The following is a 48,328-nucleotide window of genomic DNA, read 5'->3' as shown; positions in this document are numbered from 1 at the left end:
ATGGTAGTGTGGGGTTTCCCCATGTGAGAGTAGGTCATCGTCAAGATTAAATTCCAAAATCCCTGTCTGCTCACGCAGACAGGGATTTTGTTTTTGTGCTCGAAAAAGTGGCACCCAGCGCCGGTCTGTTAAAGGCAATGTGTTTACCGCGACCGCGACCGCGACCGCGACCGCTGGCCTGGCAGGAGTGAGCTTGTTTTGTGGTTTTTGAAAGATCGTTAAAGATCAAAAGACCGCGACACAGGCTCGCTCACAGTGGCTTCGTGCAGTACTTAAGTGAGCAGCGTGACAACCAAAGTACTGGACATACATCCCTCGGTGCCCCCACGCTGACTTCCAGCTTCCAGCTTCCAGCTTCCAGCTTCCAGCTTCCAGCTTCCAGCTTCCAGCTTCCAGCTTCCAGCTTCCAGCTTCCAGCTTCCAGCTTCCCGTACGCCAATCCCCTTCGAGCAATGTTAAGGTTCGCCTTTGGATTTTGCCTTCTGCTAAGGATGCCTTCATGCCCTGTGCTACGTCCCTCAATGCGGGTTTTATGGTGGTTCACGGTAACCGCCTTGATGAGTTACGCAGCCTGGTCGTGAGCTGGATGCGCCGCTATCCACTGGCGCCTCTGGAGAACGAAATTGCTCTGGTGCAGAGTAATGGCATCGCCCAATGGCTAAAGCTGGCTCTGGCCGAAGATGCTCAAGACGACGATCTGGGCGGCTGTGGCATTGCCGCTGCGGTGGATGTGCAACTGCCCGGCAGTTTTATGTGGCAGCTCTATCGGATGGTATTGGGCAGTGAAGAAATCCCTGCCAAGTCCTTGCTCGATAAAGCCCCTCTGACTTGGCGTTTGATGCGCTTGCTCCCAGTCCTCATCGATCAACCGCACTTCGAACCGTTGCAGCGCTTTCTAACCCACGACACCGATCTACGTAAGCGTTACCAGCTATCAGAACGCCTCGCCGACTTGTTTGACCAATATCAGGTCTATCGTGCTGACTGGCTGGAAGACTGGGCCGCAGGTCGCCATCAATTGCGTAATGCCCGAGGTGAAAGTCCTGCCTTGAGCCCGGCTAATTGTTGGCAAGCCGAACTATGGCGAGCGCTACTGCTCGACGTCGGAGAGGAGGGTATGTCGCAAAGCCGTGCCGGTGTCCATCAGCGCTTTATTGAAAAAATAAACAGCCTCGAACAAGCACCGTCCGGCCTCCCTGCGAGGGTAATCGTGTTCGGCATTTCGTCACTGCCCGCTCAAGCGCTCGAAGCACTGGCTGGACTGGCCCGCTTCAGCCAAGTGCTGCTGTGTGTGCATAACCCGTGTCGCCACCATTGGTCTGACATCGTTGCCGACAAAGATCTGCTGCGCCACCAATACAAACGGCAAGCCCGCAAAGCCGGAATGCCTGCAGCATTGGATCTCGACATCCTGCATCAGCACGCCCACCCATTGCTCGCCGCCTGGGGCAAACAAGGTCGCGACTACATCAACCTGCTCGACAGCTACGATGATCCCAACAGCTATCGAGCGGCCTTTCGTGATGGCCGCATTGATCTGTTCAGTGAAGTGGAACCGCGCAACCTGCTCAACCAATTGCAGGACGACATTCTTGAGCTGCGCCCACTGAACGAAACGCGCGAGCTGTGGCCGGCTGTTGATTTGGATAAAGATCACTCAATCCGCTTCCACATTGCCCATAGCGCACAACGTGAAGTCGAGATCCTTCACGACCAATTACTCGCTCGATTCAGCGAAAACCCTCACTTGCAGCCACGCGATGTGATCGTGATGGTGCCGGATATCGACAGCTACGCGCCGCACATCCGTGCCGTATTTGGCCAGATTGATCGCGACGATCGCCGCTTCATTCCCTACACACTGGCCGACCAAGGCCAGCGCGGCCGTGACCCGCTGCTGATTGCCATCGAGCACTTGCTCAAACTGCCCGACAGCCGCTTCCCAGTCAGCGAAATCCTCGACTTACTGGACGTTCCAGCATTACGCGCTCGCTTCAATGTCCAAGAGCGCGACTTGCCCACACTGCATCGCTGGATCGAAGGTGCGGGGATTCGTTGGGGGCTGAATGCCGAACAGCGCGCTGGACTCGGGTTGCCTTCTGAACTGGAGCAAAACAGTTGGCGTTTCGGCTTGCGTCGCATGCTGCTCGGTTATGCCGTTGGCAGTGGTGAGGCTTGCGATGGTATTGAGCCTTACGATGAAATCGGCGGCCTTGATGCCGTCTTGATCGGCCCACTTGTGGCCTTGCTTGACGCATTGGAAATTGCTCACCAAGAACTTTCGCAACCCGCCTTGCCGCAACAATGGGGCGAGCGACTGCAAGCCTTGATGCAATTGTTTTTCCAGGCAGAGACTGAGCACGACGACTATCTGCTGGCCCAACTTGAAGAGCTGCGCGAGACCTGGCTCGAAACCTGTGAGTTGGTTGGCCTGCAAGATGAATTGCCGCTAACCGTCGTACGCGAAGCTTGGTTGGCAGGCCTTGACCAAGGCAAGTTGTCACAACGCTTCCTGGCCGGAGCCGTCAACTTTTGCACCCTGATGCCGATGCGTGCCATCCCGTTCAAACTCGTCTGCCTGCTTGGCATGAATGACGGTGACTACCCGCGAGCGCAACCGCCGCTGGACTTCGACTTAATGGGCAGCGACTACCGCCCAGGCGATCGTTCCCGCCGCGAAGATGACCGTTACTTACTGCTCGAAGCGTTACTGTCTGCACGCGACCAACTCTATATAAGCTGGGTAGGGCGCAGTATTCGCGACAACAGCGAGCGTCCGGCCTGCGTCTTGATAGGCCAATTACGCGATCACCTTGCCAGTGGCTGGCATCTCCAAAATGGTGAGGACTTGCTTGAGGCCATGACTCAACAGCACCCGCTGCAACCGTTCAGCCCCCGTTATTTTCACGAAGGGGATCCCAATCTGTTCAGTTATGCCCGTGAATGGCAGCAGTTGCACGAACCACAAACAGCCCTCGCACAGTCCGAAACCCTTGCAGCGCATGAACAAGAAGAACCTTTAAATCTGACTCAGTTGCAGGACTTCTTGCGTAACCCTGTACGCCACTTCTTTAGCCAGCGTCTGAAAGTCTTCTTTGAAGCTGCCGAAGTGCCTCTAGAGGATGAAGAACCCTTCGTGCTCGACGCGTTGCAGCGCTACACCCTTAGCGACAGCTTGCTCGAAGCCGCATTGGCGCAACCCGACCAACTGGAACACGCTCTACAGACCCGCGCGCAACGCCTGCAAGGCAGCGGGCTGTTACCGATGGCCGGGTTTGGTGAGTGCTTGCAACATGAGTTGATTGAGCCTCTTCCCGATGTCCTGCAACGCTATCAACAGCTCCTGACCCTGTGGCCGACGCCGCTCAACAGCGCACTGCCGATCAGCGTTGAAGGCCACGGGCTTACGTTGGAAGGATGGCTCAGCAATCTGCATCAACGCAGTGATAAAGGCCTACTGTCCATTACTACAATTCCAAACAGCATTGGGGCGATCAAGACCCGAAAATGGCATCGCCTGACCAGACCGTGGGTCAACCATCTGGTGGCTTGCGCCGGTGGCTTGGACATGTCCACGGCGTTGGTCGCCAGTGATGAGACCTTGCTGCTAGCCCCTTTAGAACCTCAACTCGCCAGCGACATCCTGGGCAACGTATTGATGGCCTGGAAAGTCGGTATGAACCATCCGCTGCCCATCGCTATCAAAACCGGCTTCGCCTGGCTGGCCCAGACTGATCCGGTCAAAGCCGCTGCCGCGGCACAAAAAGCCTACGAAGGTGATGGCCAAACCAGCGAAGGCGAACGTCGCGAAAGCGCAGCCTTGGCTCGGCAGTTTCCAGACTACGCGGCGTTGATGGCCGATGGCGCATTTGCAGATTGGTGCGATGCCCTCTATCGCCCTCTCTTTGACGCGCCTTGGCGCTCATTAAACAGCGAGGCGTCCCGCTAATGAGCGAGCAAAAAATACCCTTGGCTTTGGCGTTCCCACTTCGCGGCAGTCAATTGATCGAAGCCAGTGCCGGCACCGGCAAAACCTTCACCATTTCTGCGCTCTACCTGCGTTTGATCTTGGGCCATGGCGGCGAAGCGTCAGGGTTTGGCTGTGAGCTATTGCCACCGCAAATATTGGTCGTAACCTTCACCGATGCGGCCACCAAAGAGCTGCGTGACCGTATTCGCACCCGGCTCGCCGAAGCAGCGCGCTTCTTCCGTGACGAGATCCAGTCCCCGGATGCTCTGGTTGAGCAACTGCGTGATCAGTTCGCCCCTCAACAGTGGGCCGCCTGCGCGGGTCGCCTCGACATCGCCGCACAATGGATGGATGAAGCGGCGGTATCGACCATCCACAGTTGGTGTCAGCGGATGCTGCGCGAACACGCCTTCGACAGCGGCAGCCTGTTCACCCAAACCCTCGAAACCGACCACAGTGATTTACTCGGCGAAGTGTTGCGCGATTACTGGCGACTGTTTTGCTACCCCATGCACGGTGACGCGCTGAACTGGGTGCGCGCCAACTGGAGCGGCCCAGGTGCCTTGCTACCCCGTGTTCGAGCCTTGTTCGGCAGCTCACGCCCGGTAGCCAACACCGAGCAAACCCCGGCGCAAATGATTGAAGCCTGCTTGCAAGAGCGTCGCCTGGCACTCTGCGCGCTCAAGACGCCATGGCTGCAATGGGCTCAAGAGTTACGCGATATCTGTCTGCAAGGCGTAGCCGCTAAAGCCGTCGACGGGCGGAAAATGCAGGCGCGTTACTTCGAACCCTGGTTTGAAAAAATCAGCGCCTGGGCGGCTGACGAGTCCCAGGAGCAGCTAGACCTGGGCACTGGCTTCGCCCGTCTGACGCCTGACGGCATGGCCGAAGCGTGGAAAGGCGAACCGCCGCAACACCCGGCGCTGGAGGCCATGCGCGAACTAAAGACGGCGATCGACGCCTTACCCAGCCCCGATGCCGCTGTTCTGGAGCACGCGGCGCGTTGGGTCAGTGCGCGTTTTGAAGCAGAAAAACGCCGACGCGCCGAGATGGGCTTTGACGACATGCTGCTCAGGCTCGATGCGGCGTTGCAGGCTGAAGGCGGCGAGCGACTGGCGACCCTGATCCGTGAGCAATTTCCCGTCGCGCTGATTGATGAGTTTCAGGACACCGACCCGGTGCAGTACCGCATTTTCGAGACCATCTATCGCATTGAAGACAACACGCCAGACACCGGCCTGTTTCTGATCGGCGACCCGAAGCAGGCGATCTACGCCTTCCGTGGTGCTGACATCTACACCTACTTGCGCGCCCGCCACGCTACCAGCGGCCGACTGCACACATTGGATACCAACTTTCGCTCCAGTCACGCCATGGTGGAGGCGGTCAACCACGTGTTTGAGCGGGCCGAGCAGCGAGACACCGGGCGAGGCGCGTTTTTATTCCGTGAAGGTTCTGAAAACCCTGTGCCCTTTGCCCCGGTTAAATCCCAAGGGCGCAAAGAAGTCCTGCAAATAGAAGGGCAGCCCGTAACAGCCCTCAACCTGTGGCAGTTGCCTTCCGAACAGCCCGTTTCAGGCGCGGTGTATCGCCAGCAACTGGCGGCCGTGTGCGCTAGCCAGATCGTCGAGTTGCTCAATGGCGGTCAACAAGGTCGCTGCGGTTTTGCTAAAGATGGCCAGCCCTTAAGAGGCATATTGCCCGCTGACATTGCGATTCTTGTACGGGACGGTAAGGAAGCTCAGGCCGTGCGGCGTGAATTGTCGACGCGGGGTGTGCGCAGCGTTTACCTGTCGGACAAGGATTCGGTCTATGCCGCGCAGGAAGCTCACGACGTGCTGGCCTGGCTCAAAGCCTGTGCCGAGCCGGACGTCGAGCGTCCGCTGCGAGCCGCCTTGGCCTGCATCACCCTGGACTTACCTCTGGTTGAGCTGGAGCGCCTGAATCAGGACGAGTTGGCTTGGGAGCGACGCGTCATGCAGTTCCGAGGCTACCGTGAAACCTGGCGTAAACAGGGCGTGCTCGCCATGTTGCGCCGTCTGCTGCACGACTTCGAATTACCCCAGGCCTTGATCGCCCGTCCAGACGGCGAGCGAGTACTGACTAACGTGTTGCACCTGTCTGAGCTGCTGCAACAGGCGGCTGCGGAGCTGGATGGCGAACAAGCGCTGATCCGACACTTGGCTGAACACCTGGCATTGTCCGGTCAGGCGGGCGAAGAGCAAATTCTGCGTCTTGAAAGCGATGAGCAATTGGTCAAGGTAGTGACCATCCACAAATCCAAAGGCCTGGAGTACCCATTGGTCTTCCTGCCGTTCATCTGTTCGACCAAACCCGTGGATGGCAGCCGTCTGCCGTTGCATTATCACGATGCAACGGGCAATGCCCAAGTGAGCCTGAAGCCAACACCAGAACTGATTATCCAGGCCGATAACGAACGTCTGGCCGAAGATTTACGTTTGCTCTATGTGGCCCTGACACGCGCCCAGCACGCCTGCTGGCTCGGCATCGCAGACCTCAAACGGGGCAACAACAACCGTTCGGTTTTGCACCTTTGTGCCTTGGGCTACCTGCTGGGCGGTGGTGCGCTGCTGGCTGAGTCCGTTGCGCTTGAACGCTGGCTGGCTGATCTGAAACAAGACTGCGCAGCGATTCAATATGCACCTGTACCACCGGCCAGTGACGCGCACTTTTATCCGCCGCTCAATCAAGCCATCTTGCTCAAACCGCTGATCCCGACACGCCGTGCTGCGGAAAACTGGTGGATTGCGTCCTACAGCGCATTACGTATTAGTGACAGCCTCAGCCCTGCCGAAGCGCCTGAAAGCGCCCTGGCGCAAAAGCTATCGGACGATGAACGACTGGATCCGGATGCGCCGCGTGAAGTGTTACTCAGTGGCGGCGATATACACCGTTTTCCGCGTGGGCCAAATCCCGGGACCTTTCTGCATGGTCTGCTTGAGTGGGCTGGCAGCGAAGGTTTCAAGGCCGATCCCGAGGCAATCAAAGACGCTGTGGCGCGCCGCTGTAATCGACGTGGTTGGCAAGGTTGGATCGACACGCTGAGCGACTGGTTGCAGCACCTGCAAGATGAGCCACTGCGTCTGAATAACGGCCAGCCTGCTGTGGTCTTGAGCGAACTGAGTCAGTACCAGATCGAGATGGAGTTCTGGTTCGCCAGCCATAAGGTCGATGTCCTGCAGGTGGATCAACTCGTTCGCCAGCACACCCATGGCGGTGCATCGCGTGCCGCCGCCGAGCCGAGCCTGCTCAATGGCATGTTCAAAGGCTTTATCGACCTCACGTTCGAACATGAAGGGCGGTATTACGTGGCGGACTACAAATCTAACTGGCTCGGCGCCGACGATTCGGCCTACACCGAACAAGCGATGAACGCCTCTATTCTGGATAACCGCTACGACCTGCAATACGTGTTGTACCTGTTGGCCTTGCACCGTCAACTCAAGGCCCGCCTGGTTGATTACGACTACGACCAGCACATGGGCGGCGCGTTGTACCTGTTCTTGCGCGGTACCCGCTCCCAAAGTCAGGGCGTGTTCTTCACTCGACCGCCCCGACTATTGATCGAAAGCCTGGACCTGATGTTCCAGGGCAAACCTCAGCCCAAACAGGCTGAACCGGCGTGGGAACAGGGAGTGTTGTTATGAGTCGTTCGTTTGCCGAACTGTTGCCGACGCCATTGACGGCCGAAAGCCTTGCCCAACTAGAGCCCTTGAGCCGTGCACAAGACTTGCTGCTGTTGCTCGAACGTTGGGTCGAACGCGGCTGGTTGCGCGCATTGGATAAAGCCTTCGTCGCCTTCTTGCATGAGCGCGACCCGCAGGGCGACCCATTGGTACTGCTGGCGGCAGCATTGACCAGTCATCAATTAGGTCATGGCCATGTGTGTCTGGACCTGTTTGAAACCCTCAAAGAACCCGATTTCGCGCTGTCGCTGCCGCCCGAAGGTGATGTGCAAACCGGCGCCATGTTGCTGCCTTCGCAACTGCTTGAGGTGCTGGAGGGCGATGCATGGTGCAAAGCCTTGCACGCCAGCCCATTGGTGGAGCACGCGGGGCAGTCGTCGGCTAACGCAGCGAGCAGACCGTTGGTGTTGAGCGAGCGTCGTCTATACCTGCGCCGCTACTGGGCCTATGAGCGACGAATCGACAGCGCATTGCGTCAACGCCTGTCAGCCCCCGAGGTAACCCCCGATGATTTGTCCGCGCGCCTAAACGGTTTGTTTGGCAGCCCGAAAGCCGACGCGCTGATTGACTGGCAAAAACTGGCCTGTGCCTTGGCTACACGTGGCGCCTTCAGCATTGTTACCGGCGGCCCCGGCACCGGTAAAACCACCACCGTGGTGCGTCTGCTCGCGCTGCTCCAGGCCCCGGCCGTTGAAGCAGGCGCGCCTTTGCGCATCCGCCTGGCTGCGCCCACGGGGAAGGCTGCCGCACGTTTGACCGAATCCATCAGCCTGCAAGTCAAATCATTGGAAGTGGATGACAAGGTTCGGCAAAAAATCCCCAGTGACGTAACCACTGTTCACCGATTGCTCGGCAGCCGTCCTGGCACACGCCACTTTCGGCATCACGCGGGTAATCGTCTGCCACTCGACGTATTAGTGGTCGACGAGGCCTCGATGATCGACCTCGAAATGATGGCCAACTTGCTCGACGCGCTGCCTGACCATGCGCGTCTGGTATTGCTGGGTGATAAGGACCAGTTAGCGTCGGTAGAGGCGGGCGCCGTGTTGGGCGATTTGTGCCGCGATGCCGAGGCTGGCTGGTACAGCCCACAAACACGCGAATGGCTGGAGCACGTCAGTGGCGAAAACCTCGCCACCAGCGGCTTGCAACAAGACCTGGACGGCGCCCATCCGCTGGCCCAGCAAGTGGTTATGCTGCGCCACTCTCGGCGTTTTGGTGAGGGCAGCGGCATCGGTCAACTGTCGCGGCTGGTCAACCACCAACAGCCGCAAGAAGCACGCGCGTTATTGGCGGCGGGTACTCACGCCGACCTCTTTACTCTGCCACTCAAGGGCGAGCAAGACCGCGCCTTCGAGCGCTTGGCACTGGAGGGCAGAGGCGCCGATGCCAAAGGCTACCGGCATTATCTTGAAGTCTTGCGTGATCATCGCCCGGTCGCCGACGCGGGGCTTGAAGACCCTTGTTGGGCCGAGTGGGCGGGCCAGGTGCTGGAAGCTTTCGAAGCGTTTCAGGTCCTCTGCGCCGTGCGCAAAGGGCCTTGGGGGGTGGAGGGGTTGAATGAGCGTATTACCCGGTCTTTGTTCGCCCGCAAACTGATCGACAGTGACCAGCACTGGTACGAAGGGCGGCCAGTCTTGATGACCCGCAACGACTACGGCCTGGGCCTGATGAACGGGGATATTGGCATCGCCCTCAAGTGTGCGGAGCGCGAAGGACTCACCCAGCGCCACGTGTTGCGCGTTGCCTTTGCCCGTAACGACGGGCAGGGCGGCATTCGCTTCGTGCTGCCCAGTCGTCTCAATGATGTCGAAACGGTCTACGCCATGACCGTTCACAAATCCCAGGGCTCAGAGTTTTCCCACACCGCTCTGGTGCTGCCCGAAGCGCTTAACCCGGTGTTGACCAAAGAACTGATCTACACCGGCATCACCCGGGCCAAACACTGGTTCAGCCTGGTCGAGCCGCGAGCGGGCGTGTTTGAAGAAGCGGTACAGCGCAAGGTCAAGCGCTTGAGCGGCCTGATGCTCGGGCTGGGGTGATACGCAGCAGCCCACCGCTGGCCTGGGGTGTGCTGCTGATCTCCTAGCCATAGCCGAGCCAGCGAGGCCAGGTCCGATGGCCTGGCGATCGTAAACCTAAGTTCGGGGCTTAACTGACACACAGCAGCGCCCGATTCTACGACGGCTGCGCGACCGGCTGCCGTCTCCAGGCCCGGTATCTGCTACGCGTTTTCGTGCGGCATCCATGGCGATGTGGCCAGCCAGACGCCCACGATGCGGCAGCCAGAACAGGGCTAAAAGTGTGACCGGTATCACGGTTTTGAGAGGGGCTGTGGTATCGTTTCGGCATTACTGACACGACAAACAACGAGATTTCCTGCATGGATGTGGCTGTCTCCTCGACAGAGCAGGCTTTTGGGTGGCTGCGATGCCTGTCCCTTTGCCTGCTGCTGTTGAGCACTCCTTGCCTGGCCCAACCTGAAGCACCCATTAACTTGGCTAATCAGCGCGTCAAGAGTGACCAAGTGGCATTTGAGGTGAATCTCGACTCTGTTGCCCGCAGCGGAGTCCGCATTCACCCAAGTGTTTTGCAATTGTCACGCCACCGGGCTGAACAGCCGTGAGCCCGAGTCATCCACCCAACAAGCGGCGCAAACTGCGCTCGGTGCTACGCCGTGGGCACCTGAGTGTGGCGCTGGTCGCCGTGGTGCTCGCCAGCACTTCCTTGACCCTATTGGGTGTACTTGCACTCAAGGTGTATGCCGATCACAACCTGCATTTGATTGCCCGGGCCATCAACTACACCGTCGAAGCGGCTGTCGTGTTCGATGACAAGACCGCTGCGTGCGAAGCACTGGATTTGATCGCGTCCACAGAAGCGGTGGCCGAGGCCGAGGTCTACACCGCCGATGGCGAGTTGCTGGCGCGCTGGCGACGCCCGGAAAGTGGCCTGTGGTCCAACGTCGAAATGTTATTGGCCGACAGCTTGCTCAAACAGCCGATCACGGTGCCGATTGAGCATCGGGGCCAACAAGTGGGCGTCGTAGTGGTGAGTGGGCATGGCGCTAATATGTTGCGCTTTTTGCTCAGCGGGCTGTTAGGGGTCATTGTGTGCACAGCGCTTAGCGCCTGGAGTGCGCTCTATCTTTCGCGGCGCTTGCTCACGGGTATCACCGGGCCTTTGCAGCAACTGGCTGAAGTGGCCCACGCCGCGCGCAGTGAGCGAGCATTCGACCGCCGGGTGCCGGCTGCACACATTGCCGAACTGGACAATCTGAGTAACGACTTCAATGCGTTGCTGGATGAGTTGGAGTCATGGCAAATCCATCTGCAAACCGAAAATCAGGCGTTGGCGCATCAGGCCAGTCACGATTGGCTCACCGACCTGCCCAACCGTGCCTACTTTGCCGCGCGGCTGGCGCGCACGTTGCGAACCTTGGGTCAGCGCAGCAATAAAGTTGCCGTGTTGTTCCTCGATAGCGACCGCTTTAAAAGCATTAATGACACCTACGGCCATGCCGCAGGCGATGCGGTGCTGGTCGCAGTGGCCACCCGCATTCGTGCCCAGTTGCGCGAAGGCGACGTGGTCGCGCGTTTGGGCGGCGACGAGTTTGCGATCATGCTCGCCCCGCTGCACAAAGTCGAAGACGCTCAGCGTATCGCCGACAAGATCATTGCCAGCATGCATGAACCGATTGAGCTGCCAGAGCAAACCTGTGTCGTGACCTCGCTCAGTATCGGCATCGCCGTTTACCCAGAACATGGAGCAACCCCCGATGTGCTGTTGTGTGCAGCGGACGCGGCGATGTACCAGGCCAAACGCCTCGCCCGAGGCGGACAACACGTTGCCGAGTCGGATTACTCCGCAGCCCCATAACCATCAGGAGCTTAACCCCCATGCAACAGTGACGTGTCGTTATCAACATGTTCCCGGCGTTGTCTGAATACTGGCAACGCTAATCTTGACTGGCTGCCAGACGCCAGCTCCGCAGAAAGCTCTGACGGCGGAGCAAATAGCCGTACTCAAGCAACAAGGCTTTGAACTGACTGATGAAGGGTGGGCGTTCGGCTTGTCGGGCAAGGTGCTGTTTGGCAGCGATCTGGAAGTGCTCAATGCCCAAAGCCAGGAAATTGTTGAACGCATTGGTACTGCCTTGTTGGCGGTCGACATGCAACGCGTGCGGGTAGATGGCCACACGGACTCCTCGGGGCAGGATGCCTACAACCAACACCTGTCCGTGCGCCGCGCCAACAGCGTGGTCAAGGTGCTGACCAACGTTGGCATGCGTCCTGAAAATATTGAAGTGCGCGGGCTGGGCAGCAGCCCCCACAAAGTCAGTCCGCAAACCTCATCCCTCGCGTTTCCCCGAGCAGAAGCGGTGTATTCAGCTCCGTCACGGTTCGGATGTAATCCCACAGCAACGTAATCCGTTTCAACTTCCTCAGATCCTCCCGGCAGTACATCCAGAATTGTCGCGTCAGGTTGATTTCATCCGGCAGTACCGGCAATAAGCGCGGGTCTTGAGCGGCCAGAAAACAGGGCAGTATCGCCAGCGAGCGCCCTTGCTGCGCCGCCACGAATTGTGCAATGACGCTGGTGCTGCGCAAGTTCGCGCTGGCGCCGGGCAGCACGTTGGCCAGGTACAACAGCTCGGAACTGAACGCCAGATCGTCGACGTAACTGATAAACGGATGCTCCGCTAGGTCACTGGCCCGACGAATGGGCGGATGCTGATCCAGATAGTCCTGGGTCGCGTACAGCTGCAAACGGTAGTCACACAACTTGCAGCACACATAAGGCCCGTGTTCCGGGCGTTCCAAGGCGATGACAATGTCGGCTTCACGTTTGGACAGGCTGATGAAGTGCGGTAGCGGCAGAATATCCACCGAAATGGCCGGGTAGGTGTCCACAAAGTGGCTCAGTTGCGGGGTGATGAAAAAGCTGCCGAAACCCTCGGTGCAGCCCATGCGCACATGCCCCGACAACGCCACGCCAGAGCCCGAGACCTGCTCGCAGGCCATGTGCAAAGTGCTTTCAATGGATTCGGCATACCCCAGTAAACGCTGGCCTTCGTTGGTCAGGGTGAAACCATTGGTGCGCGACTTTTCGAACAGCAAGGTGCCGAGCGCGGCTTCCAGCGAGCTGATGCGCCGCGACACGGTCGTGTAGTCCACCGCCAGGCGTTTGGCCGCGCTGCTGGCCTTGCGGGTACGGGCCACCTCGAGAAAAAACTTCAGGTCGTCCCAGTTCAATGCGCTTAACGATGTAATGTTTTTTTGCATGTTAGACCGGCTTTTATGTGCGTTCTTATTAGAAGAACGCACACCTATACTCCAAAAACAGTCTTGCGACCAACCTGGGCGCCCGCACGATAAAAATAATTTTGGAGACTTCCATGAACGTTTCTACCACCCCATACCAAAATGCCCGCCTGCTGATTGATGGTGAATGGGTCGAGTCGCAGACCACCGAGTGGCATGACATCGTCAACCCTGCCACTCAGCAAGTATTGGCCAAAGTCCCGTTTGCCACCCCTGATGAAGTCAACGCCGCCATCGCTGCCGCGCAACGTGCATTCCAGACCTGGAAGCTGACGCCTATCGGCGCGCGGATGCGCATCATGCTCAAGCTGCAGGCGCTGATCCGCGAACATTCCAAACGCATTGCCACCGTCCTCAGTGCTGAACAAGGCAAAACCATCGCCGACGCCGAGGGCGATATTTTCCGTGGCCTGGAAGTGGTTGAACACGCGTGCTCCATCGGCACCTTACAAATGGGCGAATTCGCGGAAAACGTTGCCGGCGGGGTTGATACCTACACCCTGCGCCAACCGATCGGTGTGTGTGCGGGCATTACGCCTTTCAACTTCCCTGCCATGATTCCGCTGTGGATGTTCCCGATGGCAATCGCCTGCGGGAACACTTTCGTCCTCAAGCCTTCCGAGCAGGACCCGCTGTCGACCCTGATGCTGGTCGAGCTGGCGCTGGAAGCCGGGGTTCCGCCGGGCGTGCTGAACGTCGTGCACGGCGGCAAAGACGTGGTAGACGCGCTTTGCACCCACACGGATATCAAGGCCGTCTCGTTCGTCGGTTCAACCGCTGTCGGTACTCACGTGTATGACTTGGCCGGTCGCCATGGCAAGCGCGTGCAATCGATGATGGGCGCCAAAAACCACGCCGTGGTGCTACCCGACGCGAACCGTCAGCAAACCCTCAATGCACTGGTCGGCGCTGGTTTTGGTGCTGCAGGCCAACGCTGCATGGCCACCTCGGTGGTGGTGTTGGTGGGTGCGGCCAAGCAATGGTTGCCTGACCTCAAGGCGCTGGCGCAACAACTCAAGGTCAATGCAGGCAGCGAGGCGGGTACTGACGTCGGCCCGGTGATTTCCAAACGTGCGAAAGAGCGCGTGCTGCGGCTGATTGAAAGCGGGATCAAAGAAGGCGCGGTCCTCGAACTGGACGGTCGCGACATCAAGGTTCCGGGTTTTGAACACGGCAACTTTGTCGGTCCCACTCTGTTTTCGGGCGTGACCACCGACATGCAGATCTACACTCAGGAAATCTTCGGCCCCGTACTGGTGGTGATCGAGGTCGACACGCTTGATCAGGCCATCGCCCTGGTCAACGCCAACCCGTTTGGTAACGGTACTGGCCTGTTTACCCAAAGTGGCGCAGCCGCGCGTAAGTTCCAGACCGAAATCGATGTAGGCCAGGTCGGCATCAACATCCCGATCCCGGTGCCCGTCCCGTTCTTCAGCTTCACTGGTTCGCGAGGTTCCAAACTGGGCGATCTGGGGCCGTACGGCAAACAAGTCGTGCAGTTCTATACTCAGACCAAAACCGTCACCAGTCGCTGGTTCGACGATGACAGCGTGAATGATGGCGTCAACACCACCATCAATCTTCGTTGAGGGCACGACCATGAAAATCGCATTTATCGGCCTGGGTAACATGGGCGCCCCGATGGCTCGCAACCTGCTCAAGGCCGGGCACTCGTTGAACCTGTTTGACCTGAACCAAGACATCCTCGCAGACCTCGCGGAGCAGGGCGGGCACATCAGCGCATCCCCGCGTGATGCCGCACATGGCTCTGAACTGGTAATCACCATGCTTCCGGCGGCGGCGCATGTGCGCAGCGTGTGGCTGGCAGAAAACGGCGTGTTGGCCGGTATCGGCAAAGGCGTCCCCGCGGTGGATTGCAGTACCATCGATCCGCAAACCGTGCGTGATGTGGCAGCAGCAGCGGCCAAACAAGGCGTGCCAATGGCCGATGCCCCGGTGTCCGGCGGCACGGGCGGTGCACAAGCGGGCACCCTGACCTTTATGGTCGGCGCCACTCAAGAACTGTTCGACACCCTGCACCCGGTGCTTTCGCAAATGGGCCGCAACATAGTCCATTGTGGGGATGTGGGCACTGGCCAAGTGGCTAAAATCTGCAACAACCTGCTGCTCGGGATTTCCATGATCGGCGTCAGCGAAGCCATGGCCTTGGGGGCGGCTTTGGGTATCGACAGCCAAGTGTTGGCTGGCGTTATCAACAGCTCCACCGGGCGTTGCTGGAGTTCCGAGGTTTACAACCCGTGGCCGGGCATTGTTGAAACAGCCCCGGCATCACGCGGTTATACCGGCGGTTTTGGTGCCGAATTGATGCTTAAGGACCTGGGGTTGGCCACTGAAGCGGCACGTCAGGCACACCAGCCGGTGGTGCTGGGCGCTGTGGCGCAACAGTTGTATCAAGCCATGAGCTTGCGCGGAGAAGGCGGTCAGGACTTCTCGGCCATCATCAACAGTTATCGCAAACCCGAATAGGGTTTTTCCGGGAATCCGCGTCGGGCGGATTCCCGGTTTTTTGCTGGGCGGGATCAGGCAAAAACGAAATACTTGCGCACGGTTTCAACCACTTCCCACGTGCCTTTCATGCCTGGCTCCACCACAAAAATGTCGCCCGCACGCAGGTGAATCGGCTCTTTGCCTTCCGGGGTGATGATGCAATAGCCCTCACGGAAATCGCAGTATTCCCACTTCACATACTCCACGTACCACTTGCCGGGTGTGCAAATCCACGTGCCCATGATTTTGCTGCCGTCTTCGCTGGTGTAAGCGTTGAGGTTGACGGTGTGCGGGTCGCCTTCAAGTCTTTCCCATTTACAGGCATCCAGCACGGGCAGGGGGGTGGTATCGCGAAGAACAGTAATTGGCGCAGACATAAGAACTCCGTTGGGGTGGGGTTAGACGCAAACCCAACCCTAACGGGCCTCGCGCGCTGACAGTTGCCTGGTTCCGACACCCAGCGGCTCGAATACGCACCCCCATACACAAAAGCCCCGGCGCTTGATGGCAAGTGCCGGGGCTTGGTGTGACGGGGAAGGCTTAGCGCGTCTTAACCAGCGGTTTGCCGGTGCTCAGGCGCAACAGGTAAAACAGGTAAATCACCAGCAACCAGACCGGTATGGCATACACCGAGGCGCGAACGTCAGGGATCATCCAGATAACTGCGACGATCACCGCCATAAACACCAGGCACAGGATGTTGCTCACAGGCGACCAGAATGCTTTGAACGAAGGCTCTACACCTTGCAGGCTCATCGCTTTGCGAAACCGCAGGTGAGTCAGGCTGATCAGCGCCCAGTTAATCATCAACGAGGCCACCACCAGTGCGAACAGCAACTCCAGTGCTCTGTGCGGCGCGACGTAGTTGACCACCACACACAGCAATGTCACCAGCGCCGACACGCCCAGCGCCCGAAGTGGCACGCCATTTTTGGTCAGTTTCATCAGCGCTTTGGGGGCATCACCCTGTTCGGCGAGGCCGAAGAGCATACGGCTGTTGCAGTACACGCCGCTGTTGTAGACCGACAGCGCGGCGGTCAGCACCACAAAATTAAGGATCTGTGCGGCGGTGTCGCTGCCGATCAAGGCGAAAATCTGTACAAAGGGGCTGCTGCCGTAGGCATCACCACCGGCACCCAGCGTCACCAGCAACTGATCCCACGGGTACAGCGCCAACAGCACTGTCAGTGCGCCCACATAGAAAATCAGAATCCGGTACACCACCTGATTGATGGCCTTGGGGATCACTTTTTTCGGTTCGCTGGCTTCCGCCGCTGTGATGCCCACCAGTTCCAGGCCGCCAAAGGAAAACATGATAAAGGCCATCGCCATCAGCAGGCCGGTGCCGCCATTGGGGAAGAAACCGCCGTGGCTCCACAGGTTACTGATCGATGCCTGCGATCCGCCGGTGCCGCTGAACAGCAGGTAGCAACCGAGCACGATCATGCCGACAATCGCCACCACCTTGATGATCGCGAACCAGAACTCCATCTCGCCAAAGACTTTCACATTCAGCGTGTTGATCAGGTTGACCAGCACAAAGAACACCACGGCGCTGACCCACGTGGGTACCTCGGGCCACCAAAACTGGATGTACTTACCGACGGCGGTCAGCTCGGCCATGCCCACCAGCACGTACAGTACCCAATAGTTCCAGCCCGACAGAAAGCCAGCGTAGCCGCCCCAGTATTTGTGCGCGAAGTGACTAAAAGAGCCGGCCACAGGCTCTTCGACGATCATCTCGCCCAGTTGGCGCATGATCAAAAACGCGATAAAGCCGGCAATTGCATAACCGAGGATCATCGACGGCCCTGCAGACTTGAGCACGCCAGCCGAGCCCAGAAACAGCCCCGTACCAATCGCGCCGCCCAAGGCAATCAGCTGAATATGGCGGTTTTTTAATCCGCGTTTGAGTGTGACCGGGGGGGAGTTAGCGTCAGCCATCGGTTGCCCTGTTGGTTGTTGTTTTCGGTATGTGATGAAGCCACCCATGCAACCCGGGTGTCATGAAGCGACGGATATTACTCCTGGGGAAAATTCAGGCATACAGGCGAAGACGACTCTGCGACATTTCTTACAGCTTTAATCGATTGAAAGAGCCTTCAGTAAAGCTCTCGCGTAGGCCGGCAACTGATCAAAAGAACGGGCACACACCAACAGCTTGCGTGCTGCCCACGGCTCGTTCAACGGCACAACTTTAAAGGTTGGCGTCGTTTGCCAGCGTTCAATCGTGGCGTTGGGCACGATGCCCAACCCGGCTCCGCGAGCGACCATGCGCAATACGCTGTCAAAACCTTCGGCGCGAATTCGCACCTGCAGGCGCTTGCCGCAGCGTAGCGCCTGCTCTTCCAGATACACCGCCAGCGCGCTGTTCTGCGAAAGCCCGACATAGTCATGGCTTAGCGTGTGAGTGAACGTCAGCGTTGGATGATTAATCAGCGCATGCCCCTGTGGGATCACCAGCATGAGCGGGTCGTCACGAAAGGGCAGGGTTTGCAGGTCATGGGTATCGACAGCGTTGGAAATGATCCCGATATCGGCCGCGTCCTGACGCAAGGCGTGGGTGATGCGCAGGCTGGTCAGTTCTTGCTGATCAATGCTGATGTTGGGGTGCTGGCAGACAAAATCGGCCAACACCTCGGGCAAGTACTCGGTCAGGGCGGTGGTGTTGCACAACAGGCGCACCTGGCCTTTAAAGCCTTGGGCGTACTCGGCCATGTCGTGTTTCATGCGTTCAACTTGTTGCAGCAATAGCCGCGCATGCTGCGCTAACGCTTGCCCGGCCGGTGTCGGGCTAACGCCACGGCGGCTGCGCTGCAAACACTCGACCCCCAGTGACGCCTCCATCGCACGAATCCGCGCACTGGCGGCGGCCAGCGACAAATGACTGAAGCGGGCGCCCGCCGTGATATTGCCCGCCTGCAGCACATTCAAATACAAGCGCAGATCAATCAAGTCGACATGCATGGCGAGCCTTAATGGTTGTAGGTGGGAGCTGCCTATTGCCCGGCAAGAGGCTGGCTCAGTGTATGACGCATTTTCAGCGCCGTCGCCGTGGTTCAGCATGTCCTCATGAAAACATTGATCGAGTTCTACCAACACTTGGGCTGGGCCTTGTCACTGCTGGTGATGATGACCTTTGTGCTGGCCGGCACAGTCAAAGGCATGATCGGTCTGGGCTTACCCACTGTTGCCATGGGCATGCTCGGGCTGGCTATCGCTCCGGCGCAGGCTGCGGCGCTGTTGATCATCCCCTCCATCGTCACTAACGCCTGGCAACTGGCCATCGGCGGGCAGCTAGGGGCACTTATAAAACGCCTGTGGCCCATGCAACTGGGGATCTGCCTCGGCACCGGTTTTGGCGTGTTGTGGCTGAGTATTGAGGGTGGCGGCGCAGTCGTGCGTGCATTGGGGGCGGCGCTGTTGCTTTATGCCCTGAGCGGTCTGTGCCTTCCCACCTTACGCGTGCCCGCGACTGCCGAGCGTTGGGCAGGTCCGGTGTGCGGGCTGCTCACAGGTGTCATCACCTCGGCGACCGGCGTCTTTGTTATCCCCGCTGTGCCCTATCTGCAAGCGTTGGGCTTGAGCAAAAATCAGCTGGTACAAGCCTTGGGATTATCCTTCAGCGTCTCTACATTGGCCCTTGCTGGCGGGCTTTACTGGCGCGGCAATCTGGGGGGCGGTGAACTCAACGCCTCGTTGCTGGCGCTGCTGCCGGCCATGCTCGGCATGTGGCTGGGCCAATGGTTGCGCGAGCGCATCAGCGCCACGCTATTCAAGCGGGTGTTCTTTGTTGGCATGGCGCTGCTGGGCACACATTTGCTGATCAGTGGTTGAAACGCTTGAGCAACAATCAAATCGCTATTTGTGACTTTTAAGCAAAAGCCATTTGCCTCGGCGCGGGTGTTTCCTGAAGGAGAGGCTCTATATTCTGGCCCCCTGTTTTAAACCTTCAACGCCCTGTGCTGCTCACCAGCGCTGAGGGCTGACCCCTTATGAGGCTGATGATGAAAAAAATTCTGTTACTTAACGGCGCTAAAAAATTTGCGCACTCCGATGGTCGCTACAACCTGACGATGCACGACACGGCACTGGCGTTTTTTGATCGCCAGGGTTTTGAAGTCAAGGTTACGCACATCGACGAAGGCTATGACATCACCGAAGAAGTCGAAAAATTTCTGTGGGCGGACGTGATCATTTACCAAATGCCGGGCTGGTGGATGGGGGCGCCGTGGATCGTTAAAAAATACATCGACGAAGTGTTCACCGAAGGTCACGGCAAGCTCTACGCCAGTGATGGCCGCACCCGTTCCGATGCGTCGCAGCGTTATGGCAGCGGCGGCCTGATTCACGGCAAAAAATACATGTTGTCGCTGACCTGGAACGCACCGCAGCAAGCGTTTGAAGACCCGGCTGACTTCTTTGAAGGCAAGGGCGTGGACGCGGTGTACTTTCCGTTCCACAAGGCCAACCAGTTCCTGGGCATGACCGGCCTGCCGACCTTCTTGTGTGTTGACGTGATGAAGCGCCCACAACCCGACGTCGACGCGGCCCGTTATGAACAGCACCTGACTGAAGTGTTTGGTCTCGACGCGTAAAATCCCGTATCACTGATATACCCATAGCCGCTGATGCGCCTCGCGGTACGCGTCAGCGGCTACTATCAGTAGCTACCAATGAGGGGCACGTGTGAAAGCCAGATCTGACGAGCTGCAAATTTTTGTGTCGGTGATTGAGTGCGGTTCGATCTCCGCCGCCGCCGAACAAGCCGGGCAAACGCCTTCGGCCGTCAGCCGCACGCTGTCGCGGCTGGAGGCCAAGCTCGAAACCACGCTGATCAACCGCACCACGCGGCGCATGGACCTGACCGAAGAAGGCAAGTTCTTCTTCGAGCAGGCCAAGCTGATCCTTGAGCAAATGGACGAGCTTGAAGAGCGCCTGATCTCGCACCAGCGTACGCCGTCCGGGCGCTTGCGTATCAACGCGGCTTCGCCGTTCATGCTGCACGCCATCGTGCCGTACCTCCCCGAGTTCCGGGCGCTGTACCCAGACATTCAGCTGGAACTGAACAGCAACGACCTGATCATCGACTTGCTCGAACAAAGCACCGACATTGCGATTCGTATCGGCCCCCTGGCCGACTCCACCTTGCACGCCCGCTCCCTGGGTTGCAGCCCGCTGAACATCCTCGCCAGCCCTGAATACATCGCGCAACACGGCGCCCCGAGCAGCGTGGCCGATCTGGCCAACCACACCTTGATCGGCTTCACCCAAAACGATGGCCTCAATCAATGGCCACTGCGTTATGCACAGGGTGATCGTTGGCCCATCCAGCCCGCGATCAGCGCCTCGAGCGGTGAAACTGTGCGTCATTTAGCGCTGCAAGGGCAGGGGATTGCCTGTTTGTCGCATTTCATGACTTATGAAGACATCAGCACCGGACGCTTGCAGGTAGTGCTGGGCGAATTCAACAGCGGCTACCGTCAGCCGATTCATGCCGTGTACTACCGCAACTCGCAGCTGGCGCTACGTATTCAATGCTTTCTGGACTTTATCCAGACCAAGCTTGCGAGCTATGCCACCCCTTATTTCCAAGGCTGAACCCGTGGGCACCGCCGCGTGCTATTCCCTTCGTTGTTTGATAACACGCTGAAAATCAGACAAGGTCTGACCACGGCAAAAACAATAAAAGGAAGCACCGAATGCGTATTGTGTGGTTACAAAGCCTGTTCTTGACGGCTGCCATCGTGGCCAGTCCTTCTGCGTTTTCCGTCACTCTAGAGGGCGGTGCTGTCGCTGCACCCGACCGATACGGCGCTGAAGTTGCGGCGCAGATCCTTAAAAAAGGTGGCAATGCAGTCGACGCCGCTGTCGCTACCGCCTTTACCCTGGCGGTGACTTACCCCGAAGCCGGGAACATCGGCGGCGGTGGTTTCATGACCCTGTTCATCGATGGCAAAGCCTATTTTCTTGACTACCGTGAAACCGCGCCCAAAGCGGCCAGCCGTGACATGTACCTCAATGAAAACGCCGACGTCATCGAAAACATGAGCCTGGTTGGCGCCCGTGCGGCAGGCGTGCCGGGCACGGTGATGGGCTTGTGGGAAGCCCATCAGCGTTTTGGCAAGTTGCCATGGCGTGAATTGCTGACCCCGGCCGTGGGTTATGCGAAAAACGGTTTCACGGTGGCCGACAGGCAATATCAATACAGCGAAAGCGCGTTGAAGCGGTTTAGCGGCTCGACCAACTTTGCAGACTATTTTGCCAGCATGAAACCCGGCGAAACGTTAAAGCAACCAGAGTTGGCCGCCACCCTTGAACGCATCGCCGACCAAGGCGCCAACGAGTTCTATCACGGTAAAACCGCAGACCTGCTGGTTGCACAAATGCAGCGCGACAAAGGCCTGATCACCCGCGATGACCTCAACGACTACAAGGCCAATTGGCGTGAGCCCATGCGGATCGATTTTCGTGGCAACACGTTGTACACCGCGCCGTTGCCAAGTTCAGGCGGGATTGCGCTGACGCAACTGATCGGCATCAAGGAGGCTCTTGCGCAGGACTTCAAAGGCGTAGAGCTGAACTCGGCGCGCTACATTCACTTGCTGGCTGAAATCGAAAAACGCGTCTTTGCCGACCGTGCCGATTATTTGGGTGACCCCGACTTCGGCAACATGCCGGTGGCCGAGTTGACCGACCCGGCGTACATCGCCAAGCGTGCGAAAGAGGTCAATCCGAAAGCGATTTCCGAAACCGCCAGCGTAAAGCCGGGCCTGGAATCGCATCAGACCACCCACTTCTCAATCGTCGATAAAGACGGCAACGCCGTCAGCAACACCTACACCTTGAACTGGGTTTACGGTAATGGCGTTGTCGTTCAAGGCGCGGGTTTCTTGCTTAACGATGAAATGGACGACTTCAGCTCCAAGCCGGGGGTGGCCAATGTATTTGGCGTGGTGGGGGGCAATGCCAACGCCATTGAGCCGGGTAAACGCATGCTCTCGTCGATGAGCCCAAGTCTGGTGACGCGTGAAGGCCAACTCACCCTGGTGATCGGTACACCCGGTGGTTCGCGGATCTTCACCTCGATCTTCCAGGTGCTGAACAATCTCTACGACTTCAACCTGCCACTGGAAAAAGCCGTGGCAGCGCAGCGCGTGCACCATCAGTTGCTGCCTAAAGACACGATTTACTACGAAAACTACGCGCCGCTGAGCGCCAAAGTCGCGGATGACCTGAAGGCGATGGGTTACACCCTGAAGGATCAGGGGTGGAGTATGGGCGACATTCAAGCCATCCGGGTTAACGGCACCCAACTGGAAACGGCCTCTGACCCACGCGGGCGTGGCGTTGGCCTGGTTGTAAAGTAAACCTCTGCACCGTTGGATGACCTTGCAGGGCTAACGCAGACTGCAAGCTTCTGATCTTAAAGAAATTGTGATTGGCAGGTTTTGTGTGTCGCCGCGCATTTTTGTTTTTGCTGTTTGAAATCTTTTACAAAATCAGACAAGGTTCTGACACAGCAGATAACAATAAAAGGATGTAGAAAATGCGTATTGTGTGGTTCAAAACTCTAGCCTTGACGGCTGCCATTGCAGCGAGCTCATCGGTGTATGCCGCCACTCTGGAGGGCGGCGCGGTGGCTGCACCGGATCAATACGGCGCTGAAGTCGCCGCACAGATTCTCAAAAAAGGCGGCAACGCAGTCGACGCCGCAGTCGCAACGGCCTTCACCCTGGCCGTGACCTACCCCGAGGCTGGCAACATCGGCGGTGGCGGTTTCATGACCCTGTTCATCGATGGCAAACCTTACTTCCTCGACTATCGCGAAACGGCGCCTAAAGCCGCTAGCCGCGATATGTATCTCAATGAAAAAGGTGAAATCATTGAAAACCTGAGCCTGGTAGGCTCGCGCGCGGCAGGCGTACCGGGCACCGTGATGGGCTTGTGGGAGGCGCATCAGCGCTTCGGCAAATTGCCATGGAGTGAGCTGCTGACCCCGGCCGTGGGTTACGCGAAAAATGGTTTCAAGGTGGCTGACCAGCAATACCAATACCGCGAAGATGCACTGGCGCTGTTTAACGGCACCACCAACTTCGGTGATTACTTCGGCACCATGAAGCCCGGTGAAACCTTTAAGCAGCCTGAGCTGGCCAAAACGCTGGAGCGTATTGCCGACCAAGGGGCCAAAGAGTTCTACCGCGGCGAAACAGCTGACCTGCTGATCGCGCAGATGCAAAAAGACAAAGGCCTGATCACCAAAGAAGACCTTAACGACTACAAGGTCAGCTGGCGTGAGCCGATGCGCGTCGACTTCCGTGGCAACACCCTGTACACAGCGCCACTGCCAAGCTCAGGCGGCATTGCGCTGGCGCAACTGATCGGCATTAAAGAAGACCGTGCCGCGGACTTCAAAGGCGTCGAGCTGAACTCGGCTCCGTACATTCACCTGTTGGCCGAGATCGAAAAACGCGTTTTTGCTGACCGCGCCGATTATCTGGGCGACCCGGACTTCGGCAAAATGCCGGTGGCCGAACTGACCGACCCGGCGTACATCGCCAAGCGTGCGAAAGAGGTCAACCCGAAAGCGATTTCTGAAACCGCCCACGTCAAGCCGGGTCTGGAACCGCATCAGACCACGCACTTCTCGATCGTCGATAAAGACGGCAACGCTGTCAGCAACACCTACACCCTGAACTGGGATTACGGCAGCGGCGTTGTCGTTAAAGGCGCGGGCTTCTTGCTCAACGATGAAATGGACGACTTCAGCTCCAAGCCTGGCGTGGCCAATGCCTTTGGCGTGGTGGGCGGCAATGCCAACGCCATCGAACCGGGCAAGCGCATGCTGTCGTCGATGAGCCCAAGTCTTGTGACACGCGATGGTCACGTCACGCTGGTGCTCGGCACGCCGGGTGGTTCGCGGATCTTCACCTCGATCTTCCAGGTGCTGAACAACCTCTACGACTACAACCTGCCGCTGGACAAAGCCGTGTCTGCGCAGCGTGTGCATCACCAGTTGCTGCCTAAAGACACCCTCTACTACGACGCTTACGCACCTCTGACCGGTAAAGTCGCCGATGACCTCAAAGCCATGGGCTACACCCTGGAAGATCAGGGCTGGAACATGGGCGACATTCAGGCCATCCGCGTTAACGGCACCCAGTTGGAAACCGCCTCCGACCCACGGGGTCGTGGCGTTGGCAAAGTTGTGAAGTAACCCCCTGCGCAAAACCCCTCACACCCTGTGGGAGCGGGCATGCTCGCGATGCAAACGACTCGCTCTATTGGTTTCACCGAGGCGCTGCATTCGCGAACAAGCCCGCTCCCACAGGTGTTTTATAGCTCGCGCAATTTGTTACCATCCGTTTCATCTCTTCTCCCTTCTTTCGTTCGTCCCGTCTTTTAGGTAAACCATGAAACTCTCACGTCTGCGCGCTGATGTCCTGGCCGGGCTCACGACGTCATTTGCCCTGCTGCCCGAGTGCATTGCGTTCGCGCTGGTCGCCCACCTCAACCCGCTGATGGGCCTGTATGGCGCGTTCATTATTTGCACAATCACTGCGCTTTTCGGGGGTAGGCCGGGCATGGTCTCCGGGGCTGCCGGCTCGATGGCCGTGGTGATCGTCGCGCTGGTGGTGCAACACGGCGTGCAGTATTTGCTGGCCACCGTCTTGCTGAGCGGGTTGATCATGCTGGCGTTCGGTCTGCTCAAACTGGGCAAGCTGGTGCGCATGGTGCCGCATCCGGTGATGCTCGGATTCGTCAATGGGCTGGCGATTGTGATCGCCATGGCCCAACTGGATCACTTTAAAAACGGTGACACCTGGCTCAGCGGCATGCCGTTGTACCTGATGATCGGGCTGGTGGCGCTGACCATGGCCATTGTTTATTTATTACCGCGTCTGACCCGCGCCGCGCCGCCCGCACTGGTGGCGATTTTGAGTGTGGGCCTGGCGGTGTATTTTCTGGGCTTGCCGACCCGCACCTTGGGCGACATGGCGCATATCGCGGGGGGCTTGCCGACGTTTGCTCTACCGGACATTCCCTGGAACCTCGACACCCTGCGCATCATCGCGCCGTACGCGATTGTGATGGCGGTGGTTGGTCTGCTGGAAACCCTGCTGACGCTGAACCTGACGGACGAAATCACCGAGTCGCGTGGTTACCCGGACCGCGAATGTGTGGCCCTTGGTGCGGCGAATATGGTCTCGGGTGTGTTCGGCGGCATGGGCGGCTGCGCGATGATCGGGCAAACCGTGGTCAACCTCAGCTCGGGCGGGCGCGGTCGACTGTCGGGCGTGACGGCTGGGGTCATGATCTTGCTGTTCGTGTTGTTTTTGTCGCCCTTCATTGAGCGTATCCCGCTGGCGGCGCTGGTCGGCGTGATGTTTGTCGTTTCGCAGCAGACCTTCGCCTGGGCCTCTTTGCGGGTGCTCAATAAAGTGCCGCTGAACGATGTGCTGGTGATTATTGCGGTCACAGTCATTACGGTCTTCACTGATTTGGCGGTCGCGGTGATGTGCGGGGTCATCATTGCGGCCCTTAACTTCGCGTGGCAGCAGGCGCGTCAGCTGTACGCCGACACGTATGTAGACAGCGATGCCAGCAAGCTGTACCGCGTCCATGGCACGTTGTTTTTTGCTTCCACCACGGCGTTTCTCAAACTGTTTGATCCGGCTGAAGATCCGGCCACTGTGACCCTGGATTGCAGCCATCTGGGCTTTGCCGACTACTCGGCCATTGCCGCGTTAGAAACCTTGCGCGAGCGTTACCGCAAAGCGGGCAAGCACCTGCGGGTGGTGCATTTGTCCGAGCGCAGTAAAAAACTGCTCAAACGTGCTCGGGTGCATCACTAGGGGTTGCTCCCGTTTCATTGCAAGCCGCGTCGCGGGCTAAATTTGATACGGGGCCCCTAGGGACGAAAGCCCAGGTGGCGCAGGATGGCGTTGCTCTAAGTTTATTGGGAATAACCACACTACGCTTCTCGCGCCTTGCCTTGCATCACGTGGGCTTTCGTCGCGGCTGCAATGAAACGGGAACAGACCCTAGATGCGCTACGACACGCTGATCCGCAACGCACACGTGATTGATGGCAGCAATGCCCCGGCTTACAGGGCCGATGTGGCCGTGAGCGGAGGGCGTATAGAGCGCATTGGCGATTTGCGCGACGCGCGCGCCACGACCGAAATCGACGCCGGTGGCCGGGTGCTGGCGCCGGGGTTTATCGATGTGCACACCCACGATGACACGGTGGTCATCCGCCAGCCGCAGATGCTGCCCAAACTTAGCCAGGGCGTCACCACGGTGATTGTCGGCAACTGTGGCATCAGCGCGTCGCCGGTCACGTTACGCGGTGAGCCGCCCGACCCGATGAACCTGCTCGGCCCCCGTGGCGCCTTTGTCTACCCGCGTTTGCGGGACTATCGAGCAGCGCTTGAAGTGGCCAGACCTGCCGTGAACGTTGCTGCACTGGTAGGCCATACGGCCTTGCGCAGTAACCACATGGACGATTTGCAGCGCACCGCCAGCCCCAGCGAAATACGCGGCATGCGCCAGCAACTGCGCGAGAGCCTGGACGAGGGCGCGCTGGGATTATCCACAGGACTGGCCTACGCCAGTGCGTTCAATGCCGACACCGATGAAGTGCTGCAACTGGCGGCTGAACTGACAGCCTTTGGCGCGTTATACACCACCCATTTACGCAGTGAATTCGAGCCGGTGCTGGTGGCCATGGATGAAGCGTTCTTGATCGGCCGCCAGGCCCAGGTGCCGGTGATTATTTCCCATCTCAAATGCGCGGGCGCCGGCAACTGGGGGCGCAGTCCGCAGTTGCTGGCAGCACTGGAACAGGCCGCGAAAACCCATGCAGTGGGCTGCGATTGCTACCCGTATGCGGCGAGTTCTTCGACCCTGGACCTCAAGCAAGTCACTGATGCATTTCGGATCACCATCACCTGGTCGACACCTCACCCGAGCATGAGCGGGCGCGACCTACAGGAAATCGCCGGCCTGTGGGGCGTTTCGTTGATCGACGCAGCCAAGCGCCTGCAACCGGCGGGCGCGGTGTATTACGGGATGGATGAACGTGATGTGCGCCGCATTTTGGCGCATCCGTTGTCGATGATTGGCTCGGATGGTTTGCCGGATGACCCGTTTCCCCATCCTCGTTTGTGGGGCGCTTTCCCTCGGGTACTGGGGCATTTCAGTCGCGATGCAGGATTGTTTCCGTTGCACACCGCTGTACACAAAATGACCGGGCTGTCGGCGCGGCGCTTTGGCCTTAAAGAACGGGGCGAACTGCGCGAAGGCTATTGGGCGGATCTGGTGTTGTTTGATCCTGAGAGGGTGCGCGATGTGGCGGACTTTAGTTATCCACAACAGGCGGCAGAAGGGATCGACGGGGTGTGGGTAAACGGCGTGTTGAGTTATCAACAGGGCAGGGCTAATGGGGGCCGTGCCGGGGTGTTTTTACCGCGCTGAGAGTTGAAGGTGGGAGCTGGCTTGCCCGCGATGATAGCGACGCGGTCTATTTGAAAGACCACCCCGCCTGAATCGCTGGCAAGCCACCTCCCACAGAACTTGAGGTTGCGGACTACACCTTGAAGTGGCTCACCATTTCTTGCAGCTGAGTGCCCAGGCGCGCCAGTTCAACGCTGGATTTGGCCGTCTCGTCACTCGCGGCTGCCGTCTGTTCCGAGACGTCGCGCACGTTGAGGATGCTGCGGCTGATTTCTTCCGCCACTGCACTTTGCTGTTCGGCCGCTGCGGCTATCTGCTGATTCATGGACTGAATATTCGACACGGTGCGAGTGATGCCTTGTAACGAAGTGCCCGCCTGACGAGTCAGGCTCACGCTGCTGTCGGTCAAGGTGCGGCTGTTGTTCATGACCATGGCCACGTGCTGGGTGCCGCTGTGAAGTGCAGCCACCAGGGTCTGAATCTCTTCGGTGGACTTTTGCGTGCGTTGGGCCAGCGCTCGGACTTCATCGGCGACCACAGCAAAACCACGCCCCGCATCACCCGCCCGGGCGGCTTCGATGGCGGCGTTCAGCGCCAGCAGGTTGGTCTGCTCGGCCACGGCCTTGATCACGTCCATGACGCTGCCGATCTTGTCGCTTTCTGTTTGCAACACGGCCATGGCTTCGGTCGAGCGACCCACTTCAACGGCCAGACGTTCAATCTGATCAATTGCCTGGTTCACCACGTTGTCGCCTTCGCGCGCTTCGCCGTCAGCGGCTGCCGCGGCTTGTGAGGCTTGCTCTGCATTACGTGCCACTTCTTGCACGGTGGCGGTCATTTCATGCATGGCGGTGGCCACCTGATCGGTTTCGACTTTCTGGCTGTTAACCCCGGCGCTGGTTTGTTCGGTGACCGCAGACAACTCTTCGGCCGCGCTGGCGATTTGCGTCACGCCGTCGCGAATGCCGCTGATCAACTCACGCAAGGTCGTGCCCATACGCGCAATACCTTGTTGCAGTACACCCAGGTCATCCCGACGGGTGACGCGCAGGTTTTGGCTCAGGTCGCCGCTGGCAATGCGCTCGACCACGTCCAGGGTTTCACGCAACGGCCGCGTGATTTGGCGGGTGATGATCACCGCAGCACAGACCCCAAATAGCAACACCAACAAGGTGCTGATTAATTGCAGGCGATTGGCGCTGACACTTTCGGCATCGCGGCGGTCAAGTTGAATGCGGTAAAGCTCGTTGCTGCGATTGACGATGCCGTTGCCGTCGTCGGTCATCTCTTTGCGCATATCGATGATGGTGCTTTGGGTGCCCGTGAAGACCTGTAGCGCCTGGCTGTATTGCGCCATGGCTTCACTCAGGGTGCGCAAAGTGTCGCCCGCGGTGCTGCTGAAGTGGGCTCTGAGTGGTTCAAGGCTGGCGATGGCAGCGCTTAGTTGCGCGCGTGCCGCGTGTTCGGTCGCATCGTTGGGCGAAGCAATATCTGCCCGAACGAGCTCACGTGCGAGCAGAAATTGTTCGTGTACTTTGGTGACCGCCTGGAATTGCTCAAAACGACCTTCTTCACCCGCCGTACGTTGCAGCACCCGGGTATTGAGGGCCGCGATGGCGTCGAGTGCGGTCTTGGCGGTGCTGTCCATCTGGTTACGCGATACGGCGCCCTCAACGTAAGCCTTGCGCATCTTCGCCAAGGAGCTCTGGTAGCGGGTGATGAGTTCGTGTTGCTCGTTGAGCAGCTTGAGGTTGTCCGGGCTGTTGAACGTGCTGAGCAATTGCTTTTGCTGAGCTTCAAAGGCGTCCAGGTTGGTTTGCACGTTCTGTGCAGCGGTTTCGTCGCCATTGGTCAGCATGTACTGCAAACGCGCGACCCGCAGGTTGGTCAGTGCGCTGTTGAGTCGCGTGATGTCGCTCATCCAGTTACTGCGGGCAATCAGGGTGTCCAGACTGAACCAACTGCCGATGGCCATCAGGCACGTGAGGGCCAAAACCAGGCCGAAGCCCAAGGCTAATTTCAGGTTAACGCTGATGTTGCTCAGCCAACTGTTCATTTACATCTCCAGGAACGGTGCACGCAGGATCGATTTTCGCTGGAGGGTTTTGTTTTTTTGGCCCAGCAGAGTGCTTGTATTGGGCTGTATCGGCGGGAGACGGCAGAGCTAAAACGTTTTTTGATGCGCCATGATCAAGGGGTCAATAACCGTTTGTAACGTCGCGGCTAAGCCACCCCGGCTTCAAGGTTTTTTTCACATTCGTTTCACTCGTTCCTGACGCCCCTATTTCTAGACTTTGTTCAGTTAAGAAAAAGCCTTGTCATGCAAGACTACTTTCTGACGCCGGAGTGGGATTGCTCATCCATCCATTGTCATATTCGCGTTATAGGGTGACGGCATATGTCGTTCACTGGTGCCATAGGGGCGTTCTACGTGATTTTGAGTCTTCGACTAGCCGGGGCTAAACGCGCAATGTTGCGCAAGGCGCTGGCACGTTATCGCAATACCCTGGTAGTGCTCGGCGTCAGCGTCCTGACTATTTTTATCACGGTGCAACTGCTGTCGCCGTCACCGGCGCCTAACCTGGCGAACCTCAGCAATGCCAGTAACGTGTTGAGCCTGAACCAAAGCTGGGCGAACGGCGACGTGATAGCACTGGTGCGCCATGTGGAGCGGTGTGATCGCACGAACGCGGCCTGTCTTGGGCCTCAGGACGGTGTCACGGTCGAGGGTGAAGCCGTTGCGCAGGGCTTGGGTGACGCGTTCAGGCAGCTAGGGCTCAAAGACGTCGATATTTATAGCAGCGACCTGACGCGGACCCGGCAAACAGCCGAGGCGATGTTTTCGCACAGGGTTGAAGCACACGACTGGATATTCAACTGCCGGGGCACGATGTTGCGTGATGCGCTCAAGCACAAAGTACCGGGTCGCAATCTGGTGCTGGTAACCCATAGCGAATGCATGGACGATCTTGAAGCGGGCATGCATGTGCCAACCGATACCCCATTCGGCTACGGTGCCTCATTGTTTATCAAAGCCGATGGCACCCATGCTCAGCCGCAGATGCTGGGGTATATCGAGACCAAAGATTGGGCGAGCATTGTGCCGCACAAAGCCTTGCCCCCCGCCCACGGGTTTGAGGCGTCGAGATTGTGATGCCGCCGCTTTGACCTGAATCGCCCTCTACGCCCGGCCACCCCAGCCGGGCGTTTTCATTGGGGCAGGGATCTGTCAGTGCGTGTGTCTATACGGTCTAACGGTAAAAACCGTATCGCCTGCATTGCTGGCAAGCCAGGCTCCTACAACGATCAAGCCCGATTAGGCAGGCTTGAGCACACGGTTCCAGTTTTGCGGGTCCGGTAGCGGCAGATCGCTAAGCTCACGGGCCACCTCGTTTTCAATGTCGCTGGCGCTGAGCACTGTTTCGTCAAGCCACGGCCATGTTGCATCCGCATCGCGAAAGTTGAGCTGGTCGCTCAGTTGCTGGCAAGCGAGCGCGAGTGCATGCATGAGCCCCCACTGGCTGGTGACATACGGTTTTTGTGCCGCCGGGATGCGGCTGAGCAGTGCCGCAACATTGGGCAGATCGTCGCTGGGTGACACGCTGCTAAGCAGGTTCCACACAATCGTGCCGTTGTTCGAGGTGTCCTGATCGGCCAGCGCCGGGTCTGTACTGACCTCGACACTGAGCTTCACGTGCTGTTGTTCAAGCTGGTCAATCAAATAGTTGGCAAGATCCGATTGGCGCAGATACGCAGTGGCGGTCTTGTAGGCCCACTGTGCGTCGTATTCGCTCAGGGTCTGGCTGGTAATGCGGATGGTCATGGCAGGCTCCTTGACTGGGAAACGCCCAGCACTGGGAGCGTAGCCAAAACCAGTTATTCGGCCACGATAACGACGATTCTGTTGTCCGGTGTCATGTTTATGGAGTCACAGTACCCAGAGAGACAAAGTAAAAGCTGCGATGCCCCACGGTTACTGTTGCCAATACGTTCAGTGGCTGGCCGGCCACATCCGGTTTTTCAACGATGGCCACGTTATCGGGCGAGGCCTGCAAAAAGGCCCGCAACTGTTCTTTGGTTTGCAACGCTTGCTGCAGTTGCTGGCTGTAGAACACCACTGAGGCCAGGCGCTCGTCGGGTTGCATCAAGGCGATATGCTTGCCGCTGGCTTGCAGGCTCATGGCCTGTGCCGACACAGGCTCAAAGGACACGCTTCGATCAGCTCGCGGCGCCAGAAAGGCGGCCACCAGGTAGCAACCGACGATGATGGCCAGCAGGGTCATCGCGAGGCCGCGATGATGCTCGCTGATGCGCTTGGCCAAGGGGGAAGTCTGACTTTTGTGCCGCAACCAGTCCAACATCACCCCGGCGTATTCCGCCGCAATCACGGCCGCCGCGGGGGCGAGCGACATCAGATACACCGTGCGTTTGCTGGACGCGAGAGTCAGCAACATGAACTGCGCCAGCAGCCAGACACAGAAAAACAGCAGGTAGCGGTTTTGCTGCAACTGCTTGCGAAAGTGCCAAAGGCCCAGATACGTCAGCAGGTTCCAGGGCAAAAAGGCTTCGGGCAACTTGGCCAGGTAGTAATAGAACGGTTCGTAGTGCCCGGCCTCGACAAACGAGCCGCTGAAGCGTCCGACACTGTTGGCCCACAGCACTTCGCCCACCGCCCCAGGCCCGCCGCGCTGGTACAGCACGGCCAGCCAGATCATCAGCGGGATGAGTCCGAGCAGTGTCAGCAGTGCAGGGCGTATCCAGTTTTTCAGGATAAAACGCTTGTCGATCAGGCTTTCGCACAGCAGATAGGCAAAAATCACCACCCCTGGCAGCGCGAGTCCCAGGACGCCTTTGCTGAGCGTCGCAATGGCAATCCCGCAGGCAAATAACAGCCAACTGCCGAGGGCAAAGCGCGGTTGGCGGCTGGCGTGATAGAACGCCAACAGCGCCATCGTCACCCCGAGGGTGAGCAAGGCATCTTCCCCCACCTGACGGCTGTTGCTCCAAAAACTGGCCATGGTGGCGAGCATGGCGGCGGCGGTCCAGGCGAGTGCTGTCGGGCGTGCGAGCTTGCGCAGCATGGCATACAGCAACAGCACACAGCCTAAACCGGCAAAAGCCGACGCCAGCCGCACGCTCAAGGGCTCACCGCCCAACAGGCGAATAGCTCCGGCATCCAGCCACAGACTCAAGGGCGGTTTTTCCAGAAAAGGTTCACCGAGCAAAGACGGAGTTACCCAGTCATTGCTCAGGTGCATCTCCATCGCAATTCCCGCCACCCGAGATTCGGTTGAGCCTTGCAACTGATGATTACCCAGCGCAAAAAAGAACAGCAAACAACCGAGCAGCACTAACAGCAGGGCGGGACGGGTCAGGCGCATTGGGCTACCAGGCAGAGGTCGAGTAAATAGTGCGCTGGAGTATAGGAGGGGAATGTTTAACAAAATGTGAAAAACGTTGGGATGGCGAGAAGATAGTGAGTGTTCACATGAGTGATTACACGACTTTATGGGTCGATTTTTGCTGATTTTTTAGACGGTGTTTTGCGGCGTGGACAGGCTGCTCGGGGCGCGGCATTCCAGCAGGAGCCGGTCAATGATCCCCCTGCCCCGGCCATTGCCAGGGCAGGGCGGCGATCAGAACGTCGCTTTAACCTGCAAACCCGCGACCAGCGCATTGCCGCGGCTTTTGCCATAGAACGCCCCCGGTTCGATGATGTATTGCACGTCCGGGCGCAGCAGCAACCATGGAGTCACTTGCGCACCATAGTTGAGCTCCAGCAACTGCTCGCCGCTGTCGAGGTTGGCGATCATGTTGGCTTGCTCGGGGCTGCTGGCGGCGGCCTCTTGCACGTCCCGCGAGCGTGAATTGAACACGGCGCGACCATAAGCGAAGGCGATGCTGTCTTTCGGGCGGCTGGCAAACGGCTTTTGTTTCACCACACCCACCGAGTACCAACGGTGCATGGCCGAGGTCGCAGCATTGCTGGTGGCGGCCTGGCCGAAGGCGCGCAATACGCTTTCGGGGTCTTGTTCATCGCGCCAGATCGCCTGGTCGACCAGCACGTAAGCGCCCGTGCGGTTGTTGGCTTTTTCTGTGCTGCCAATTTTCGTGGTGTTGGAGGTGTCGTAGTACCAGCCCACTTTGTATTGGCCGTTGAGGAAGGCGTTGTTATTGAAGATCGCTTCCAGCGGCAGGATAGCGCCGGTGGTGCCGCGCGTGGTCATGGTGAACGCTTCGGAGGACCGGCTGTTGTACTCCGGGTTGACCTGAAATACGGCCGTTTGCAGGGTCAGCGACGGGTTGACGGTGTAGCGCAACTCACCGCCCCAGTGCGGTGTCGGATAGTTGCTCCAGCCACTGCCATTGGACATGGTCAGCGGGTGTGCGCAGAAACCGGCGTTAACAAAACTGGTCAACAACGGCATGCCGCCAAAGTCATTGCCCATCGGCAAGAAGCCGAGTTTGGTGGTCAGCGCAGGGCTAAACAGCGTGCGCTCATAGCTGAACTCGGACAGTCGCGTGTACTGGCCGCCATAGTTTTCCTGTACCGGCAAACGGTTGCCCACCAAGTCTTCGGAAGCGCTGTGGCCGCGACGATCGTTGACGGTGATTTGCACATAACCCGCGTCTGGGGTGTCGAGCAATTTGCTCAAGTCAAACTGGGCACCGATCCGTACTTGTTGCGAATATCGCGTGCCGTGCTTGATCCCGCCGTGCAGGTTGGAAAACGTTTCGGAGTTGTAATCGCCGGTCAGTTTGATGCCCTTGTCGGCCAGCTTCTGACGCTCGCCGCCCCAGTTGCCGGTCAGCGTCGAGCGGTTCATCAGGTCGTCGGGGGTGTCGGCCAGCGTGGCGGTGGAGGTCAGGGCCAAAAGAGACAAGCCGCTGCACAGGCTGGAGGTCAGCAGGGCGCGGGAAGAGAAAAACATTTGGAAAGTGCTCCTTCGTAGGCAGTGTCGCAGAGCAGGGGAGCGACACGATGTCGCACAGTATGAACTAGTTAGTTCATAAAATTAATATTTTGTCATAGGTGGGCATGTGGCGAGTACGGGCCGGGCGACTCGATCATGGCCATTTTCAGTAATCATTTTTCGCTTGTTTAAAGGGACCCACTCGCGAATCTTGCCACCCCTCTTTTTTGCGTATTCCCAGGTAAGACTCTGATGAGCAGCGGCAAACCCATGACCCAACCCCAGGCTTTGTTCGCAAACCTTAGACGCGGTCGACTGGACGTTGAAGTCAGTGCATCGACTTTTGAGCCGCAGGCACTGTTCAGTTTCGCTGAGCGGCGTAACCCCAAGCGCGCTTTTCTGTTTGTTTCGCGCGTACTGGGTCGGCACATTCCGGCCCGTCCATCGCTAATGGCCGAAAGCTTCAAGGCGCTGGCCGCTAAAATCCCCGCCGACTTGCCTGGCCCCGTGCTCGTGATTGGCATGGCCGAAACGGCCGTCGGCCTGGGCGCTGGCGTGCACCGTGCACTCAGTCAAACCCGCAATGACTGCGTGTATCTGTGCAGCACGCGTCACCCCACGGGCAGCGAGCTACTTGCCCGTTTTGAAGAAACACACAGCCATGCCAGCACGCATTTGCTGCACCTGCCGCAAGACGCTTGCACCCGCGAATGGCTGCTCAAGGCCCGCTCGCTGGTGCTGGTGGATGATGAAGCATCGACCGGCAATACCTTTATCAATGTCTCCAAAGCCCTGGCCGATGCAGGTGTTATTTCGATTGAGCGAATTGTCACGGCGACTCTAACGGACTGGTCCCAAGACGCGGTGCGCAAGGCGCTGGGCGATCACGTCAGCAGCGTCTCATTGCTTGAGGGGCGCTACACCTTCACCGAAGACCTCAGCGCAGACCTGCCCGATATGCCCCAAGTGGGTAGCGTTGCCCAAGGCCACTGGCCGTTAGACCCCCTGCGTGACTGGGGGCGCATGGGCGTGCGCAAATACCGTGACACGCTGGCCCCAGGCTTACAGGTGCTGCCCGATGAACGGGTATTGGTGGTGGGCACCAGCGAGTTTGTCTGGCCCCCGTTTTTATTGGCCGAACGCTTGGAGCAAGGCGGTGCCGATGTGCATTTCAGCGCCACCAGCCGCTCGCCCATTGCAGTGGGGCACGCCATCGAGCATGCGCTGTCGTTCAGCGATAACTATGGTCTGGGCATCCCCAACTTCCTGTACAACGTGGCTCCCGGCCAGTTCGACCGCGTGCTGATGTGCAGCGAAACCCCGGCGGCTGCGTTTGATCCGGCGTTGCTCAGTGCGTTGAATGCGCAGGTCATTGTCCATGACCACTAAGCGTGCGCTGGTGTTCGTTGACCTGGACGACACGCTGTTTCAAACCGCCCGTAAAATGGGCGATGAACCTCGTTATACCGCCACCTTGGATGTGGACGGCCAGCCCAATGGCTTTATGAGCGCCACGCAGAAAAGCTTTATCGAGTGGCTGCTGGCCACCGCTGACGTTGTGCCAGTGACTGCCCGCAGCGTCGAGGCCTATCAGCGGGTGCAGCTGCCGTTTGTCCACGGCGCTGTGTGTGCGCACGGCGGGGTCATCCTCAACGCTGACGGCTCGCAGGACCGCGACTGGCAGGCACGCATGTGCAACGAGCTGGCGCATGAACAGAGCCGTCTTCATCGTTTAAGCGAACACACCCTGGCCATTGGCGCCGAACTGGGTTTCTCGTTGCGCGGGTGGGTGGTTGAAGAACAAGGACTGGCCCATTACGTGGTCACCAAGCACAACCACGCATCCGATCAGGTGCTGCTCAGGGTATTGGCCGAGGTCAAGGCAAGGGGGTTGCTCGACGGGCTGTACGTTCACGGCAACGGCAACAATCTGGCGTTCCTGCCGCTGGCGCTGCAAAAGCGTGAAGCGGTGCGCGAGTGGATTCGCCGCGACCAGGCGCGCCATGGCAAACGTCCGTTGCTCGGTTTTGGTGACAGCCTCTCGGACCTAGGCTTTATGGCCGAGTGCGACTGGTGGGGCACGCCCAAGCGCGGCCAGTTGGCCAGCCATGTGTTGGCGAGTATTGATCATGAATAAGGTACTTGCAGCGTTGAATACTGTCGGCAGCGGCAGTTATGCCGCCGATGATGTGCACTTTTTACTGCGCGTCATGCAGATTGAAGCGACCGATATGCCGGAAAAAGAGCGTCTGATTCAGACCCGGCAGCGTCATTACTCCGAAATGATCAGCCAGGAACATCCGCCCTCCAGTACCCATAAAGCCCTGTATCAACAGGCGCTGGCGCAAAACGGTGCGCGCATGGCAGCGGATGTTCAGGCGTTGGCCCTCGCGCTCAATGAGCGTTATAACGGGCCTTCGATTGCGTTGGTATCGTTTGTGCGGGCAGGGCTGCCATTGGGTGTTTTGCTGCGCCGGGCGCTGGTTGAGCGCGGGCGTGATGCCCGGCATTACGGGATCAGCATTATTCGTGATCGTGGAATCGACAGCGTGGCACTCGAAGCTATCATCAAGGCGCACGGTGCCGAGAACATTGTGTTTGTCGATGGCTGGACCGGTAAAGGCGCGATAAGCGGGCAGATTCGAAACAGCTTGGCGGGCGACTCGCGCTTTTCATCCGAGCCGCGTCTGGTGGTGTTGGCCGACCCTTGTGGTCGTGCCTGGCTGGCGGCATCGGCCGAAGATTGGTTGATCCCCTCAGGTATTTTGGGGGCCACCGTGTCGGGTCTGGTATCACGCTCGATCTGGCCACCTGAACCCGGTTTGCACGGGTGTGTGGTGTATAACCACTTGGCTGAGCATGACGAGACCATGAACTTTATCCACAGCATCGAAATCCAGCGTGCCCAGTTAGCGCCGCAGGTCGCTGCACAACCCTGGACGCTGACACAGGCCCTGGCATTGCAGCAACAAGCTGGGGCGGCGGTCGAACATGTCTCGACGCGCTTTTCGGTGTTCAACCCCCATCGGGTTAAACCTGGCATCGCCGAGGCCACCCGTGCGGTGATGCGCCGCGTGCCCGACCACGTATTGGTGCGCAGTTGCTCGGATCCGCACGTTCAACTGCTGATGCACCTGAGCCGTCTGGCCAATATCGAGGTCGAAGAAGTCGGCGCCCAATTGGGGCCGTATCGCGCGGTTACCGTGATCAGGCGTGTTCGCTGATGATCCGGCATTCAGCTTATGCCCTGGGCGCTACGCTTTACATGCCGGCGACCCGCGCTGACATTTTGGAGGTGGTGTACGGCGAAAAAATCCAGGGTTTGCGTTCGTTGGTGGTGTGCCTTGAAGACGCCGTGGCTCAAACCGATGTGCAGCAGGCGCTGAACAACCTCAAAAACCTCTTGTTGGCGATTGATGCGCGCGGCGGCAGATCGTTCGGCGCCCCGCTTCTGTTTGTCCGCCCGCGTGACTCAGCGATGGCAGCAGTGCTCAATGAATGGTCATTGATGCGTTACGTCGATGGTTTTGTCGTACCCAAGCTCAGTCTGCGTAACATCCGCGAGTGGCAACAGGCCGTAACCCGCAGCGATTTGATGCTGATGCCAACCCTTGAAACCATTGAGGTATTTGATCCGGGCGCCATGATTGAGTTGCGCAGTGCCCTGCTGGAGCAACTGCCAGGGCGGATAATCGCCTTGCGCATTGGCGGCAATGATCTGATGAGTTGCCTGAGCTTGCGCCGTCCCCCGACGATGACGCTGTACAGCACGCCCATGAATTACGTGATTTCGATGTTATGCGCGATCATGGGCTCTGCGGGCTTTGCCCTGACTGCGCCGGTGTTCGAACAGCTCAATGCGCCGCACCTGCTGGAGCAGGAGCTGGCGTTGGATATTGCCCACGGGCTTATAGGTAAAACCGCGATACATCCATCGCAAATTGCAGTTATCCACCGGGCGTTGCAAGTCACCCTTGAAGATTTCAACAGTGCACGTCAAATACTCAGTGAGACGGCGCCTGCGGTGTTCAAATTCAACGACGCTATGTGTGAACCCGCGACCCATTGCAAATGGGCGCAAATGATTATTGAACGAGCGCATTGGCAAGGGGTTCGCCCCGAAACAGCCAGCTCGATGGACATTTTTGGAGGCGGCCAGCGATTGGCTGAATGAGTCGTTTGAACGAAGTTTTGAATACACCAGAGCAGGGCAAACCGATCCTGTCGGCCTTCGATTTTGATGGCACGCTGACCTATCACGACAGTTTTGTCCCCTTTTTGCGCTTTGCCTTTGGCAATCGACTGTTCGCCATGCGCCTGCTGCGGATGATCCCGTCAACGGCTTCTTATCTGCTGGGCCGGATCAGCCGAAATGATTTGAAAGAAAAGCTGATCACGGTCTACCTCACTGGAACCAAGGAATCATGGGTCGCAGAGCGTGCCGACGCATTTTGTGACGCTTCGTTCCAGCGGTTAATGCGGCCTTTGGGCTTAAGATCGGTCGCCGACCAGCTTGAGCAAAAAGCAATCGTGACCATCTGCTCGGCATCGCCTGAGCTGGTGCTCAGGCCTTTTGCTAAAAAGCTGGGCATCGGGCTTATCGGTACGCGCCTGCAATCGGTCGATGGCGTGCTCACCGGCGAAATTGACGGCATCAACTGTCGATGCGAACAGAAAGTCCTCCGGCTAGAGGCGCAGTACGGTCCTTTGGACCAATACACATTGCGCGCCTGGGGCGACACCCAGGGCGATGAACAGATGTTGGGTGCCGCACAAGAACCTCATTGGCGCGAGTTTCATGCGCTGTGGCGCCGCAAGCGGCCGTTGGATGTGTGTTTGCGTGATCCGTTGTAAGCCTGGCGCAAGCAAAGCAGGTCAATAATCAGCAATCAAATACGGCACCTCGTGCCGGCGTGCTAACAAGGAGCCGCTACATGGCTATTGGGTTGTCCCGGATTCAAACTATTTTCCTGGAAATAAATGCCGGGAACACCTGCGCCTTGACCTGTGATGCTGTGCAGGCGTTGCGCGCATGACCACACTGACGCCGGGGGCAAACACTGCCGTTAATCCAGGCGCCCTGAGCGTTACTGTCAGCTACAGCCCTGTGCCGGGTGCCGATCTGGACGTCTCGGCGTTCCTGCTTGGTGAGTCGGGCAAGGTGCGTGGCGACAACGACCTGTGTTTCTTCGGCCAGCAGAGTGTCAGCCATGGCGCCGTGAAGCTGGTTGAGTCTGCTCCCGGCCGTGCAGTGTTCAGTCTCAACCTTGAGGCGATTGATACGGCCATCGAAAAAGTTGCAGTGACGGCGACCATTTACGAAAACAAGGCCCAATTTTCTTCATTTGCACCGCTCAATGTTGCGATGACCGGAGGCATTGAAGCGCCCATACCGACCCAAGGCATGCAGGAAACTGCGTTGATCCTCGGTGAGTTCTATCGTCGTCAGGGCGTATGGAAATTTCGCAGCGTCGCACAAGGATTTGCCGGTGGACTGGCGCCGTTGGCCGAGCACTTCGGCGTTGAAATTGCCGCCGCTGCTCCCGTAGCGAATCCACTCCCCGCCGTCGCACCCACGCCGCCAGCCGCGGCCACGGTACGCACAGTTAATTTGTCGAAGGTCACCCTCGACAAGCAGCGCCCGACCATCAGCCTCGATAAAAAAGACGGCGATTTCGGCGAGATCAAAATCAACCTCAACTGGAACCGTGCCCCGCAGAACAGCGGTGGTGGGTTCTTTGCCTCGCTGCTCGGCAAGTCGGGGGGGATCGATCTGGATGTGGGTTGCCTGTACGAAATGGAAACCGGCCGCAAGGGCGCAGTCCAGGCTTTGGGCAATGCGTTTGGCGAATTTGGTGACGAGCCTTTCATTCAATTGATGGGCGATGACCGGACCGGGTCGGTGAGTGACGGCGAGTGGCTGCGAGTCAACGGCAAGGAGTGGCGCAAGATGCGCCGGGTGTTGGTGTACGCCTTCATTTACGAAGGTGCGCCGAACTGGCAAGCAACTGACGGTGTGATCACGCTGTACATCCCGGGCGAACCTCCGATTGAAGTGCGCCTGAGCGAAGAGGGCGGCAATAAAGGCATGTGCGCCATCGCCTTGCTCGAAAACGTTGGGGGGAGCGTCAAGGTCAATCGCAAGGTCGAGTTCTTCAAGGGCCATTCGGACATGGACAAGGCATTTGACTGGGGCATGCGCTGGGCCGCCGGGTCCAAGTAAGCGCGGTGTCACAGGCCACCTGCCAAGGCATGTGAACCCTTTGAATTTGATCAGCCGATCGGTCGGTCAGCGACGTAAAAAAGAAGAGGCGGCTCGTCTGCTGGTGCGTGTTTGTTGTGCCATCGGCAGTGCGGACGGCAACTTCGACGAAAGTGAGCGGGCTGTTTGCCGCGCTATTTGTAATGAGCTGGGGCTAAGCCCTGGCGATTTTGATCTCTGAGGGCATCATGGAAAACACGGCTATTGGCTTTCCGCCAACGACCATCGCGGTATTTGTGGCTCTGGCGGTCATTGCGTTGGCAATCGACCTGTTCACCCACAAAAGCGATAAACCGGTCACTTTGACCAATGCGGCCGTCTGGTCGATTTTTTGGGTGCTGATCTCCCTCGCCTTTGCGGGCTACCTCTACTACGCGCATGGCCCCACTGTGGCCAGCCTGTTTGTCACCGGTTACGCGCTGGAAAAAGTCCTCAGCGTCGACAACCTGTTCGTGTTCATGGCGATCTTTGCCTGGTTCAAGATCCCGGATGTGCTGCGTCACCGCGTGCTGTACTGGGGCATCATCGGCGCCATCGTATTCCGCTTGATCTTTGTGGCCATCGGTACCGGCCTGCTGGCGTTTGGTCCATGGGTCGAAGTGCTGTTTGCAGTGATCGTCGCCTGGACTGCAATCATGATGTTGCGCGGTAACGAAGAAGATAAAGACGAGGATTACTCAAAGCACATCGCCTATCGGTTTGCGAAAAAGCTGTTTCCGGTTTGGCCAAAGCTGCACGGGCATCACTTTTTTGTGTCACGCAAAGTGCTTGAAACCGAGATCACCAAACCTGAAAACAAAGGCATGACTCTGGTGGGCAAGGGCGCGTTGTTCGCGACCCCACTGTTTCTGTGCGTGGTGGTGGTTGAAGTCTCCGACATCCTGTTTGCCTTCGACTCCGTCCCCGCGGTTATCGCCGTGAGCCGTGAACCGTTGATTGTGTACTCGGCCATGATGTTTGCGATTCTTGGCTTGCGGACCATGTATTTCGTACTCGAAGCCCTTAAGCGCTACTTGGTGCACCTGGAAAAATCGGTGGTCGCCTTGTTGTTCTTCATCGCTGCCAAGCTGGCGTTGAATGCAACCAACCACCTGTTTGGCCATGGCATCAGCATTGAGCCAAACACCAGCCTGCTTGTGGTGTTGGTGGTATTGGCCATCGGCATCGTGGCCAGCGTTATTTTTCCAGGTAAAGAAGAGCAATCGGACGTTAAAAAAGACACGAATGCTTGATCACGCGTCAGTAGGAAAGTGGCTGATGGCACTTTCCTTTCCAACGGCAGCAACCAGGACGCACACGGTGAACTTGCGCGTGATGACCTGACATTTTAATCGGCACCCATTTAACTATTCATGTAAGGGTTCATGAACATGGCAGTAAGTCTGAGTAAAGGCGGCAACGTCTCCTTGACCAAAGAAGCTCCTGGTCTGACAGAAGTGATTGTCGGTCTGGGTTGGGATGCGCGTGCAACGGATGGCGCGGAGTTCGATCTGGACGCCTCGGTGTTTATTGTTGGCGAGAGCGGCAAAGTGCTGAATGACGGCAGCTTTGTGTTCTACAACAACAAAACCTCACCAGACGGCAACGTCGTACACCAGGGCGACAACCGTTCGGGTGCCGGCGAGGGTGACGATGAGCAAGTCAACATCAGCCTGGTGGGCTTTGCTCCTGAGACCAAACGGCTGGTGTTTGCAGTGACCATCCACGAAGCCGACAGTCGCAAGCAAAGCTTTGGTCAAGTCTCAAATGCTTACATGCGTGTCGTGAACAAGGCCGACGGCAAAGAGCTGGCGCGCTTTGACTTGAGTGAAGATGCTTCCACTGAAACCGCCATGATTTTCGGCGAGCTGTACAGCCACAATGGCGAGTGGAAGTTCAAGGCCATCGGCCAAGGCTTTGCGGGTGGCTTGGGTCCACTGGCTAAAGAATACGGCGTAAACCTGGGTTAAAGCGCCCGCCGCCCCTGTAGGCGGGCGCTGGCTCGCGATCTTTTGAGCGTTAAAAGATCGCGAGCCAAGCTCGCTTCCACGGGGTGTTAATCAATCAAAAACGCAGTTGCCATTGCCCCATCAGCCCATGATTCCGGCTGTTGCTGCCAATATCTGCGGTGTAGCCCACGCCCAGTGTTTGATGAGCAGAAACACCGATATCCAGTCCCGCATCCAACACCAGGCTGTCACGGTCCAGGGCTGTGCCCTCGACACTGAAAGTGCTGGCGCCCAGCACAAAAGCCTGCTGAGTCGAGCTGCTGACATCGCCATAGGTGTGTTTCCAGCCAGCGCTCAGGCGCGGGGTGAGGCTAATGCCGTTTTCCAACTGACTCAGGTGCGCTAGCCGAATACCCAACGTGCTGTTGACGTTGTCCTGCGTTTGCGCGTCGACCTGTAAGGCCGCAGCGCCGCCTTTTTCGGTGTAACGATCACGGTGATAACGCTGATAACCGAGGTTGGCAAATGGCTCGGCACTCACGCGGCCGCTGCCCAAGGCATAGCCCAGTTCAGCAAAGACTTGCTGGCTGTTGGCGTGGTAGTCGCCCTTGGGTTGATCGGTGAAGCTGTTAAATGCCACGCTGCGTTTAGTGCCGCCGTTATGCCCGCTGTAGGCCGCGCCCAGACGCAATGCCAGGGGGCCGCTTTGACGAATGGCATAAGCGCCCGCGTGCCAGCTGTTGACGGTGCCTTCCATGTCGCTGCTGTCCACATCGGTTCTCGAATACCCGCCGAGCACGCCCATGCGCCAGTCTTGAGTCAGTGCCCAATCGGCGCCCAGCAGACCGCCCTTGGTGCGCTGAGTCAGATCGCTGCTGCCGTGGTCACCGTCCAACCGTCCATAACTGCCTAGCCCTTGCAGCCACAGTCGGCCTTGCGCATTGGGATCATTGAGGTTACGCAGCCCGGCCGGTACACCTGTGGCGGTCAGTACCGGCGTCTGACGAATGTCAGTCGCTACTTGTAAGCCTGCCCCGGCACCCAGCGATTGCATGGCCGCTAACATGCTGCTGCCCACTTGCTGGGTGGCGGCCAGAGTTGCACTGCTCAAGCCTGCGTTGCCGCTGCCCGCCAGTTGTTCGATGGCCGCTCCTGCCGTTTGGGTATTGGTGTTGAGCAGTGCGTTGTACAACGCATTCCCGGCCTTGAGCTGGCTCATACCGCGGGCCGCGCTGCTGCCGTTGACGCTGGTGGCGTAGTCGGCAAACGCTACGTCATTGCGTGCATACGTCAGCTCGACGCTGGTCGGCTTGTAGCTGAGTATTGGGGTGAGGAACGCGTAATCACTGGTCACCGTGCCAAAGGTGCCGTTGATAGCACCTGCGTTCAGCACGCTGTACTGGCTCAGCCATGGATAAGTGCCGCTGCCGGCATTGATTGCCAGGGTGGCGCCATTGAGCGTGGCAGTGCCGCCGACCTGTACCGGGGCGCTGCTGCCATCGGCATTCACGCCATAAGCCAGGGTGGCGCCACTGCTGAAGATCAGGTTATGGGTGATGGTTGCTGTGCCCAACTGCAAGTTGGTTTGCAGCGTGCCGTTGACCTGCAGATTCCCGACGCTGCCGCCGCCTGCGTAAACACCGCCCGCATCGACCGTCATGCTGCCGATAATGGCGCCTTGGTTGACCAGGCGCGCGCCGCTGAAAATCTCGCCGCCGTCGCTAAAGTCGTTCAGGCTGGTGAGTGTCCAACTGCCGGACTTCACGTCCAGCCATTCAAAGTTCTGGCTGTTACCGAAGCTGCCACCGGCCGGGTCATCGAAAATCACCCGGTCATAACCGCTGCCGCCGTCAACCAAACCGTTGAATCGGCTGGCGCTGCCCAGTGTCAGCGAGTCATTGCCACCGCCCAGATCCAGTGCCAATCCATTGCTGGCGCTGATCAGGCCGTTGTTAATAACCACATCGTCGAACTCGCCCACGAACTTCACGCCAAAGCCGTCCAGCCCCTCAATGGTGCCGTTGTTCACCAGCGTGGTCGCGGCAACGCCTGGGCCATCGCTGCCGTCATCCACCAGCACGGCATTGTTGGCGCCACGGATCAGCGCGCCCTTGGCGTTGAAGACGTAGCCGCCGCCCAATGCAACACCTTCACTGCCGTTGGCAAAACCGTTTTTGTCGACGCCACCGGCACCGGTGCCCTGAATCACCCCGTAGTTTTCAATATGGGCAATGAAGTCGATGTCGACGCCATCGCCATCACCGTTGGGCTTGAGCCCGGAGTAGGCGCCCGTAATGGTGCCGTAGTTGATCACTGTGCCGTCGCCGTCCGAGCCGAAGCCTGAGCCGTTGCGCCCGGTTACCTCGCCATAGTTCAGCAGGGACGCGCCCAGGTCCGTGGTGATGCCGTGGCGCCCGCCCGAAATGAGGCCGTAGTTAGTCACCGTGACGCCGGTTGCCGAGTCGATATCGACACCGTCGTATTTGGTGCTGTCGGAGACCGCATCGCCCGAAGAAATCTCGCCGTAGTTGATAATCGTGGCGTTGGAACCGGTCTTGATACCGTCGTTAAAGTCGCCGCGAATCAACCCGCCGAGCCGGTTGATCAGCGTGGTTTTGACACCCTCGCTGCGCATCGAGTCGAGGTCGATGGCCTGCCCGCCGTTGGTGGAGCGAATGGTCCCGCTGTTATCGATCAGCACGCTGGCGCTGGTGAAGTTGGTGTCGATGCGCAGCGCATCGTTATCGCCCTGAATCGTCCCGCCACTGCGGTTGAAAATACTGTAGTTGCGCGTAGTGCTTGCGCTACCGCTGCTGTCTATCGCCCGCCCGCCGGTTGAAATCAGACTGCCCGCGTTATCGATCACCACGCCTGTAGCACTGGTTGCGTCTTTAAGCGTGACCGCCACCTTGGCGGTGGTCAGGCTACCGTTGGGCTTAACCGTCAGCGTATCGCTGGCTGTCAGATTAAGGCCGCTGGTGCTGGGGGAGCTAAGGACAGTGTCTTTGGCGATGGCCAATGTGTTAAAGCCGCTTGTGCTCAATAGCGCAATCGCGAGCGCAAGGCGCTGGGGTGAGGCAGGCATGACGGATAACCTTTTTTGTAATAACCGGGCTGCCTTGTATAGCGGTTAGTTTTTACAAAATGATGTATCTGTATATGACATGGCTTTGCGAATGAACGCAGACCCCGTAGGAGCGAGCTTGCCTCGCGATCTTTTGATCGTTAAAACATCGCTAAGCAATCGAGTATTGATCTGCTCTTCCTACAGAGGCTCACTGACCGGTATTCGCTCAAAGGTTCTTTTTTACACAGCAAGTCAGGCTCTAATAAGCGGATTAAAAAATTGAATTTGCACTTTCTTCTAAATATTCAACTGCGCAACTTCTTGCGCAGTTAAATCAAGTTTTTCCTGTGGATAACGTTCTGCAGGCTATAGCAGTGAAGGGCTGTAGGGCAGTGCGCAAGAAATTGCGCAGTGGTGCGCAACTTCTTGCGCACTTTTAACGGTTATTGAGGGGTATTGGGCTGTTACTGCGTTAGCTATAACTGTGCAGCCCTCGGTTTATAAGGCTTTAGTTTAAGTTGGCATAACTCTTGAACTCTTATTGGCGTGCTGCAGCATTTTTGTGTGCAGCGTTATCACATTTTTTGTGCAAGGAGAGCTTCATGGCTACGCCAGCGTATATGTCCATTACCGGTGAGAAACAGGGGCTGATCACGGCCGGTGCTTTCACTGCAGACTCAGTGGGCAACAGTTATCAGGAAGGCCACGAAGACCAGGTCATGGTTCAGAGCTTCAGCCACGAGGTGATCATTCCACGTGATCCTCAGTCGGGGCAGCCTACCGGTCAGCGTGTTCACAAACCCCTGCGCATCACCAAGGTTTTTGACAAGTCTTCGCCTTTGCTGCTTCAAGCATTGACGAGCGGTGAGCGCATCACCGAAATCGTTATTCAATGGTATCGGACTGCGGCTTCCGGCGTTCAAGAGCATTACTACACCACCACACTTGAAGACGCGATCATCGTCGACATAAAGGACTACATGCACAACTGCCAGGATCCGGGTAACAGCCACTTCACTCACCTGGAAGACGTGCAATTCACCTACCGTAAAATTACCTGGACTCACGAAGCGTCGGGTACTTCCGGTTCTGACGATTGGCGCACTCCGGTCTCTGCGTAAACCATCGCTGCATAACACTTCATCGGCCCGCGCTTGCGGGCTGATGTCGTTCACGGGGGCATTTTATGGTTGAACGTGAAGGTTCGTTGTCGGCAGGTTTTCCTCCCGAACTCGATTGGCAAGGGTGCAGAGGCTTATTACTGGACGCCGTGCGCCTCATAACACTGTCTAAACATCTGGACCAGTGGACCAATCCCTGGGTGTTTGAGCACCTGTACACAGGTCCGCAAATGCCCGGTCTTGAAGACGTGTCGCCGCGTGTGCTGAACGTCGAAGACCTGCAAAACCCGGTGCTGCAACAGTTCTTGGCCAAGGCCCATGAAGAGTGGGGCTACTTGCTGTTTAGCGATGGCCCGTGGCAGTCCTTGGTTGAACACTTGCGCTGGCTGACCGTGGTGCGCATGCCGCACGATCAGAAAGTTTTTTTGCGCGTGGCCGACCCTTCGGTGATGCATGCATTGCTCTGCCTTGCGATCGAAGCGGGTGATCCCACCCTGTTTGGCCCTTGTCATCAGATTCTTATCGCTGACGGTGCACGTGACCGCTGGCATCTTTTGCAACGTCCCGGCCCTGCACCCACTGCGCAACATGCCACGCATTATCAGCTCTCGACGCAAGAGACGAGCGCGTTGGATGAGGTGAGTTTTCGCAACGTGGTGCTGCGGCTTGACCAGCATCTGCGCCATTACTTTCCCGCGTACCAGGCCAACCTCTTGACGGCCCAGCGTTGGGCGCATGTGCATGAGTTGGCGACCTCTGCGTATCTGCGGGGTTTTAACAGCGAACTCGACATCACCTTGTACGCCAACATCCACGGCTACCTCGGTGAGGACGCCCTGCAACACCATTGCGATCTTCAGCACCTCCTGACCACTGCCTCGGCGCTGACCCCAGCGCAACGCCTCGAGAAAGCAGCCGAAATCGCCCGATGCCGAGCCCTGCACCTGCGAGAGCCCACCTAATGTCGACTGTCTTCAGACCCAAAAACCCCAACAACGTCAACCTTTCTCGGGACGATGCACGAAACAGCATGGGCACCTGCCCATTGATGAAAACCACCGTGCAGCT

35 protein-coding genes and 2 pseudogenes are annotated in these 48,328 nt (G+C 58.1%); 27 read left to right on the top strand and 10 right to left on the bottom strand.

Going from position 1 to position 48,328, the window contains the following annotated elements; genetic code table 11:
• The first annotated feature begins 499 nt into the window (after positions 1-499).
• From recC to ACIQYF_RS22360, 6 genes are all read left to right on the top strand, one after another.
• Complete coding sequence (recC, locus tag ACIQYF_RS22385; RefSeq protein ID WP_402866157.1) at positions 500-3,949, top strand: exodeoxyribonuclease V subunit gamma; 3,450 nt, start codon at positions 500-502, stop codon at positions 3,947-3,949.
• Positions 3,949-7,638, top strand: coding sequence for an exodeoxyribonuclease V subunit beta (gene recB, locus ACIQYF_RS22380; RefSeq protein ID WP_402866155.1), 3,690 nt, complete (start codon positions 3,949-3,951; stop codon positions 7,636-7,638). Before recC ends, recB begins: the two co-directional genes overlap by 1 nt.
• Complete coding sequence (gene recD, locus ACIQYF_RS22375) at positions 7,635-9,719, top strand: exodeoxyribonuclease V subunit alpha (protein ID WP_402866154.1); 2,085 nt, start codon at positions 7,635-7,637, stop codon at positions 9,717-9,719. The genes recB and recD overlap by 4 nt, the downstream gene beginning before the upstream one ends.
• A 341-nt stretch (positions 9,720-10,060) precedes the next feature.
• On the top strand, positions 10,061-10,303 hold the full coding sequence (locus tag ACIQYF_RS22370; protein ID WP_402866152.1) for a YfiR family protein: 243 nt from the start codon (positions 10,061-10,063) through the stop codon (positions 10,301-10,303).
• Positions 10,300-11,556 carry a diguanylate cyclase domain-containing protein gene (locus ACIQYF_RS22365; protein ID WP_402866150.1) on the top strand — a complete coding sequence of 419 codons (1,257 nt, stop codon included), beginning with the start codon at positions 10,300-10,302 and terminating at the stop codon, positions 11,554-11,556. Before ACIQYF_RS22370 ends, ACIQYF_RS22365 begins: the two co-directional genes overlap by 4 nt.
• Before the next feature lie 85 nt (positions 11,557-11,641).
• Entirely contained in the window at positions 11,642-12,106 is a 465-nt protein-coding gene (locus ACIQYF_RS22360) for an OmpA family protein (protein WP_402866148.1), read from the top strand.
• Here the strand turns inward: ACIQYF_RS22360 and ACIQYF_RS22355 are convergent.
• Positions 12,015-12,962 (bottom strand): LysR family transcriptional regulator, encoded by a 948-nt coding sequence (locus ACIQYF_RS22355; RefSeq protein ID WP_402866146.1) that lies wholly within the window; start codon positions 12,960-12,962, stop codon positions 12,015-12,017. The two genes, ACIQYF_RS22360 and ACIQYF_RS22355, sit on opposite strands and share 92 nt — an antisense overlap.
• 113 nt (positions 12,963-13,075) lie before the next feature.
• Between ACIQYF_RS22355 and ACIQYF_RS22350 the strand changes: the two genes are divergently transcribed.
• Both ACIQYF_RS22350 and mmsB read left to right on the top strand, forming a co-directional pair.
• A complete protein-coding gene (locus ACIQYF_RS22350; RefSeq protein ID WP_402866144.1) occupies positions 13,076-14,590 on the top strand; it encodes a CoA-acylating methylmalonate-semialdehyde dehydrogenase in 1,515 nt (504 codons plus the stop codon).
• 10 nt (positions 14,591-14,600) lie between these two features.
• Entirely contained in the window at positions 14,601-15,488 is an 888-nt protein-coding gene (mmsB, locus tag ACIQYF_RS22345; protein ID WP_402866142.1) for a 3-hydroxyisobutyrate dehydrogenase, read from the top strand.
• Positions 15,489-15,541: 53 nt separating this feature from the next.
• Here mmsB and ACIQYF_RS22340 read toward each other — a convergent pair whose 3' ends face one another.
• From ACIQYF_RS22340 to ACIQYF_RS22330, 3 genes are all read right to left on the bottom strand, one after another.
• A complete protein-coding gene (locus tag ACIQYF_RS22340; RefSeq protein WP_402866140.1) occupies positions 15,542-15,886 on the bottom strand; it encodes a cupin domain-containing protein in 345 nt (114 codons plus the stop codon).
• A gap of 163 nt (positions 15,887-16,049) precedes the next feature.
• Complete coding sequence (locus tag ACIQYF_RS22335; RefSeq protein ID WP_402866138.1) at positions 16,050-17,453, bottom strand: amino acid permease; 1,404 nt, start codon at positions 17,451-17,453, stop codon at positions 16,050-16,052.
• 138 nt (positions 17,454-17,591) lie between these two features.
• The gene (locus tag ACIQYF_RS22330; RefSeq protein ID WP_402866136.1) at positions 17,592-18,476 is read right to left on the bottom strand and encodes a LysR family transcriptional regulator; all 885 of its coding nucleotides are present in this window, start codon (positions 18,474-18,476) and stop codon (positions 17,592-17,594) included.
• 105 nt (positions 18,477-18,581) lie between these two features.
• Here ACIQYF_RS22330 and ACIQYF_RS22325 point away from each other — a divergent pair, with 105 nt between their 5' ends.
• The 7 genes from ACIQYF_RS22325 to ACIQYF_RS22295 all read left to right on the top strand — a co-directional run bounded on the left by ACIQYF_RS22325 (position 18,582) and on the right by ACIQYF_RS22295 (position 27,989).
• Entirely contained in the window at positions 18,582-19,346 is a 765-nt protein-coding gene (locus ACIQYF_RS22325) for a sulfite exporter TauE/SafE family protein (RefSeq protein WP_402866134.1), read from the top strand.
• A gap of 170 nt (positions 19,347-19,516) precedes the next feature.
• Positions 19,517-20,107 (top strand): NAD(P)H-dependent oxidoreductase, encoded by a 591-nt coding sequence (locus tag ACIQYF_RS22320; protein ID WP_402866132.1) that lies wholly within the window; start codon positions 19,517-19,519, stop codon positions 20,105-20,107.
• 91 nt (positions 20,108-20,198) lie between these two features.
• On the top strand, positions 20,199-21,110 hold the full coding sequence (locus ACIQYF_RS22315; protein WP_402866130.1) for a LysR substrate-binding domain-containing protein: 912 nt from the start codon (positions 20,199-20,201) through the stop codon (positions 21,108-21,110).
• A 101-nt stretch (positions 21,111-21,211) separates the two neighbouring features.
• The gene (gene ggt, locus ACIQYF_RS22310) at positions 21,212-22,879 is read left to right on the top strand and encodes a gamma-glutamyltransferase (RefSeq protein WP_402866128.1); all 1,668 of its coding nucleotides are present in this window, start codon (positions 21,212-21,214) and stop codon (positions 22,877-22,879) included.
• Positions 22,880-23,058: 179 nt separating this feature from the next.
• The gene (ggt, locus tag ACIQYF_RS22305; protein WP_402866126.1) at positions 23,059-24,726 is read left to right on the top strand and encodes a gamma-glutamyltransferase; all 1,668 of its coding nucleotides are present in this window, start codon (positions 23,059-23,061) and stop codon (positions 24,724-24,726) included.
• 196 nt (positions 24,727-24,922) lie between these two features.
• Positions 24,923-26,365 carry a SulP family inorganic anion transporter gene (locus ACIQYF_RS22300; RefSeq protein WP_402866124.1) on the top strand — a complete coding sequence of 481 codons (1,443 nt, stop codon included), beginning with the start codon at positions 24,923-24,925 and terminating at the stop codon, positions 26,363-26,365.
• A gap of 193 nt (positions 26,366-26,558) precedes the next feature.
• On the top strand, positions 26,559-27,989 hold the full coding sequence (locus tag ACIQYF_RS22295; RefSeq protein WP_402866122.1) for an amidohydrolase family protein: 1,431 nt from the start codon (positions 26,559-26,561) through the stop codon (positions 27,987-27,989).
• Between the two features lie 112 nt (positions 27,990-28,101).
• Here ACIQYF_RS22295 and ACIQYF_RS22290 read toward each other — a convergent pair whose 3' ends face one another.
• Positions 28,102-28,815: a methyl-accepting chemotaxis protein gene (locus tag ACIQYF_RS22290; RefSeq protein ID WP_402866163.1), complete on the bottom strand. Its 714-nt coding sequence runs from the start codon at positions 28,813-28,815 to the stop codon at positions 28,102-28,104.
• A gap of 141 nt (positions 28,816-28,956) precedes the next feature.
• Positions 28,957-29,889 (bottom strand): annotated as a pseudogene (locus ACIQYF_RS22285) (methyl-accepting chemotaxis protein); the annotation flags it as partial.
• Between the two features lie 549 nt (positions 29,890-30,438).
• On the opposite strand from ACIQYF_RS22285, the gene ACIQYF_RS22280 reads away from it, so the two are divergent.
• Positions 30,439-31,122 (top strand): histidine phosphatase family protein, encoded by a 684-nt coding sequence (locus ACIQYF_RS22280; protein WP_402866161.1) that lies wholly within the window; start codon positions 30,439-30,441, stop codon positions 31,120-31,122.
• A 162-nt stretch (positions 31,123-31,284) separates the two neighbouring features.
• Here ACIQYF_RS22280 and ACIQYF_RS22275 read toward each other — a convergent pair whose 3' ends face one another.
• From ACIQYF_RS22275 to ACIQYF_RS22265, 3 genes are all read right to left on the bottom strand, one after another.
• On the bottom strand, positions 31,285-31,791 hold the full coding sequence (locus ACIQYF_RS22275) for a hypothetical protein (protein WP_402866120.1): 507 nt from the start codon (positions 31,789-31,791) through the stop codon (positions 31,285-31,287).
• A gap of 97 nt (positions 31,792-31,888) precedes the next feature.
• A complete protein-coding gene (locus ACIQYF_RS22270) occupies positions 31,889-33,349 on the bottom strand; it encodes an ArnT family glycosyltransferase (protein ID WP_402866118.1) in 1,461 nt (486 codons plus the stop codon).
• A gap of 255 nt (positions 33,350-33,604) precedes the next feature.
• Positions 33,605-34,900 (bottom strand): carbohydrate porin, encoded by a 1,296-nt coding sequence (locus tag ACIQYF_RS22265; RefSeq protein ID WP_402866116.1) that lies wholly within the window; start codon positions 34,898-34,900, stop codon positions 33,605-33,607.
• Positions 34,901-35,134: 234 nt separating this feature from the next.
• On the opposite strand from ACIQYF_RS22265, the gene ACIQYF_RS22260 reads away from it, so the two are divergent.
• The 9 genes and pseudogenes from ACIQYF_RS22260 (at position 35,135) to ACIQYF_RS22220 (ending at position 43,093) form a co-directional block, all read left to right on the top strand.
• A complete protein-coding gene (locus tag ACIQYF_RS22260; protein WP_402866114.1) occupies positions 35,135-36,271 on the top strand; it encodes a phosphoribosyltransferase domain-containing protein in 1,137 nt (378 codons plus the stop codon).
• Positions 36,261-37,019: a trehalose phosphatase gene (locus tag ACIQYF_RS22255; protein ID WP_402866112.1), complete on the top strand. Its 759-nt coding sequence runs from the start codon at positions 36,261-36,263 to the stop codon at positions 37,017-37,019. Before ACIQYF_RS22260 ends, ACIQYF_RS22255 begins: the two co-directional genes overlap by 11 nt.
• Positions 37,012-38,106 (top strand): cysteine protease StiP domain-containing protein, encoded by a 1,095-nt coding sequence (locus ACIQYF_RS22250; protein WP_402866110.1) that lies wholly within the window; start codon positions 37,012-37,014, stop codon positions 38,104-38,106. The genes ACIQYF_RS22255 and ACIQYF_RS22250 overlap by 8 nt, the downstream gene beginning before the upstream one ends.
• Positions 38,106-39,056, top strand: coding sequence for an HpcH/HpaI aldolase/citrate lyase family protein (locus ACIQYF_RS22245; RefSeq protein WP_402866108.1), 951 nt, complete (start codon positions 38,106-38,108; stop codon positions 39,054-39,056). The genes ACIQYF_RS22250 and ACIQYF_RS22245 overlap by 1 nt, the downstream gene beginning before the upstream one ends.
• Before the next feature lie 5 nt (positions 39,057-39,061).
• Positions 39,062-39,736 (top strand): HAD-IB family phosphatase, encoded by a 675-nt coding sequence (locus ACIQYF_RS22240; protein ID WP_402866159.1) that lies wholly within the window; start codon positions 39,062-39,064, stop codon positions 39,734-39,736.
• A gap of 178 nt (positions 39,737-39,914) precedes the next feature.
• Positions 39,915-41,105, top strand: a complete 1,191-nt coding sequence (locus tag ACIQYF_RS22235; RefSeq protein ID WP_402866106.1) for a TerD family protein — start codon at positions 39,915-39,917, stop codon at positions 41,103-41,105.
• A 70-nt stretch (positions 41,106-41,175) separates the two neighbouring features.
• A pseudogene (locus ACIQYF_RS22230) lies at positions 41,176-41,325 on the top strand (tellurite resistance TerB family protein); the annotation flags it as partial.
• Between the two features lie 7 nt (positions 41,326-41,332).
• Positions 41,333-42,376, top strand: a complete 1,044-nt coding sequence (locus ACIQYF_RS22225) for a TerC/Alx family metal homeostasis membrane protein (protein WP_402866104.1) — start codon at positions 41,333-41,335, stop codon at positions 42,374-42,376.
• Between the two features lie 138 nt (positions 42,377-42,514).
• Positions 42,515-43,093, top strand: coding sequence for a TerD family protein (locus tag ACIQYF_RS22220; RefSeq protein WP_402866102.1), 579 nt, complete (start codon positions 42,515-42,517; stop codon positions 43,091-43,093).
• Positions 43,094-43,187: 94 nt separating this feature from the next.
• Here ACIQYF_RS22220 and ACIQYF_RS22215 read toward each other — a convergent pair whose 3' ends face one another.
• A complete protein-coding gene (locus ACIQYF_RS22215; RefSeq protein WP_402866100.1) occupies positions 43,188-46,157 on the bottom strand; it encodes an autotransporter domain-containing protein in 2,970 nt (989 codons plus the stop codon).
• 584 nt (positions 46,158-46,741) lie between these two features.
• Here ACIQYF_RS22215 and ACIQYF_RS22210 point away from each other — a divergent pair.
• Positions 46,742-47,260 (top strand): Hcp family type VI secretion system effector, encoded by a 519-nt coding sequence (locus ACIQYF_RS22210; protein WP_402866098.1) that lies wholly within the window; start codon positions 46,742-46,744, stop codon positions 47,258-47,260.
• Positions 47,261-47,325: 65 nt separating this feature from the next.
• Positions 47,326-48,222 (top strand): DUF4123 domain-containing protein, encoded by an 897-nt coding sequence (locus ACIQYF_RS22205; protein ID WP_402866096.1) that lies wholly within the window; start codon positions 47,326-47,328, stop codon positions 48,220-48,222.
• The last annotated feature ends 106 nt before the right edge of the window (positions 48,223-48,328 follow it).

It is taken from the genome of Pseudomonas sp. NPDC096917 (assembly GCF_044762555.1).
Lineage (GTDB): Bacteria > Pseudomonadota > Gammaproteobacteria > Pseudomonadales > Pseudomonadaceae > Aquipseudomonas.
The sequence above is the reverse complement of the archived record's forward strand: the minus strand, read 5'-3'. Positions and strand labels throughout refer to the sequence as shown.

What these genes read in the sequence shown, in the direction of transcription:
- ggt (WP_402866126.1), top strand. Translation starts at nt 23,059, where the DNA reads ATGCGTATTGTGTGGTTCAAAACTCTAGCCTTGACGGCTGCCATTGCA.
- ACIQYF_RS22330 (WP_402866136.1), bottom strand. Translation starts at nt 18,476, where the DNA reads ATGCATGTCGACTTGATTGATCTGCGCTTGTATTTGAATGTGCTGCAG.
- mmsB (WP_402866142.1), top strand. Translation starts at nt 14,601, where the DNA reads ATGAAAATCGCATTTATCGGCCTGGGTAACATGGGCGCCCCGATGGCT.
- ACIQYF_RS22270 (WP_402866118.1), bottom strand. Translation starts at nt 33,349, where the DNA reads ATGCGCCTGACCCGTCCCGCCCTGCTGTTAGTGCTGCTCGGTTGTTTG.
- ACIQYF_RS22205 (WP_402866096.1), top strand. Translation starts at nt 47,326, where the DNA reads ATGGTTGAACGTGAAGGTTCGTTGTCGGCAGGTTTTCCTCCCGAACTC.
- ggt (WP_402866128.1), top strand. Translation starts at nt 21,212, where the DNA reads ATGCGTATTGTGTGGTTACAAAGCCTGTTCTTGACGGCTGCCATCGTG.
- ACIQYF_RS22350 (WP_402866144.1), top strand. Translation starts at nt 13,076, where the DNA reads ATGAACGTTTCTACCACCCCATACCAAAATGCCCGCCTGCTGATTGAT.
- ACIQYF_RS22210 (WP_402866098.1), top strand. Translation starts at nt 46,742, where the DNA reads ATGGCTACGCCAGCGTATATGTCCATTACCGGTGAGAAACAGGGGCTG.
- ACIQYF_RS22215 (WP_402866100.1), bottom strand. Translation starts at nt 46,157, where the DNA reads ATGCCTGCCTCACCCCAGCGCCTTGCGCTCGCGATTGCGCTATTGAGC.
- ACIQYF_RS22250 (WP_402866110.1), top strand. Translation starts at nt 37,012, where the DNA reads ATGAATAAGGTACTTGCAGCGTTGAATACTGTCGGCAGCGGCAGTTAT.
- ACIQYF_RS22340 (WP_402866140.1), bottom strand. Translation starts at nt 15,886, where the DNA reads ATGTCTGCGCCAATTACTGTTCTTCGCGATACCACCCCCCTGCCCGTG.
- ACIQYF_RS22335 (WP_402866138.1), bottom strand. Translation starts at nt 17,453, where the DNA reads ATGGCTGACGCTAACTCCCCCCCGGTCACACTCAAACGCGGATTAAAA.
- ACIQYF_RS22225 (WP_402866104.1), top strand. Translation starts at nt 41,333, where the DNA reads ATGGAAAACACGGCTATTGGCTTTCCGCCAACGACCATCGCGGTATTT.
- ACIQYF_RS22295 (WP_402866122.1), top strand. Translation starts at nt 26,559, where the DNA reads ATGCGCTACGACACGCTGATCCGCAACGCACACGTGATTGATGGCAGC.
- ACIQYF_RS22235 (WP_402866106.1), top strand. Translation starts at nt 39,915, where the DNA reads ATGACCACACTGACGCCGGGGGCAAACACTGCCGTTAATCCAGGCGCC.
- ACIQYF_RS22265 (WP_402866116.1), bottom strand. Translation starts at nt 34,900, where the DNA reads ATGTTTTTCTCTTCCCGCGCCCTGCTGACCTCCAGCCTGTGCAGCGGC.
- ACIQYF_RS22320 (WP_402866132.1), top strand. Translation starts at nt 19,517, where the DNA reads ATGAAAAAAATTCTGTTACTTAACGGCGCTAAAAAATTTGCGCACTCC.
- ACIQYF_RS22280 (WP_402866161.1), top strand. Translation starts at nt 30,439, where the DNA reads ATGTTGCGCAAGGCGCTGGCACGTTATCGCAATACCCTGGTAGTGCTC.
- recC (WP_402866157.1), top strand. Translation starts at nt 500, where the DNA reads ATGCCCTGTGCTACGTCCCTCAATGCGGGTTTTATGGTGGTTCACGGT.
- recB (WP_402866155.1), top strand. Translation starts at nt 3,949, where the DNA reads ATGAGCGAGCAAAAAATACCCTTGGCTTTGGCGTTCCCACTTCGCGGC.
- ACIQYF_RS22275 (WP_402866120.1), bottom strand. Translation starts at nt 31,791, where the DNA reads ATGACCATCCGCATTACCAGCCAGACCCTGAGCGAATACGACGCACAG.
- ACIQYF_RS22290 (WP_402866163.1), bottom strand. Translation starts at nt 28,815, where the DNA reads ATGCATGAAATGACCGCCACCGTGCAAGAAGTGGCACGTAATGCAGAG.
- ACIQYF_RS22220 (WP_402866102.1), top strand. Translation starts at nt 42,515, where the DNA reads ATGGCAGTAAGTCTGAGTAAAGGCGGCAACGTCTCCTTGACCAAAGAA.
- ACIQYF_RS22355 (WP_402866146.1), bottom strand. Translation starts at nt 12,962, where the DNA reads ATGCAAAAAAACATTACATCGTTAAGCGCATTGAACTGGGACGACCTG.
- ACIQYF_RS22245 (WP_402866108.1), top strand. Translation starts at nt 38,106, where the DNA reads ATGATCCGGCATTCAGCTTATGCCCTGGGCGCTACGCTTTACATGCCG.
- ACIQYF_RS22325 (WP_402866134.1), top strand. Translation starts at nt 18,582, where the DNA reads ATGAAAACATTGATCGAGTTCTACCAACACTTGGGCTGGGCCTTGTCA.
- ACIQYF_RS22255 (WP_402866112.1), top strand. Translation starts at nt 36,261, where the DNA reads ATGACCACTAAGCGTGCGCTGGTGTTCGTTGACCTGGACGACACGCTG.
- recD (WP_402866154.1), top strand. Translation starts at nt 7,635, where the DNA reads ATGAGTCGTTCGTTTGCCGAACTGTTGCCGACGCCATTGACGGCCGAA.
- ACIQYF_RS22370 (WP_402866152.1), top strand. Translation starts at nt 10,061, where the DNA reads ATGGATGTGGCTGTCTCCTCGACAGAGCAGGCTTTTGGGTGGCTGCGA.
- ACIQYF_RS22260 (WP_402866114.1), top strand. Translation starts at nt 35,135, where the DNA reads ATGAGCAGCGGCAAACCCATGACCCAACCCCAGGCTTTGTTCGCAAAC.
- ACIQYF_RS22300 (WP_402866124.1), top strand. Translation starts at nt 24,923, where the DNA reads ATGAAACTCTCACGTCTGCGCGCTGATGTCCTGGCCGGGCTCACGACG.